This window comes from Paenibacillus sp. MBLB1832 (assembly GCF_032271945.1).
In the GTDB taxonomy this organism is placed as follows: domain Bacteria; phylum Bacillota; class Bacilli; order Paenibacillales; family NBRC-103111; genus Paenibacillus_E; species Paenibacillus_E roseopurpureus.
The window spans coordinates 841,717-899,387 of sequence record NZ_CP130319.1 but is presented as its reverse complement, the minus strand read 5'-3'; the positions used below and the strand labels follow the sequence as shown (position 1 = coordinate 899,387).

The 57,671-nt window shown below is 48.0% G+C and carries 39 protein-coding genes and 1 pseudogene (1 of these 40 running past the window's edge); 7 read left to right on the top strand and 33 right to left on the bottom strand.

Annotated elements, in window-relative coordinates; translation table 11 throughout:
- The 8 genes from MJB10_RS04045 to MJB10_RS04010 all read right to left on the bottom strand — a co-directional run.
- Positions 1 to 372, bottom strand: partial view of a glycosyltransferase family 2 protein gene (locus MJB10_RS04045; RefSeq protein ID WP_314801965.1) — the 5' portion only. 747 nt of this gene lie to the left of the window's left edge; the window shows 372 of its 1,119 coding nt (coding positions 1–372); the start codon lies at positions 370 to 372; its stop codon lies beyond the left edge, outside the window.
- A gap of 43 nt (positions 373 to 415) precedes the next feature.
- On the bottom strand, positions 416 to 1,942 hold the full coding sequence (locus tag MJB10_RS04040; RefSeq protein ID WP_314801963.1) for a phytoene desaturase family protein: 1,527 nt from the start codon (positions 1,940 to 1,942) through the stop codon (positions 416 to 418).
- Entirely contained in the window at positions 1,939 to 2,355 is a 417-nt protein-coding gene (locus MJB10_RS04035) for a glycosyl-4,4'-diaponeurosporenoate acyltransferase CrtO family protein (protein ID WP_314801961.1), read from the bottom strand. Before MJB10_RS04035 ends, MJB10_RS04040 begins: the two co-directional genes overlap by 4 nt.
- Positions 2,356 to 2,476: 121 nt before the next feature.
- Complete coding sequence (locus MJB10_RS04030) at positions 2,477 to 3,874, bottom strand: aldehyde dehydrogenase family protein (RefSeq protein ID WP_314801959.1); 1,398 nt, start codon at positions 3,872 to 3,874, stop codon at positions 2,477 to 2,479.
- Complete coding sequence (locus tag MJB10_RS04025) at positions 3,867 to 5,363, bottom strand: phytoene desaturase family protein (protein ID WP_314801958.1); 1,497 nt, start codon at positions 5,361 to 5,363, stop codon at positions 3,867 to 3,869. The genes MJB10_RS04030 and MJB10_RS04025 overlap by 8 nt, the downstream gene beginning before the upstream one ends.
- A gap of 15 nt (positions 5,364 to 5,378) precedes the next feature.
- Positions 5,379 to 6,248 carry a phytoene/squalene synthase family protein gene (locus MJB10_RS04020; protein ID WP_314801956.1) on the bottom strand — a complete coding sequence of 290 codons (870 nt, stop codon included), beginning with the start codon at positions 6,246 to 6,248 and terminating at the stop codon, positions 5,379 to 5,381.
- Positions 6,249 to 6,342: 94 nt separating this feature from the next.
- The gene (locus tag MJB10_RS04015; protein WP_314801954.1) at positions 6,343 to 8,034 is read right to left on the bottom strand and encodes a methyl-accepting chemotaxis protein; all 1,692 of its coding nucleotides are present in this window, start codon (positions 8,032 to 8,034) and stop codon (positions 6,343 to 6,345) included.
- A gap of 79 nt (positions 8,035 to 8,113) precedes the next feature.
- The gene (locus MJB10_RS04010; protein ID WP_314801952.1) at positions 8,114 to 9,124 is read right to left on the bottom strand and encodes an EAL domain-containing protein; all 1,011 of its coding nucleotides are present in this window, start codon (positions 9,122 to 9,124) and stop codon (positions 8,114 to 8,116) included.
- A 345-nt stretch (positions 9,125 to 9,469) separates the two neighbouring features.
- Here MJB10_RS04010 and MJB10_RS04005 point away from each other — a divergent pair, with 345 nt between their 5' ends.
- Positions 9,470 to 10,345, top strand: coding sequence for a MerR family transcriptional regulator (locus MJB10_RS04005; RefSeq protein ID WP_314801950.1), 876 nt, complete (start codon positions 9,470 to 9,472; stop codon positions 10,343 to 10,345).
- A gap of 188 nt (positions 10,346 to 10,533) precedes the next feature.
- Here MJB10_RS04005 and MJB10_RS04000 read toward each other — a convergent pair whose 3' ends face one another.
- The 3 genes from MJB10_RS04000 to MJB10_RS03990 form a co-directional block, all read right to left on the bottom strand.
- Entirely contained in the window at positions 10,534 to 10,746 is a 213-nt protein-coding gene (locus MJB10_RS04000) for a hypothetical protein (protein ID WP_314801948.1), read from the bottom strand.
- Positions 10,718 to 11,167: an RNA polymerase sigma factor gene (locus MJB10_RS03995; RefSeq protein WP_314801946.1), complete on the bottom strand. Its 450-nt coding sequence runs from the start codon at positions 11,165 to 11,167 to the stop codon at positions 10,718 to 10,720. Before MJB10_RS03995 ends, MJB10_RS04000 begins: the two co-directional genes overlap by 29 nt.
- Before the next feature lie 64 nt (positions 11,168 to 11,231).
- On the bottom strand, positions 11,232 to 14,282 hold the full coding sequence (locus tag MJB10_RS03990) for an efflux RND transporter permease subunit (protein WP_314801944.1): 3,051 nt from the start codon (positions 14,280 to 14,282) through the stop codon (positions 11,232 to 11,234).
- Positions 14,283 to 14,497: 215 nt separating this feature from the next.
- Between MJB10_RS03990 and MJB10_RS03985 the strand changes: the two genes are divergently transcribed.
- Both MJB10_RS03985 and MJB10_RS03980 read left to right on the top strand, forming a co-directional pair.
- Positions 14,498 to 15,697 (top strand): chromate transporter, encoded by a 1,200-nt coding sequence (locus MJB10_RS03985; RefSeq protein WP_314801941.1) that lies wholly within the window; start codon positions 14,498 to 14,500, stop codon positions 15,695 to 15,697.
- Positions 15,698 to 15,883: 186 nt separating this feature from the next.
- The gene (locus MJB10_RS03980; RefSeq protein ID WP_314801939.1) at positions 15,884 to 17,341 is read left to right on the top strand and encodes an esterase-like activity of phytase family protein; all 1,458 of its coding nucleotides are present in this window, start codon (positions 15,884 to 15,886) and stop codon (positions 17,339 to 17,341) included.
- Between the two features lie 65 nt (positions 17,342 to 17,406).
- Here the strand turns inward: MJB10_RS03980 and MJB10_RS03975 are convergent, their stop codons facing one another.
- From MJB10_RS03975 to MJB10_RS03950, 6 genes are all read right to left on the bottom strand, one after another.
- On the bottom strand, positions 17,407 to 19,728 hold the full coding sequence (locus MJB10_RS03975; protein WP_314801937.1) for an alpha-L-rhamnosidase-related protein: 2,322 nt from the start codon (positions 19,726 to 19,728) through the stop codon (positions 17,407 to 17,409).
- Positions 19,729 to 19,985: 257 nt separating this feature from the next.
- The gene (locus MJB10_RS03970) at positions 19,986 to 23,549 is read right to left on the bottom strand and encodes a polysaccharide lyase 8 family protein (protein ID WP_314801936.1); all 3,564 of its coding nucleotides are present in this window, start codon (positions 23,547 to 23,549) and stop codon (positions 19,986 to 19,988) included.
- A 213-nt stretch (positions 23,550 to 23,762) separates the two neighbouring features.
- Positions 23,763 to 24,185, bottom strand: coding sequence for an ATP-binding protein (locus MJB10_RS03965; protein ID WP_314805882.1), 423 nt, complete (start codon positions 24,183 to 24,185; stop codon positions 23,763 to 23,765).
- Between the two features lie 138 nt (positions 24,186 to 24,323).
- Entirely contained in the window at positions 24,324 to 25,796 is a 1,473-nt protein-coding gene (locus MJB10_RS03960; RefSeq protein WP_397386613.1) for a glycoside hydrolase family 32 protein, read from the bottom strand.
- Between the two features lie 58 nt (positions 25,797 to 25,854).
- Positions 25,855 to 26,061 carry a response regulator gene (locus MJB10_RS03955; RefSeq protein ID WP_314801931.1) on the bottom strand — a complete coding sequence of 69 codons (207 nt, stop codon included), beginning with the start codon at positions 26,059 to 26,061 and terminating at the stop codon, positions 25,855 to 25,857.
- A 62-nt stretch (positions 26,062 to 26,123) separates the two neighbouring features.
- Positions 26,124 to 28,103 (bottom strand): beta-galactosidase trimerization domain-containing protein, encoded by a 1,980-nt coding sequence (locus tag MJB10_RS03950; protein WP_314801929.1) that lies wholly within the window; start codon positions 28,101 to 28,103, stop codon positions 26,124 to 26,126.
- 162 nt (positions 28,104 to 28,265) lie between these two features.
- Between MJB10_RS03950 and MJB10_RS03945 the strand changes: the two genes are divergently transcribed.
- Positions 28,266 to 29,138, top strand: a complete 873-nt coding sequence (locus MJB10_RS03945) for a helix-turn-helix transcriptional regulator (RefSeq protein WP_314801928.1) — start codon at positions 28,266 to 28,268, stop codon at positions 29,136 to 29,138.
- A 50-nt stretch (positions 29,139 to 29,188) separates the two neighbouring features.
- Here the strand turns inward: MJB10_RS03945 and MJB10_RS03940 are convergent, their stop codons facing one another.
- The 10 genes from MJB10_RS03940 to MJB10_RS03895 all read right to left on the bottom strand — a co-directional run bounded on the left by MJB10_RS03940 (position 29,189) and on the right by MJB10_RS03895 (position 43,106).
- A complete protein-coding gene (locus tag MJB10_RS03940) occupies positions 29,189 to 30,253 on the bottom strand; it encodes a DUF5054 domain-containing protein (RefSeq protein WP_314801926.1) in 1,065 nt (354 codons plus the stop codon).
- A gap of 170 nt (positions 30,254 to 30,423) precedes the next feature.
- Positions 30,424 to 31,524: a Gfo/Idh/MocA family protein gene (locus MJB10_RS03935; RefSeq protein ID WP_314801925.1), complete on the bottom strand. Its 1,101-nt coding sequence runs from the start codon at positions 31,522 to 31,524 to the stop codon at positions 30,424 to 30,426.
- Positions 31,525 to 31,690: 166 nt separating this feature from the next.
- Positions 31,691 to 32,536 (bottom strand): sugar phosphate isomerase/epimerase family protein, encoded by an 846-nt coding sequence (locus MJB10_RS03930; RefSeq protein ID WP_314801924.1) that lies wholly within the window; start codon positions 32,534 to 32,536, stop codon positions 31,691 to 31,693.
- Between the two features lie 33 nt (positions 32,537 to 32,569).
- Positions 32,570 to 34,114, bottom strand: a complete 1,545-nt coding sequence (locus tag MJB10_RS03925) for an HAD family hydrolase (RefSeq protein WP_314801922.1) — start codon at positions 34,112 to 34,114, stop codon at positions 32,570 to 32,572.
- Positions 34,102 to 34,980, bottom strand: a complete 879-nt coding sequence (locus MJB10_RS03920; RefSeq protein ID WP_314801920.1) for an NAD(P)-dependent oxidoreductase — start codon at positions 34,978 to 34,980, stop codon at positions 34,102 to 34,104. Before MJB10_RS03920 ends, MJB10_RS03925 begins: the two co-directional genes overlap by 13 nt.
- Positions 34,981 to 35,057: 77 nt before the next feature.
- A complete protein-coding gene (locus MJB10_RS03915; protein ID WP_314801918.1) occupies positions 35,058 to 36,854 on the bottom strand; it encodes an amylo-alpha-1,6-glucosidase in 1,797 nt (598 codons plus the stop codon).
- 84 nt (positions 36,855 to 36,938) lie between these two features.
- Complete coding sequence (locus MJB10_RS03910) at positions 36,939 to 38,519, bottom strand: extracellular solute-binding protein (RefSeq protein WP_314801916.1); 1,581 nt, start codon at positions 38,517 to 38,519, stop codon at positions 36,939 to 36,941.
- Between the two features lie 71 nt (positions 38,520 to 38,590).
- On the bottom strand, positions 38,591 to 39,478 hold the full coding sequence (locus tag MJB10_RS03905) for a carbohydrate ABC transporter permease (protein ID WP_314801914.1): 888 nt from the start codon (positions 39,476 to 39,478) through the stop codon (positions 38,591 to 38,593).
- Positions 39,479 to 39,492: 14 nt separating this feature from the next.
- Entirely contained in the window at positions 39,493 to 40,461 is a 969-nt protein-coding gene (locus tag MJB10_RS03900; RefSeq protein ID WP_314801912.1) for an ABC transporter permease, read from the bottom strand.
- Between the two features lie 257 nt (positions 40,462 to 40,718).
- The gene (locus tag MJB10_RS03895; RefSeq protein WP_314801910.1) at positions 40,719 to 43,106 is read right to left on the bottom strand and encodes a helix-turn-helix domain-containing protein; all 2,388 of its coding nucleotides are present in this window, start codon (positions 43,104 to 43,106) and stop codon (positions 40,719 to 40,721) included.
- Positions 43,107 to 43,369: 263 nt separating this feature from the next.
- Between MJB10_RS03895 and MJB10_RS03890 the strand changes: the two genes are divergently transcribed.
- The 3 genes and pseudogenes from MJB10_RS03890 to MJB10_RS26660 form a co-directional block, all read left to right on the top strand.
- On the top strand, positions 43,370 to 45,787 hold the full coding sequence (locus MJB10_RS03890) for a glycoside hydrolase family 9 protein (RefSeq protein ID WP_314801908.1): 2,418 nt from the start codon (positions 43,370 to 43,372) through the stop codon (positions 45,785 to 45,787).
- Positions 45,788 to 46,293: 506 nt separating this feature from the next.
- A complete protein-coding gene (locus tag MJB10_RS03885; RefSeq protein WP_314801907.1) occupies positions 46,294 to 46,608 on the top strand; it encodes a hypothetical protein in 315 nt (104 codons plus the stop codon).
- 176 nt (positions 46,609 to 46,784) lie between these two features.
- Positions 46,785 to 46,937, top strand: a pseudogene (locus MJB10_RS26660) (hypothetical protein); the annotation flags it as partial.
- Positions 46,938 to 46,957: 20 nt separating this feature from the next.
- On the opposite strand, the gene MJB10_RS03880 reads toward MJB10_RS26660, so the two are convergent.
- The 6 genes from MJB10_RS03880 to MJB10_RS03855 all read right to left on the bottom strand — a co-directional run bounded on the left by MJB10_RS03880 (position 46,958) and on the right by MJB10_RS03855 (position 57,503).
- Positions 46,958 to 47,206: a hypothetical protein gene (locus MJB10_RS03880; protein WP_314801905.1), complete on the bottom strand. Its 249-nt coding sequence runs from the start codon at positions 47,204 to 47,206 to the stop codon at positions 46,958 to 46,960.
- Between the two features lie 127 nt (positions 47,207 to 47,333).
- Entirely contained in the window at positions 47,334 to 50,675 is a 3,342-nt protein-coding gene (locus tag MJB10_RS03875) for an OmpL47-type beta-barrel domain-containing protein (RefSeq protein ID WP_314801903.1), read from the bottom strand.
- 33 nt (positions 50,676 to 50,708) lie between these two features.
- Entirely contained in the window at positions 50,709 to 53,384 is a 2,676-nt protein-coding gene (locus tag MJB10_RS03870; protein WP_314801901.1) for a carbohydrate-binding protein, read from the bottom strand.
- A 233-nt stretch (positions 53,385 to 53,617) separates the two neighbouring features.
- Complete coding sequence (locus MJB10_RS03865; protein WP_314801900.1) at positions 53,618 to 55,540, bottom strand: type 2 periplasmic-binding domain-containing protein; 1,923 nt, start codon at positions 55,538 to 55,540, stop codon at positions 53,618 to 53,620.
- Between the two features lie 87 nt (positions 55,541 to 55,627).
- Positions 55,628 to 56,530 (bottom strand): carbohydrate ABC transporter permease, encoded by a 903-nt coding sequence (locus MJB10_RS03860; RefSeq protein WP_314801898.1) that lies wholly within the window; start codon positions 56,528 to 56,530, stop codon positions 55,628 to 55,630.
- A 19-nt stretch (positions 56,531 to 56,549) separates the two neighbouring features.
- The gene (locus MJB10_RS03855; protein WP_314801896.1) at positions 56,550 to 57,503 is read right to left on the bottom strand and encodes an ABC transporter permease; all 954 of its coding nucleotides are present in this window, start codon (positions 57,501 to 57,503) and stop codon (positions 56,550 to 56,552) included.
- Positions 57,504 to 57,671 lie beyond the last annotated feature (168 nt).

Sequence of the window (57,671 nt, the reverse complement as noted above, 5' to 3'; positions counted from 1 at the left end):
GAACAGAAGCCATTGCCCTTTCGCGTGCTGAGCTCCATGCCAACAGGCCGTAGATTTGCCTGATCCTGAATCTACGGCTTTGTTCTGTAGAACCTTGGCACCAAAACTTCTGGCAATATTCGCAGTCTGGTCTGTCGAATGATCGTCAACAATCAGAACCTCGAATGACTGGTAATGCTGCTCTTGCAATGAACGCAGCAACGGGGAAATCCGGCCTGCCTCGTTTCGGGCAGGAATGATGATGGACAGCAGCGGGAACAGTTGACCGTTTTTCTCTGTTGTCTTGATAATGGGAAACGTCCAGAACATCAAAAGTCCCACTAGAAGAGCCAGTGAACCAATGATAAGATTGATTTCTTCTGAAACGGTCATAGCCATTTCCTCCTCAAGGTAAATGAATTGCATTCATGCTGCTTCACTTCCCGCTATAATCGAATACAATTCCTTGATCATCCTGAATCAGTTCCTGTGCGGCAATTCTAGCCGATAATAGCACAATGGGAACACCCGCTCCCGGATGCGTGCTGCTGCCAGTAAAGTACAGATTGTCGCAATCCTTGGCCTTGCTCTGCGGTCGCATATGATTGCTCTGAGACAAGATCGGCATCAGACCGAAAGTAGAGCCATTAAAGGCATTAAACTTTGATTCGAAGTCGCGCGGCGTGATGCATGTTTCTGTGACGATCTCCTGTTCTATTTGTTCAAAACCACGAATCTTCATTAATGTGTTTAATATATAGGTTCGGTAATCCTGAATCGTTTCCTCATTCCATTCATAATTAGCTGAAGCTACATGGGAAACCGGCATCAGGATGTATAAACCGTCTTTTCCTTCGGGGGCAAGCGAAGGATCCATTTTGGATGCGATATAGACATAAAACGACCCATTGGTCAGTTTATTCCCCGCAAAAATGTCATCCAGGTTTTTTTTCAAATCCTCCGTAAAAATAAAATTATGAACGTGCTCGATTTCCTCGTATTTTCTATTCATACCCAAATATAGAAGAAAACAAGAACAGGAGTATTTCATTTTATCGATTTTTTTATCCGTGAATCTCCCTTTTGCCGCCCGGTCTTTCACCAAATTTTTGATGGCGTACGGGAAGTCTGCATTGCATACCACGAAATCCGCCGGGACTTTCTCCCCGTCTACAAGGATGCCTCTTGCTTTACCGTTCTGTATGTCTATTTCCTGCACATTTTTGTTATAGTGGATAGTCCCGCCCAGTTCTTTGAAGAGCTTCTCCATCGCATGAGCCATGGTAAACATACCGCCTTTAATAAACCAAACACCATACATAAATTGTATCATGGGAATCATGGTATAAAACGACGGGCTTTTAAAAGGGGAAATGCCAATGTACAAGGTCTGAAAGCTAATCATCTGCTTTAGCCGTTCATTCTTCATATATTTGCTCATAAAACGATCTGCCGTGTCGAACGTCTTCAGTTTCAATGCTTTCTTCAGCATGGAGAAGTTATAGAAATCTCTGAATTTACGGAAGGGTCTCTGGATAATGTTGTGCTTGGCGACCATAAATCGTTTATAAATTTCATGCAGATAGAGAAAGAAGCCCTCCATATCCTCTTCGCTGATTTTTTCGATCGTCTTCGTCAATTCCACAAGATCGGAGGAAATATCGAATGGTTCATTGGGGATATCCTTATAATACACCCGGTACATCGGGTCTAATCTCTCCATGGGAATATAGTCATCGGCATTACGTCCGCACAGTTCAAAAATTTCTCTGTACAACTCCGGCATCATGACGATCGTTGGTCCCAGATCAAATTTGTAACCGCCCGTTTCAATCCGGTTCATTTTCCCGCCCGGCAATGGTCCTTTCTCATAGATTTCGACCTTGTATCCAGCATGCTGCAGTCTTATGGCGCTGGCAAGCCCTGCGACGCCTGCGCCAATAACAATGACCTTTTTGCTCATGAGAATGACCCCGCTCCCGTTTTATTCGCCCCTGATGTAATGGCCTCGATTCGCCCGCGATTATATCTCTGCACAATGATGAACGGCAAATTGAACATACCAGCATACAGGATCATAACCCAACCCGCCCAGATAGGGTTCCATATGAAAAATAACGGTGCTGGCACTATAGACAACCAGTGAGTCAGCTCCGCGCGCTTGGTTTCCGCGGCGAATACTTTCAAGTCGCTTACGCGGGTGCCATGCAATTTCTTCTTGCCATACCCTTTTTTCAGAATCGCTGTCCCGTCTATCAGACGCCCTTTCCATCTTTTTACGAGCAATAGCTTCTGCCATAACTTTCCTGATTTCTCCCATGCGAAAAGCCGATACCAGACACTGTCTTTCAGAAAATAGGCCAACGGAAGCTTCAAGCAAAAGACGGAAACGACGATATGAAAAAAAGCCCAAGCGAATATGTCAATGCTAACAGTCCAAAAGATAGGAAAAGATATTGGGGGCACGGCAATCCTCCTAGACGATTTCATTGTTCCCTTACAACAGCCATTTTCTAAATTTGCGCACAATGCGCATGTCTTGATCTGAATAGGGTGGAAATTTATCGGACACATGCAAGTAGCGATACGCGTTGTAATCCGTCTTCTCATAACTGAAACTTAGAAATCCCGCTTTGCCGTGATAGCTGCCATGTCCGCTGCGCCCCACGCCGCCAAAAGCAACTCGGGGATTGGCGCCATGGTGGATGACTTGATTCACACTGACGGTCGTAGATCGCATGTAGTTTTTCATCCATTCAATGTGTTGCTTGTTCTTGCTAAACACATATGCGACCAATGCATCACGCTGGATCACCTTTTGATCTAATAGGGATTTCAGATCGGTATAAGGAATAACAGGCAATACAGGGCCAAAAATCTCCTCCTGCATAATGGAGCTCCCAGGTTGTATATCTGTTAACACGGTCGGGGCGATGAATAAATCATCCGCATTATAAGTGCCTCCATACAGAACTTTGCCCTGCGCGATAACATGCAGTAGTTTTTGAAAGTGCCGATCATGACAAATCCTGGCGTAGTCCTTGCTATCGTTGGGGAACTCACCGTAAAATGCCAGTAAAGCGGCAGAAATTTCGGATAGCGTTCTTTCATACACCGATTCATGCACGAATAGCGTGTCTGGCGCAATGCAGGTTTGCCCCGCATTGAGAAATTTACCCCAGACGATTTCCCGAATGGTTTCGGGGGAAAACCCCGTTTCATCCAAAATACAGGCGTTCTTCCCGCCGAGCTCCAATATGACGGGGGTAAGCTGCTCGGCAGCCTGCTGCGATACGGCCTTTCCTGTCTCTTGGCTCCCTGTAAAAAACACGAGATCCCATGGCAGCGTTGTCAATTGCTTGGCAAGTTGCCTATCTCCAGTTATAACGGATACTAATTCCGGGGGAAACGTTTGGCTGACAACCTTATGCAGCAGCTCGCTTGTTGCGGGTGCGTATTCCGATGGTTTGATCACGCATCGGTTTCCTGCTGCAAGCGCGCTAATGGCCGGCATCAATGCGAGCTGCAGCGGATAATTCCATGGGCTGATGATGAGAACGCTGCCGTACGGACTTCGCTTTGTGCGAAGCGCTTCTATATAGCCGAATTTGAACTGATAGGAACGCTCGAATCTTGCCCATCGTTTCAAAGACCTGCATACGTACTCGATCTCATTCAACAGAAGTGCAATTTCGAAGGAGAAAGCTTCAAATGCAGGTCTTCTCATATCGGAAACAAGCGCTTCGATAAATGCCGCTTCATGATCGATAAGCATCTGTTTCAGCCGCAGAAGCGTATTCGTGCGCTCTTTCACCGTAGGAAATGGACATTGAAGAATATCCTCTTGTTGCTTTTCCAATAACGCACGTGGCTCAATACGTTCCTGATCACCCATGGTTCGCATCCCTTTGCACGATTTTGTCCCGTACCTGTTGACCGCTTAATGTCACCATAGGCATGCCGCCTCCCGGGTTTACCGTTCCGCCGACAAAATAAAGGTTGTCATAGCGCGTGCTCTGCTTGGGATGCTTGAACCCTTTATTTCTTTTGCGATCGGATAATGTGCCATAAATGGCCCCCCGGTCGGAACCATAGATTCGTTTAATATCTTCCGGTGTCCATACATCTTTAGTCACAATGTTATCGCGCAAGCCATCCAGTCCCATTCTTTCTAATTTCATCAGCACCAATTCAGCAAAACGATCGTAGTCTTGCTGTGTAAGGGGTTGATCCTGGATATAGGGGATATGGGGCAATACTTTTAAATTTTCATATCCTTCGCGTGCCTGCGCAGGGTCTGTTTTATTCACATTCACCAGATAGATGACCGGGTCATCCGGCAGCTCATGGCGGTGAAATATGTTATTCATTTGCCGCTTCATATTTTCTGCAAAGAAAAAATTGTGATGAGCGAGCTGAGGGTACGTTTTCTTCACGCCGAGGTGCATGACAAGCCCTGAACTTGCCGGTTCATATTTCTTTTTCAATTGATGGATAAAAGGCTTCTCTTCCTGGAGCAGATGTTCATAGAACGGGATCACCTCCATATTGGAAATGTAGTAGTCTGCCGACAGTTCCGTCCCGTCTTCTAAAGTGCCCCCTGTAATCTGCCCATCCTTCTTTTGAAGCCCAACAATTCGTTTGCCCGTATGAATCGATACCCCTATTTCCTCTGCCAGCTTCACCAATCCGCGGGCAAGCAGGTGCATTCCGCCAGGGACATACCATAGGCCCTGCTCATGCTGCATGTAGATCATCATGTTCAGTACGGCTGGCGCATCATAAGGAGACGAACCGACGTATTTGATAAAATAGGAGAGCATGTCTCGCAGATCTCGATTGCTTATTCGTTTCGCAATCGACTTATGTACCGTGGAAAATAAATCAAAGTTCTTCAAAGCATTGAACACGCCATTATATCGCGCGATATCTTTGGTATTGTCAGCCCCATGTTTAAAGTATCCCTGCTCCGTCATTTCGTACAGCTTCTTGGAATATTGGAGCAGGTTCTTGTACTCGGACATATCCTGTTCATTCAGGGAGATATTTTTCGCTTTCATCTCTTCGATATCTTCATAGAGATCGATAGTATTGCCATTCGGAAAAAAGGATCGCCACTGATGGTTCAGCTTTACGATCGGGACGTAATCAGCCATCTTTTTACCGCTTGCAGTAAACAATTTTTCAAAGATTTGCGGCATCGTCAGAATGGAAGGCCCCAGATCAAAACCGAAGCCATCTTGCTCCAGGCGATTCAGTTTACCTCCAATATGATTGTTTTGTTCATATAAAGAAACGCTATAGCCGCTTTGTCTCAAGGATATGGCAGCGGATAGGCCGCCAAGCCCGCCGCCGATAATCAATACACTCTTCTTATTCGTCAATTTATCCAACACCTTTCAGACAATTTGGGAGCGATTTTCAATGGTAGCGCTAATATTTATCATTTTCTCCTTCGATACATAGTTGCGCTTGGAGAAACAATCATAATTGCTGCCTCTGACAGCATCCAGTATGCCTTTGTATACGGCTACAGAAAGAGAGAGAGGCAGCCTGCTGTCAGCGTCAAAGAGATTTATGCTCCGATCGAAACCGTCGTATAAGGATTCCGCATGCTTAGCTAGACTCTCCCACAGATTAACAAAACTTTCGTTAATGAGACCTTGACGTAAATCCGCCTTCGAATATCGGAAACGCTCCATTTCTTCTTCGGGCAAGTAAATCCGTTGCTTCTTATGAAGATCTTCGCCGACGTCACGCAGGATATTCGTGATTTGCATGGCAATGCCAAGCTCAATTGCCGATGAACGCAAATCGCCAGAAGCGTTGGAAGCGAGGACAGGCAATAGCATCAACCCTACCGAGCCAGCAACATAATAACTGTAGATCTCAAGCTCATGCATGGTTTTTGGAATGGAAAAATTCATATCCATCCATTGTCCATTTAACTGGTCGTAGAATGGTTGAATATCCATCTCATAATCAGTAAAGACTCGCCTGAGCGTACGCCATAGGGGATGATCCACCTCTGCCCCATCCCTGAATAAATCGAGCTCTTTTTTCAATCGTTGCAGCGACTCGAGCTTTTCCGCCTGTGGTTGATTTGAATCTGCACAATCGTCTGCAATTCTGCAAAAAGCATAAATGGCATAGACGGCATTGGCTTTTTTGGGCGGAAGTTGCGAAAAAGCATAATAAAAGCTTTTGGAATGTTTTTTGATGATTGTTTCACAATATCTAAAATCCGCTCGCAATTGCTCTGTGTCCATAACGTCCCTCTCCTCCTATTGACCCTATGGGTACTCAATATCTTTCATGTTCTCGACGGTCGATATGTAAATGGAACAATTATGTATATTTTTATTACTTTATCGTAAACTCCTCAACCTTGCGATTCAGATTATTGGCAATGAACATAACGCCTTTTGTGACCGAAGAAATCTCATTTGCAGAAGCTAATTGTTCCTCTGAAGAGGCTGCGACTTCCTCACCTACTGCTGCTGTACTTTCAACAAGTTGAGCGACTCGCTGAATGGACTCTTTTACTTCTTCTGCTTGTTCTACTAGGTTATTAAAGGTTAATTTCAAATTAGCGGCATTCTCTTTCGTTATACTTGTGTTCTCCACAATTTCTTGAAGTGCCTGACCACTTAAAGAAATAATCGAGACTTGTTCTTCCACAGCATCCAAATTATCTTCCATCATATTCACTGTAATGGATGTGTCAGCTTGAATACCATGAATCAATTCTGTAATTTGTCCAGCAGAGGCTTTGCATTGTTCAGCTAATTTCTTAACCTCTGCTGCCACGACGGTAAACCCTCTACCGCTCTCGCCTGCCCTTGCTGCTTCGATTGAGGCATTTAAAGCGAGTAGGTTAGTCTGGTTAGCTATATCCGAAATGACTTGAATAACTCCACCTATTTCATCTGAGCGTTTTCCCAGCCTTTGAATCGAGTCTGTAGCAACTTTTACGGTTTCCGAAACGCCTAGAAGGTGATCAATTGTTTGTTTTAAAGATTGTTCCCCTTTTATCGCCACTTCATAAGAATGAACCGCATAATCGAACATATCTTCTGCTTTCTTTTCCCCTTTTTGCACCTCAATTAGCGTATGATTCATTTTATTTTCAATAGATTGCGTATGGAATGTTTGCTCCGTGACTCCTGAAGCGACATGTTGGATAGCTTTCGACACCTCATTGGATGCCTGCTCTGTTTGAATGGTCGCTTCAGTAAGATAATGGCTATTTTCTTTCAAATTAGTGGATATATCCCCTAACTCAGAAAGCATGACCAATAGATTCATTCTCATGTTTTCAAAAGATTGTGCCAGTTCACCAATTTCATCCCTCGAACGTATTTGAATCTTTTGCGTCAAATCTTTATTCGCAATTTGTTTAGTAGCGATAACTAATCTACGAATGGAAAGAATAGTAGGTCGACTAATCAAATAACTACACAAAAGGGAAAGGATCAGAGTAATACCGCTAATTTTATAAATTTTATTTGAGATGCTCTGAGCGAAGACATCAAAAGGTTTCTTTGGAACACCTACATAGAAAATTCCGATAATCTCGCCAGATTCATTTTGTATGGGTACATAAATCGTTTCATTTATTGTGCCTAACACATCGGCTTCTCCACGGTAGGTCGCACCAGTTTTTAATACTACATCTTTAACAGCGTCTGATACTTTTGTCCCTACCGCACGTTTTCCATCCTTCTGGACATTCGTAGTAATTCGTGTATCTCCCATAAAAATGGTTACCGTGTCACCGGTTAACTTTCCTATTTCATCTACGATTTCAGAATTATCATTCATAATCGTATGCCCTTTTATAAGCTTATTTCCTTCCACATTCCAACTACCTGGATACTTCATATTTAATAATGCTGTGGACATCGCTAAATCGGATGTTAATTTATTTTGAGCCGCAAGAACGAACTTTTCCTTTACCTGTTTGTCAACATAATAATTAATCGTAATCGTAAAGAAGCTAAGCACAATAAGAAATGCGACCATAATTTTAGTAGTAACCGAATGTAATTTCATATGCCTGCCTCTTTCTCCGGAATAACTGGAATCAAATATGAATCAACTTCACATTTTATGCGGTATAACATACGATGATTTAGAGATTCCAAGCCCTTTCCTCCTGTCGAGGGATCGGTGGAAGACTGGGTTTTCCGAATAAGTAGCCTTGGAAAAGCTGATACCCTCGTTGTTTCAACCATTCGAAATCTTCTCTGGATTCGATGCCTTCCGCTAACGGTATCGATCCGATGCGCAAAGCCGCCTCGAGAAATAGTTCCGCCGTCAGCTGCTTTGCCGAATCTCGCGAGACTCCATGAACGTATACGCGATCTAATTTCATGTAATTGGGCTTGAGCTCCGTTAGCACTTCTAACGAGCTAAAGCCTTCGCCAACATCATCGAGGGCATATTGAAACCCCTTTTCTTTGTAAAACGCCAATATACGCTTTAAATGGGCTAAGTCCTCCGTCTTCTCGGTTTCGACGACTTCGAAAACGAACAGCGAAGGGTCGGCATTCAATTTTGCGGCTAACTCAATCGTGGACTTTAAGCAGAATTCAGGAGAATAAATGGACGTCGGTATAAAATTAATAAACGTTTTGGCGCGAAGGGGAACAGCTTCTTCTACCGCTTTCATCCTGCAAAGCCGGTCCAACGCGTAAAGCCGGCCTCGTGTCTTGGCAGCCGAGAAGACGGTGTTCGGATACAGCAAACTGCCTTCTTCGTCCATGAATCTCGCCAATGCTTCGTAGGCATAAATTTGTTCATTCATGTCTACAATAGGCTGAAAATGCATGTAAACTCTGCGCTCGATGATTAGAGGTTCTACCCACTTCGTATCTTGAAGCACAGAAAGCTCTGACAGGGGCCTCCAGTCCTCTCCAGGCAATCGAAATTGTATCGTCTCTCGATCTAGATGATTCTCGCAAAAATCCGCAAGTTCACGAGCACCGAACTCTTTGATCGTTAAAGTGTCTTCTTCCACATGGTGTAGGGCGTTTCGGAGCCGCATATGCATAGACACATCACGCAACAAAAACCGGTCATGGGCCCCTTCGAACTTGATTTCAATTAGCAACTCGTTCATTCCGCATCCTTGACAGCTCATTAGCTTTTCCTCCCGTTGTAACCGAATTGTCGATTATTTCTTTCCCCAACTTCCCGAACTCGTGCCACGATTCCTCGACATGTTTGCTTGCTTCCCTATTGGCATGTTCGACTTGGGCAGCCGTCTATTCCCGTTCGTCGATATTCGTCGCTATCGGAAACGAGGGATGTCGCATATGTATAGATTTTCAATATTAACTGGACAATAACTACACAATAACTATACAATAACTATACAGAATCGGCAAGAGGTACAAAAATGATATAAAAAACGAATCATTTTTCGGCTGAAACCTCCTAATCTTGTATCGATTATGTATAATTTCTTGGAGGAGGGATTGAAGATATGTATAGCATGAAAAAGGCTTCCGAAATACTGGGCATCCCCGTGGTTACGATCCGTGCCTGGGAGAACCGTTACCAGGTCATTTCCCCAAGCCGGAGCGGCGGAGGACATCGCTTATTAAGCGAAGAGGATCTATCCAGGCTCCGCTTCCTTAAAAAACAAATTGAACAGAACGGTTTAAAAATCAGCGAAGCGGTGAAACTGCTGCAGCAAAGCGAGTCCGTCCCTCCGCCGGAAAAGGCTGCGACCGGCCGGACAACCGATGGATTGGTCAACAAGCTATACATGGATTTAATCCATTTCAATGCCACTCAAGCGGATAATACGATAGATATGGCGTTTGCATTGTATGACTTCGAAGAAACGTTTCAACGGATTATCGTTCCTGTTCTTTATCGGGTGGGAGCGGAGTGGGAGGCGGGCAAAATCAGCGTAGTCCAGGAGCATTTTGCTTCAGAAACGATTATGCGAAGATTATCTGCCTTGTTCCGGGTCTTCCCCGTGAATCCCAGTATGCCTGTCGTCGTGGCTTTTTGCCCTGAAGGAGAGCGCCACCATCTCGGACTTCTGTTGTTCAGCCTCTACTTGCGTAAACGTGGAGCCGACGTCATGTATTTGGGACCCGACACTCCACTGAAGGATTTGGACAGTATCATTGAAAGACAAAATGTTTCTTTCATCGCGGTTTCCGTTACGGATCGCCGATATATGGACAAGCTTATGGCGTGGATTGAAGCAGCTGCAAGGAATCATCCCCGATTGCAATTCCTACTTGGGGGGGCGGCTTTCGACGGAGAGGAATGGCGTTCTGTTAACGCTAACGTACGCTATTTGTCCCCCGAAGAATGGAAGGATTGGCACAACGCCAAAGAATGACGGGGTGAGCAGGCGGTGTATCTATCAACGGGGCTAAACCAAAAGGCCCCCAACCAAGGGAACCTAAAAAAGGCTGCCTTTCGGCAGCTAAGAAATTATAAATACATTTTTTCCGGGGAAAAGGCAACCGTCCAGCCAGACGCCTTTTCATTTTGGTTATTGAGCTAAAGTTCCTCGTTTCCCTTTAACTAGCCATTTGTTTTCTTTTTTGTCTTTTCCAAAATCCATAAAGTTATGACCCCAATGGAAAAAAGCAATATCCCAAAAAACAAAATCACCCCAACAAGAGGAATGTTCATGAGTGAAACCAATAAGATTAAACCAGTTAATGAAATAAACCAGTTAGAGCGACCAAACGTACCTTGAATTTTTTCACCCACTACAATACTTAAAGCAGCCATACCGATTATGAAAGCTAATTAGGATAATGGCCTCTCTGTGTTCAGGACTCAATTTCCCCATCGCTTCTTCAATCGTCATTTGGAGATCTCTTCGTTCCATATCGTTATTCGAAATCCGTGTTTCGATCAATTCGCCAGATACGGAATTCGTTTTCTTTTGCTTGTGTATTCGGTCATAGCATAAATTGGATACAATTCGTTTTAACCACGATGCAAAGGCATAACTATTATCTAATTTAGAAAGTGAATAAAAGGCTTTAACAAATGCTTCTTGAGAAACATCCTCCGCCTCCATACGATCTTCGAGCATCCCATAGGAATAACGAAAAACGATATCTTTATAACGTTTGACGAGTAAGGTGAATGCTTCTTTGTCACCGCTTTTCGCCTTAGCGATTAAGTCATATAATTCTTGATCCACGCATACTCTTCCCCCCCACAGTACCATTCATCGATACAAAAGACATACGAACAAGTCATTAAGTTCACCTTTTTACCAACCACTCATAAAACGTAGGAATGACAAGGAAGCTGTTTAAAGTTGAAGTCATCATACCGCCGATCACGACGATACCCAGTGTTTGTGAAATAACGGTATCTGAACTATGAGTCAATGCCAATGGCAACAGTGTTAAAATGGTTGTGCCTGCCGTCATAAAGATCGGTCTTACCCGTGAGAGGCTACCTTGCATAATCGCATCTTTGATAGCCAGCCCTTCTTTACGGTTTCTCTCCATTTTATCAATCAGTACAATGCCGTTCGTGACGACAATACCAGTAAGCATCAAGACACCGATGAGTGCTGCTAAGTTCCATTCCCCTCCAAAGAGCATGAGGGCAAGCACAACACCACTTAGGGCAAGCGGAATGCTTAATAGTACCGCTAGAGGCGCTCTCCACCCCTTAAAGACTCCGCTAGTAATCAGTAAGACAAGTAAGATAGAAAAAGCAATGGCTATGGACATATCCACAATCATTTGTTTAACTTGCTCCGTGATACCACCAGTTGAGTACGTTACTCCACTTGGTAGTGTGATGCTTTTCAGTTTCTGGTCAACAGCACCTGAAACTTTACCGATATCTGTTGAAGTAATTTGTACGGTAACCGTTGAAAAGGATTGCCCATCACGTTCCTGAATAGATGACGGAGTTTGGTTAGGAGCGATGGTTGCCAATTGATCGATTCTGATTTTGTGCCCACCTGCTCCACTTACTGTTTCAGAGGCAAGTGCTCCAAGCACATCAGTTGGCGTTGCATTCGCATTGGGTACCCGAGTGATGTACATGTCCACTGGAATTAACTGATGACCTACCTGAATATCAAAGTCTTTACCGCCAGCCATGTACTGCCCAATTACTTTTGTAACGTCTTGAACGTTCACTCCGGCTTGCTGAATTTTCGCTCGATCGAGTGTAATTGCATATTTAGGTGTTCCGTTCGTTAGATCAGTTGCCCCTTGAACGCTAAGACCTTGTACTTCAACTAACTTGCTTCTAACGAGCTGAGCAGCGTCATCAAGTAGTTTCTGGTCTGCTCCTGAAAGCATGATTTTCATCTGCTTATCATCACCAGCAATACTTTGATTCGATACGGTATAAACTACGTTTTGATTTAATTGGGGTAAAGTTTTTTGCAATTCGGAAATGACAGCATCTACATTATTTTTATCCTTTAATGCAACAGTCATATTGGCTATGTTCGGCAGCTGAATAAATCCGCCTCCAGCATCAAATACATCATCTGCTTGTGGCGTCATGGTAGATCCGAAATTGGCTGAATAAGAAGCGACATTCGCATTTACTTTCAGCACGTCTTCAACTTTTTGGACTTCTGTATCCACTTCAGGAAGTGCGCTTCCCTTTGGAAGTTCAATTTGAATCGCTACATCTCCCGAATTTGCCGTAGGCAGCAGGCTCACTGGAAGTGTAGTTGCAAAAATCGCAGCAACGATGAAAATAAGTAGTGAAATCGAAGTAATCCATTTTTTATGGCCAAACGCATACCGTAGGACTGGCTTCATCATGGGCTCAAGTGTAACAGCTTTCGAAGTATCATTCCTCCAACCCATCCATGCAAAAGTTGGAACGACTAACATCGCAACAAAAAAAGATACAATAAGTGCAATGACGACAGACCATGCAAAGCCAGAGTAAGATGCGCTAATGACACCGCCAACCATGGCAATAGGTACATAAACAGCGATCGTTGTTGCGGTCGAGGCAAAAATAGCCGGCAGCATTTCTTTTACAGCAGATGAAAGCACATGTAAGGTGGTTTGGTCCTTATTCTCCTGATATTTTCGGTACATATTATCAAGAACGACAATGGAATCATCAACAATTCTCCCCATTGCAACAATCAAACCTGACACGGTCAAAATGTTAAGCGTAATCCCCATTGTTTTCAAAACAGCTGTCGTGGCAAGCAGTGATATTGGCAGCGATACAGCAATAAGCAGTGTTGAACGTACATTACGGAAGAAAAAGAAAACGCACAGCATGGAGAACAGGCAACCCAAAAGTCCTTCTCGTACAAGTCCCAATAGGGAAGCATTTAACTCATGTTCGCGGTCTAGCATCACGGTTAACGAAACATCATTATTTTTAATTGGCGCTATTTGCGCGACGCGCTCTTTGACTAGGTTTGCTACATCCGTAATATTCGATGACGGTGTTTTTAGAACATCTAAAAGGATGCTTGCTTTTCCGTTAATGCGTGATACAGTTTTAATGTCAGTCAGTGAGTGAGATAGATCAGCCACAGTAGATAACGGGACGTTGGTGCCTTGCTTATTTTTTATCGGAATATTGTTTAACTCTTGGTCTGTTAAGTTCCAACCATTCACTGTTAATGGAAACGAGTCTTTATTGTTAGATACTTTTCCAGTTGACCAATTCGGCAGCGCGGCGGCTAATGATTGATTCAAATCATCCATTGTTAAACCATTCTTTGTTAGATCCTGCATCCTTACATTTAAAACGTAACCATTGTTTGCTGCTCCAGTGACACGGACATCTGCGACACCCGGAACGGATTTCAGTTGTTTAGCTATATCAGCCTCAACCGAAGAACGAAGTGATGTTTCGTCAATGTTTGTACTGTTTGAAGTTAAGCTGTAGCTCAAAATTGGAAATGTACTCGTCGTTACACGAGTGATAACCGGAGCACCAACGTCAGTAGGAAGCACTGCGCTTGATACAGCTTGTTTAATGTCACTCTCAGCTTGTTTCATATCAAAATCCATCGGGTAGTACAGATTCATCAAAAGTCCGCCATCATAGGAATTTGTTTCTACATCCATCAAGCCATCAGATGACCTAATAGCAGCTTCTAATTTTGGCGTTACATTTAGTTTAACTTGATCTGCCTGGTAAGATGAGGCCCGTACTGAAACAAGCAGTGTTGTATTATTAATGCCTGGTAGATAATCACGTTGCATTTGAAAGGCAGAGATACCTCCCCATGCCAGAATAAGCAGCATACAGACCACAATTAGAATCGCCCTTTGCATTGAGCCTTCGATTATTTTTTTCATGATTCAAACCTCATTCCGTTTTTTCTCTAATCGAGTAAAGCATTGAAAACCGACTGATGACCAGTAATCGCCAAAACATTATAGTAGGATCCCAAAAGAAAATATAAAGAAATTTAGCAAATGAAAGGACTGGGCTTATGCTGCTAAAGTTCAGAATGGTTCTAAAATAATTTATTTATAAATTTTTCATATGATGTTAGGAGGGTATGAAAGTAATGGATCCGTCGAAGAAACTAAATAGATTGACATCTACTCTTGAAGTATTATGGGTATCTCTGAAGTTAGGATTAACATCTTTTGGGGGACCTGTGGCGCACTTGGGTTACTTTCATGACGAGTATGTACGTAGAAAAAAGTGGTTGGATGAGCGGAGCTTCGCAGACTTAGTTGCACTCTGTCAGTTCTTACCAGGACCAGCTAGCAGTCAAGTCGGAATAGGGATTGGTACCATTCGCGCAGGTCTTCTAGGCGGATTTATTGCCTGGTTAGGGTTCACGCTGCCATCAGTGATTGCATTAGTTCTTCTTGCTTTAGTTTTGAAAGGCTTCAATATTGGTAATGTTGGGTGGATTCACGGGTTAAAGATAGTTGCAGTAGCAATTGTAGCACAAGCAATTTTAGGCATGGGTCAAAAACTTACTCCTGATCGAAAACGTGTGACAATAGCCATAGTCAGTACAACTATCACATTGATTTGGCAAACTACAATAGCTCAAATCGTACTTATTTCTTTAGCGGCATTCATTGGATTACTCCTTTACCAAGAAAAGACTGAAGTGGGACGCACGTCGCTTCAAATTCCAGTTAGCCGCACCATAGGTTTGATCTGTTTAGTTTTGTTCTTTGCCATCCTTGTTGGACTACCTATTCTGAAGGGAATTACTACTCAGCACTGGCTGGCGTTATTTGATAGTTTTTATAGATCTGGATCCCTCGTCTTTGGGGGAGGTCAAGTGGTTTTACCTTTATTAGAGCGAGAAATGATACCGACAGGTTGGGTAAGTAGAGAGAACTTCTTAACCGGATATGGAGCAACGCAAGCGGTACCAGGGCCGCTGTTTACATTTGCTTCGTATTTAGGAGCAATTAATGGGGGGATTCTGGGGGCTGTAATTGCAACTTTCGCTATTTTTCTTCCAGCATATTTATTGGTTATCGGTACACTGCCCTTTTGGAATGTTCTCAGAAGCAATCCTAAAGTTCAAAGTACTTTAACAGGTATTAACGCGGCTGTCGTCGGAATTTTACTCGCTTCTTTCTATAACCCGATCTGGACATCGGCAATCTTAAACCCTGCAGACTTTGCTTTAGCTGCTATATTATTTATTTTGCTCGTATTTTGGAAATTGCCTCCATGGGTTATTGTGATCGCTGGTGCAATAGGAGGAACTCTAATTCGTTTTTTTCCATTCTAGTGGAATTCCCAAAAGAGTCAAGCGAATTCCGTTCAAATCACACGAAAAAGAACCGGTCAACTGAACCGGGTTCTTACCGAAAAATTTACGAAATATCAATATTCACCGCACACGCCTATTACACAACATTGGTATAAGTAAGAGGAGATGATTAATTACGTAAATAGCGAAGGAGAATTTAAAATTATGAAACGTAAATGGATCGTGCTTACGACTTTACTGCTTGCGCTTCCCACAGCTGTTTCGGGAGCAGCACTGGCTAAGGAAATGAGGGGGGTAACCTCCGAGACAGTAACATACTCTAGCAACGGACAAGCGATTACCCCATCTGCGCCTGCTGTAAATATGGACGGCAGTTTGTACATGCCCATTCGTGCGCTCGCTGAAGCATTGGGCAAATATGTCGATTGGGATGAGTTTCGTAACAGCGTATCTTTGACAGACAAGCCTGTGTTGACTGGTAAATACGAGCTCAAAGCACCCAATCTGGCAGAAGGCATTAAAATGGGCGTGGGCTCCTCGTTAACACATCTTCCAGGAGATCCTGATAACGTATTCTATACCACAGCTGATCGAGGGCCAAACGGTCAACCCACGATCAATGGCAAAACCGTGCGTACGTTCCCGCTTCCAGACTATGCACCAACGATTAATAAAATCGAGGTTAGTAAAGGCGAAATTAACATTTTAGATAAGTTCCCTTTGAAGTTGACAGGCACAGATCCTGTATCAGGCAAAGCAACGATTACTGGGTTGCCTAATATTAAGGGGCGTGATGAAGAGCCTTATGATGCAAAAGGCGAGAAGGTACTGGCTTACGACCCGTACGGACTTGATATTGAAGGCCTGGCTTACAATCCCAAGGATGATACCTTCTGGATTTCCGATGAATACGGCCCGTCGATTGTCCATGCTAAGCGAGATGGTACGATCATTGAGCGTATTGTGCCTAAAGGTTGGTCCAATCAGGTGTCAGCACCGCTAGTGCCTTCCCGCGAGAAGCTCCCAGAAGTGTACAACAAGCTGCGCCAGAACCGCGGAGCCGAAGCGGTTGGTATTACACCGGATGGCAAATATATGTTCATGGCCATGCAGAATGCGCTTCGTAATCCAGATAAAGCGATGGATAATTCCCGCCAGGTTCGGATTATGAAGATTGAACTAGCAACGCTCAATCCTGTCGCTGAGTTTGTATATGCCCTCGAAGATGCGAAGCAATTTAAAGAACTGGCTCAATCGGATATTGTCATCTCCGATCTGGTTGTTGTGAACGAGAATACGCTATTAATCGATGAGCGGGATAAATTCTCTGGCGATAAAGCGCAGATGAAGCGCATTTATGCCATTGACCTTTCCACAGCTACCAATATCATTGGCAAGTACGACACTACGGCAGCGGCAGGTAAAACGATTGAACAAATGACGATTGCAGATCTGAAAGCAAATGGCATCCTGCCTACGACGAAGAGAACCGTCCTGGATGCAGTAGCATTCAAGTTCCCTTATGAGAAAATTGAGGGTATTTCGCTCGTCAATGGCGATACGCTTGCCATCACGAACGATAACGATTTCGGCATAGACAGCAATAATCCAGAAAATGGTACACTTCTGTGGACGTTTAAGCTGCCATATACAATCAAATAAGGATGCTAATTAAGCGGCCTTAGTCCGATAGAATTCAGGACTAAGGCCGCTTCGTTCAAACCGGTTCAGTATATCGGAATGCTAAATTCATTCCGCCCCTCCCGCAAGGGATACCTTTTATTCCCCCACACCAAATTGCCGGGCAAACCTCTCGGCAGATTCACTTCAACGAGCCACTGGCTTCCCTGACGCTCCACCTTCGCTTCAATAAATCCATTCGGGTGCGGAAGCTTGCCGTGAAGACAGGTTAGCGATCCCAGCTGCGGTCGAATACCGACCGATGTAAAACCCATCGATGCTGGGCGAATGCCAAGCAAGTTGGTGTACATATGGTAGATCGGGTGAGCCCCCCACGCATGACAGTCCGAACGCGTCGTATCCAGGAAAATTTCTGGTGTCGTTCGAAGACCGCTCGCCTCCATGCCAAACCATGGCTCGAGTCTGGTGAGCAGTGCATCACTATGGCCAGCAGACGCTAACGCTTCGAACGTATAGTGATCAAAATAAATGCTTGTGCGCATGAGGTCGGTGGCCTTCAGCATGTCAGGTACAAGTCGGCCGTTTCGTCTTGGTGAAATCGACTCACATAAGATGGAAAGCACCTGAGGATGCTCCGAATAATGCTGATGTCCAGTGTCATCGGCAAACAGTCCTCTCTCCTCGTTCCAGAACAGTTGCTCTACCACGTTGCCTAGCTCCTTGGCCAGCCGCCTTGCTCGTGATGCCAACTCATCTTCACCTAAGTAGGCCTCCAACTTAGCGACCAGCTCTAACGTATGAATCATCTGCAAATTGTATGCTGCATTCAAGCGATCCGCTCCATGCGGCGGCTCACCAAAGTTCCATGCTTCTGAAGGAGCTGTCTGCCAATCCATGAAGTTCCATGAAATCGGCAGCCTTACCGCACCATTCACCGAACGGTTGCACAATAGCTTATCTATCTCATCCCGAACGCTGCTCATCATGGCACGAATCCATTGGGCGTCGCCTCGCCATAGGGCATAATCATAGACCATCGCCACCCACCACAAGGAGAAGGAGGAAATATGTTTGCCGCCTTGATCGGGGTAAGCGCAGTTCACAAGGCCAAGATGGTTGTTCCGAGAAGCACGGAACATATCCAGTGCTTTACGAGGCAATCGATCATCGAGCGTGCTCACGTAGGTAATCAACGACTGAATGCGGGTATCCCCTACATACATGAGCTGTTCCCAATAGGGGCAATCCATGTAGGTTTCGTGTGCGCACATTTGCAACGTCCTGAAAGACGCAGCAACTACTTGATTTAAACGTTCATCGTTACAACGAATGGAACCTTCCATTTCTAGCGGATATCTCGTTTCTAGCAGGTTAAAAGCATGAAAAACCACCGCTTCGCTTGCCGTCTCCACGATCAGTTCGGCATAACGTCCCGCATGCCACCACAACAAATCGAAGCGTCTGTTCGATCCACCGTCTGGACGAAACGTATCGCCATAGCCTTTAAACCATTTTCCCCCAATATCGTTCCGGTTCGACTTGCGTCCGCCTTGTGCTTCCTCATAGAAAGACTCTTCCCAATGAAGTCGAATAACAGCACCCTTCCCTCCCGATACGACCAGCTCCGGATAACAACAATAATAATCGCCTAAATCGATTATGACTCGTCTTCGGGTGTGAGCTGGCATGGAAATCGGTCGTCCTGTCAGTAACCCCTGCCAAATCTCATGATCCTCTTGCAAATCGCGACTGGCATCAATGGGTTGTTGGTCTGCTTCCAACCTGCCAGCTTGCTCAACAAAGCGAACAGCGCTGGGCTGGAAGCTAACCTCTTGCATCGCGGGTAGTTTAGCAGGGCGCATAAGTCGCTGTGTCGATGACAAATGATAATTGTCTGATCTGTGGATGCCATAGTCCATTGGTTCAGCCGGAAGCCAACCGCCGCCCTCCCCAGACAGGGCATCCCAATCAAAGGAAGCGCCGTCAACATCGAGCTTAGCACCAGTACCGATGCTGGAGGGCAGCGGGATAAATTGATAACCCGACATTGGCTTCGCTTCCCACCGAGCTATACCAGTCCCCATCAGAGGTGAGAGAGCCTCATCATCTGGACTAAGCAGGAAGCCTGGCTGTACGCTGACCTGTGCCCACGGCTTATACGGTCCGAGCGCCCAGCAGCGCGCAAGCCATTGATGTTCGCCAGCGGCCATTTCGACCTCATACGTCTCATAAAACCAATTGCTCCGGTCTCCGCGCTCGCTGCCTCGGCCGATCCTTCGATCATCCAGAAATAGCTCATACCTTTCGTCTCCAGATACGTGTATGCGTATGCGAAGCGCTTCACTTAACGTGAACTTGCAACGGTACGCGATGACATAGGGAGCTTTACCAGCTTCTGCGCAGGTCACCCAACGACATGACCACCGCGAAGTCTGTTTCCAAGGTTCTTTGGATGGGATACTTTCTATATGTTCACTATAAGGTAGGTCTGTGAGCAATACGCGCAATCATAACACCTTCTTTATTCATAATCGGATATCATTCCAGGTTTAACATACCGATTTTGATTGACCTCATCAATCTACATTTCTTTGCAGGATTAACATACAGACACCCCCTGGGGAGTTCCCAGGGGGTGTCTGTATGAGATTACTTCACATAAGCCTTATGGATTATAACTCACCTTGACATCATCTACGCTCATCGAGCTTGCATTGCCGCCGATCGACGTGCTCAGCTTATCGACCTTGGTCAAGCCAGAATAACGATAGTTCCACTGTGAGCCTCGCAGCTCGCCGTTTACATAAACATCGAACTTTTTCGTTGCTGTGTTGATAATCACTTTGAGACGGTAAGGTTCTCCGTTCGTGATCGAGGTCAGCACATTCGTTTGCGTACCACCGTTGTAGCCCCAGATTCTGCCGTTCTGCATGATGAGATGGGCAGCGCTGCTGTTCGAAGTGAGACTGCTGTCCGCGACGATCAAGGCATTTTTCCAGTTGTTATCATCGGCGGTCACGGTTGCTTCTACGATGACCGTACTGTTTGCTGGTGCGGTAAACACCTTATACGCTTCAGCTTTGCCTGAGGTGGTCGTTGTTGTAAGTTCAACAGATTTATCCGATCCGCTCACCGTCTGTACCACCCCCGTATTCCCCGTGACGCCGCCGTTATCGAACACCCAACCGCCTTGCCCATTTAAATTGCCGAGCGTCATGCCGTTAAAGTTCTCATCGATTAGAGAAGTTAACGTAAGGGGCTTATATGCTACTTTCACATCGTCCACACTCATCGAGCTGGCATTCCCAGCGATGGAGGTAGAAACCTTGTCGAGTGCAGTCAGGCCTGAGAATCGATAATTCCAACCCGTGGCGAGCAGCGTATCGTTGACGTAGACGTCGTATTTTTTCGTTGACGCATTAATCACAACCTTCAATCGGTACGGCTGACCGCTGGTGATTCCCGTTAACACATCGGTTTTGGTGCTGCCGTTATATCCCCAAATTTTGCCGCTTTGCATAACTAATTGGGCCGCTACATTATTGGAAGTTAAGCTGTTGTCCGAAATGATCAGCGCATTTTTCCAGTTGCTGTCATCAGCCGTTACGGTCGCTTCCGCTATGATGTACCCATCTTGAGGGGCATTAAACAGACGATAAGCTTCGGCACTTCCGCTAATTGAAGCTGTCGTTACTTTCAGCGATTTGTCCGTGTTAGCGCCATTGTCCTTCTGCACAACAACAGTGTTCGCAGCCACGCCCGCGTTGTTGAAGATCCAGCCGTTCTGACCTGTCAGCGCGCCAAGCGTCATACTGTTGAAATCTTCATTCACCGTATAGCCAGCAATTGGGACGCCAGTAGGCGTTGCAAAAAACGCCTTGATGCTATTGCCGCCAGCACCGTTCACATTGACGGTGAGGGTGGTCGTCCCGCCACTCGTGCTGGCTGTGATCCGCGAATCCTTATAAATAACTGGTCCTAGATTTTGTGTAAGCGTAAGTTGAATGGTGCCCGTATTGGACAGCGTTGGATCAGATACGGAAACTTCGGTTCCGTTCTCGGTCGTACGCACCATGACGGAAGCTTTTTTGTTACTGGTGACACCGCTCACCGTTTTTACCGCATCATTCCAGAAGTTAACACCTAGTATGCCCAGCGCGTTTTCCTTCACAGCCTGTGCATCTGTTGAATTCTCCACCACCGTGATTTCCGGATTTGCAGCATAGGTGTCCAATTCCCCGCTTGACTTACCCGGCAGCAGCACATAGGCGTACCCAGCATTGGTCGGATTCGTGCCATGATCGAACCATAGATTCATGTAATTGCGTGTATAGTTTGTTGTGTAATCCGTGCCTGTATAGTACTGGTTAACGCTCGACCATTGGTCTGTTCGCGCCTCACGCAATCCCTTGATTGTCGCTGCTGTCGGGAAATAGTAACCGATGTCCGAACCGGCCACGTTCCCGGCCAAATGAATCTTGTTCACGCCAGTCATGGTTTCACTCCACCCTAGCGCGGTTGACTTTGCAGTACCGTTGACAGTAAGCGCATTGTTGCCGCTGCTGTTCAGCTTACGATTTTCGACGATGGATTCCACAACCTTGTTGTCTGTCGACGTAATGCCTGCACCCAAATTCACAATTTCATCATCGAACATAAACCAAGATTTCTTCGCTGTAAGATTATAGCCATTGGCCGTGTACTGCATGCCTGTGATCCCGTATTGTCCAGAAATCTCCGTGCCTCCGACCCATGAATTCGGATTTTTCGCATTCGCTGCTGCTGTCGTGTTCTGATTGACCGTCGTGCCAGGCAAACGATAGCTGTTTATGGTAGGCCAGTAATTATCCTTATACTGGGTTAAATCGGAATTATAGAGATAGGTCATCCCGTCCCCCGTATGCCAGCCCTTCAAATTTTCATTGTTAACAATTTCAAAATTCGCAATTTTATTGGACGACATGCTAATGCCAAAAACAAAGCCTGGTCGATGGTGGATGGCTCTAGCCATGTTAGGGTATTGTTTGTTCATGATAAGCGCATCTCTCGTGGTAACGGATGGATCGCTCAAAATTTGTTTCGTTTGCACGATGGAGCTGATCATAACCAAATCTGCATACTTGGTAGGAGACGTAGCCTCCGTCATCCATTTTTTAATCATCGATTTATAAGCTGCCCGATCGTCGGCGGAAGGAGCGGACAAAGCCATCCTTGCTACGGAGGCGCCAAGTGCCCCCATTGACGTTAATCCCAGATCATCGCTGGCTTTTCTTGCAATGTTGCGTCCTCGGACCATATCGGCCATGGAGTCATTATAAAAAAGAGGTTCAAAAGCATTGTAAATCCATTGATAAATGTTATCGACATCTGGATCCGTAATATCCCATGAAGATCCTGCTACGATGTACATCACCTTCGTTAAATTATCGAGTAAGCTTATGCCATATCCACCGTTGTAGGGAATGAGTGCCGTATGTTGCAGAAATGAACCCTCGCTATACATGCCTTCGCCAGACGTCACATAGTCGAATACCGAACTAAGCTGGTCCCGGCCCTCAATGATTTTGGCACTGTTTTTCACAATAATCCCGCTCGTAATTTTAATGTTGCAAGCCCATACACGATTCGCTCCTGTCAGGCCAGCCCCCCAAGTCAGTGCTTGGTAGTCGATCACGGCGTGCCAATTGCTAATCTGTGTCGAAGTTAAACTGGAATAAATCCAAGTCGTGATGTTGTTAATGCTGAGTGGTGAGGAGATTTGCCAGTCGAACCAATTATCATAACCTCTTTTAGGAATGCTGGTATTATATCGGTTCGTGTACATCCAATCCATAGCACTAATAATATCTGCCAGCAACGCCCCGTTATTCTGAAGTGTTGAGCCTCTGGTCACATAAGCCAATGTCATCGCTTCTAAACGTTGATAGCTTCCTGACACATGCTCCGATTCCGTTGTCGTGGCCAAGTCGCTCCACAGGTAAGTTCTCCCTGCACTCTTATTCATCGTATCCCAGTTCGTCTGAGCAAGGGTCGTAATATTGGTAATCTTGACGCTGATATCTGGATCAGCCGGATCGTACGTAGGGCCCCCAGTTGTAAAATCATAAATTTTCGCTCGCAAGGTGTCATACTCATCTGCCGCATAAGCAGGGGACACGGGCAGTGCCGCTAGGTTTACAATCAGTGCCAACACCAATAAAAGCGCTTTCAAAAAACGAAGTTTTCCCATTATCATAAATAACTCCTTTCATAAGGCATTGATTAGTTGCCCTTCCATCAGCCGTTTCTATGGTGTAATCGAGCTGTATGCTTCCTATCACTTCCTCTCTTCCTAAACTGAACTCATCTTACTCGGTGATTAGGCGCTGGCACAATATACATGATTTCAATCAGTTAACAGGCACGCGCTGGGCGGATCGTCGGGTTGCAATATACACTTTTTTTAGCGATAGACATGTAAATAAAAGAAAAACAAAACCCCGTCTGCTGTGTTCGCCGCGCCATAGGGCACACCATGCAATTCCAATATATTTTTCGAAATAGCAAGACCCAATCCCGCTGCGCTCATTTTTAATAACGCAGTTAATTTTTCATCGTTTAGGAAAAAATCTGCCGAATAATCAGGCTTACCATCCCTTGAAAATAAACCCTCTACTTTAATCGTTGCGGGTGTCGGTTCACCTTTTAATACGGCTTCAATTTCTTGCGGAGTTGGTACTTTGTCTGTTGTTTGTACAGGGACGACCTCAGTTACTTGTTTTGGTGTTGCGGTGGCAGTGTTAGCCGCATAAGCACTAGCACCCCCCACTAACAATACGGCTGAAATACCAAGTACAGTGAATAATTTTGTTTTGTTCTTCACCATGTTCATTACCTCATTTCATAGATTTGTTTGTTGTTACAGGTATTAATATAAAGAGAGCATGTCAAGATGAGGTCAAGATTAGATCAATTTGACATTGAGATTTTAATAGTTTTGAAGATGCAAAAAAAGTCAGCAAACTCAAAGGTTTGCTGGCTTTTTCTCCGCTAACTCCCACACATCCAACCCTTCCATGAATGCTGCGCCTTCTCTTGCAAAAAGCTTTACACCAAGACTATCCCGCTTCGGATAGATGCGATTCGTTACCGTTTTGGTTCCGTCATTCGCGAACAATTCAACGGAAGAGCGATCCACAAAAATATGCAGCCTGATGCTGCCATCTTCCAGTGGATCTAATTGCACTTCGCTCACGCCCGATTCACCTGCGCCCGAATGCGTACGATCAACGCGAAGTGTCCGCTGAGCTACCGCGTAGATCACCTCGGTATACTCGGCGCCATCCTCTGAGCAACGAAGTTGAAGTCCGAACTCACCCTCGGATTGCGCCGCATCGAAAACCGCAATAATCTCAAGCTGATTACCCTGAACGCCAGCTATCGAAGTGATCTCTCCCGCTTCAATGCTGCGTCCCTCCACTCGATGATGCTCCTTCCGCAGAGCAACCAATTCCGCAACAGGCTGCATGCGCAACGTGCCATCCTCCGCAAGTGTCAGCTCGCGCGGCAGCGTGAAAGCACCCATCCAGCCATGCGCTTGTTCCGGCATTTGAGCGCCCCAAATGTTCATCCAGCCGATTAGGATGCGGCGTCCATTCCCATCCACAAACGTTTGTGGCGCATAAAAATCAAACCCATAGTCCAAACGCTCTGCATAACGGTAATCAAACTTACCTGTTTCATAGCTTAGCTTGCCTGTGAGATACATCGTCTTAGTTGCACCCATATTCATCGGGGAAATGATCAGCACGTGGTCATCTCCATCACCGAGTGGAAATAGATCAGGGCACTCCCACATATCGCCCATTGTGCCATCACTTTCTGCAGCGACCCCAAGATAACGCCACGCCAGCAAATCAGATGATGTATACATCAACGTTTTGCCTAAGCCATCCTTGCCGTAACCAAGAACCATATACCACTGACCCTCATGCTGCCAAACTTTTGGATCCCTGAAGCCGAAACCGCCATCCTCTGGTGCGACCGCAATAACAGGATTAAGGCTCGATTTGTTGAAAATAACGCCATCCATGCTTGTCGCAATGCACTGAACCTCCGTTGGCTCCCGTCCATCGACATGCCCTGTATAGACTAACGTCAGAACACCGTTATCATCGACAGCGCTTCCCGACCAACAACCATAACCGCCGCTTTCCCCGCAATCGTATGCTTCTGAAGGCGCCAATGCGATAGGGAGATGCTCCCAGTTGATCAAATTCTTACTCTTTGCATGCCCCCAGTGCATCGGTCCCCAATTCGGCTCATAAGGATAATGTTGATAAAACACATGATATTCCTCGTTCCAATAAATAAGCCCATTCGGATCATTCATCCAGCCCGCGGGAGGCATGACATGATAGCCTAGTCTAAAGTGGTCCTCAATGACTAGCTCGGCAGCCTGCTCCAAAGCTTGATTCGCGTGTTCCACACGTTCCATGTGGCGCTTTTTCCGTTCCATCCCCTCTTGTTCACCCCTCATCAACGCATGAATGTCCTCAATCGTGCCCAGCGACGGAATCGCACCCTTCCGAGTTGTCCAGCCCCTCCTGCTGTGTTGCCTGCAGGCCATCCTTCATCCAGTCGACAACATGATATTGCCGCTTCAGCTGATGCTCGGTGAGTTCACCAAGCGTCACTTCGTCCTCAGCCAGCAAAATACGCATAATTCCCTTACCTCCTGTGACGAGTCCATAAATAAACATGAAATGAAACTTAGTGTCTACTTTATGAATCCTTTATTTTTAAAACTAACACTCCTACTACCTTAAATATCAATAACAACCATCTGGTGACATTCAAAACTTCGAATTGTATATGTTAACCCTTGCTCATTCTGCACATAATCCAAATCGATGCCTTGAGGAGCTAAGTAGACACGTTTCGCTTCTGACTGAAGTCGAAGTGTAACCTCTATATTATGAAGCGGAATGATATCCTCAATAATTTCAATATCGGTTCCACGTTTTACTGGAGATGCATATAGCAAATGATTGATATATCGTTTCTCACTTGCTTGGTATTGCAATGTTGTTACACCTTGAGCAGGCAAATTAGTTACTAAGGTCTTTGTAGACAACAATCGATTTAATGCGTATAGGACAGTTTCTTTCAGGATCAGGCTTCCTTTGGTCGCATAATCCTCGAATATATGCCAAGCAATATAAATCCCTTGGTTGCTTTCTACCATTCCTGGACTCGTGCTACCCACTCGATTAGGCGCATGCTGATGCGAGCTAAAAGTAAAAATGTCACGATTGAAATAAGGATCCTCACGAGTACCCAATTCCAACCCACCTTCGACTACATCAATCTTTTGACCTTTCCCATAAAATACATAGGCGCCACTGCGCAGATTTGGCAAGTCAAAGTTCGGTCTGAAATAATCCGGCTGATAAGGATTTGGAGATCTCCATGCCACGCCTAGTTCTAACGCAAATTGATTCTCTGAAGAATTTAAGCCTGATTTCCCAGTAGCAAGCAACTTACCGCCTTGATTTAGAAACGGCCTTAATTTTGCGGCAAGTTCGGAATTAATCAACACATTATCTGGTAAAATTATTACTTTATATAGCATAAAGTCGGCTTCTAAATCGACGACATCAAATAGTATGTTCCCCTCAAGCAGCATGCGTACAGCCCCAACGTCCGACTTACCAACCTTGCTATGTTCGTCCCCCTCTTGTTCTTCACCTTTATAAACAGCTTCCAGTGAAAGCAATGCCACATCTGCAACGTTAGTGACATTCGTACACCAAGCTTCCTTTTGCTCTACCTCTGCATAAGCAGTACCAATTAATTCATAGGTTGCCTCATCCATCCTACCGCTTGGATGTAACTGGTCGCCAATTGAGCACTTAGCTCCATTAGCTAAACTAAGCGCTACTTCATATCGCAAAGCATTATCATGTTTATAGCCACCGAACTCCCCCCAAGACGTATGGAACTTGCCAGTCATCCCGAGAAATTCCATCCCTAAGGTTTGGGCATACCGTGCTGATAATGGAAAATGATCGTAACCCCAACCACCTGTCGGCAATGATTCTAGCTCAAGATGTGTATTCATTAGGGCAACGTCTCGTCTTCCGCGCAAAATATGACCACCATTATGGAAAATTGGATAATTAGGCTTAATAGCATGTACAAGTTCTTTTACTTTAGTCGTGTAATTAGCATAGACCTTCTGACCGAGAGCTTTTACTGCCTTTTTATCCCGAGGGTCATGTCCGTTACTACGTAATTCTGAGATACAGAATTGACAATAACATTCACGTTCGCCAACTATATCAAGAAAAATACCATCCCCATCGTAATTTGTAACCGTTTCCTCTATTTGCTTTAGCAGTACCTCTAAGTAAGGAGAATTAAAGCAAAACTCATGATACCCAGGAGCCATAAAACCCACAACCCAACTTGTCTGGTCCTGCGAATTTCGTAAAAGCCAATCAGGATGCTGTCGAGCCAGTTTCTCGTCTAAGCCTGCAGAAATATAGATTGGAACCTTAACATTGATTTCATGGGCGGCCTCAATCATTGCACTTAGTAAATCAAAGCCTAATCCTGGATGAGTTGTATTCGCTTTGCTTGGATGATAAGCCCAACCATGATGGCATTTTGAAAAAATCGTGATCGAATCGACATGCCCTTTAATTAAATTAGCCTGGAATTGTGCTTTAGAAAATCCCGTACCGATAGAATCAATCAGCTCACTTGTATGAAAATCTAAATGCACTTGTCTAAACCGCATGTTATTATCCCCTTGTCTTCATCATTGTGATCTCCTCATAAACTTAGCTCAGTTCAGGAAACTTGTATAGTAACTATTACGATTTCCATAGCACATTTTCGACCAAATGGTATAATAAATAAAGAATTGTTTCTATTCCAGTTTGCAAGGGTGTGTTTACATATGCTAGCTCTGCAATTACAACTCCCTCCATTGCCGCAATTCATTACAGTTGGTCATTCGATATGGCAACCAGGAGACATTCATTTCGAAAGAAATTTCCCTGTATTTGATGTTCTGTTTATCAACAAAGGTAAACTTCATTTGACAGAAGATGCAATTCCATATGATCTTGATGCAGGAAGTATTCTTGTACTTGAACCTGGTAAAACCCATATGGGACATCGGCCTTGTGAAGTAAATACCGAGATTTATTGGTTGCATTTTATTCAGCCGACACCCGTTATTACAATAAATAGTAAGCAAATCAGCTGGACGACAATCATTAACAAGGGCACAGACTTTGATTTTGCACCTGTGGAGCAAGTGATGTTTCTCCCCAAATTAATTAAAACCGACCTTAAGCAATTTGTTCCTACTTTGCAATCCATGGTTGCTTTGCATCAAAAATCAAACCTCATGAGTGCCTTATCCATAAATGCATTATTTGCCCAATTGTTAACGCTTCTACAGAGCAGTCTAATTGAAATGTCTACACCCACACGTTCAGCAATTCATAGTAAAAAAATGGAGCTAATCCTCAAGGAAAATCTACTGCATCCCTACAAAATGCAGCAAATCGAGGAAAAGCTCCAATTAAATTTTGATTATTTGGCACGCTGTTTAAAGAAACACACTGGTATGAGTCCCATGCAATATATTCAATATCAACGAATTGAAAGGGCTAAGACATTACTCACGCAATCCAATCACAACATTTCTTATATTGCTGAGGAGGTCGGAATTCTAGATTATAATTATTTTATTCGTTTATTTCGGAAGCAAGTCGGAGTGACACCCGGAGTATATCGCTTGAATAAGCACAAAAAACTATAATGTTAAGCGTTAGGGAACAGAGAATCTCATTTTGGGACAATCCTGAAACCTTAACTCTCCGCAAATTTGATCACGAATCGAAAGCAAGCATCCTCTTCGTACCACATAGGAAAGTTGGTCCCCACTACATTATTCCCATCCTTCACGACATCCAGAGGAGAGATCCGTTCTCCAAGCTTATCCAACCGCCATCTGTTCGGATTATCAACTTGTGGGATAAAGGAAAACCACAGCGCTTCTGGCAACCGAGATGCGGGTTTATCAAACCACGTAAGTTGTATTTCCAAAACCTGTTCAGCTTTGGCAAACCTGTACACGAGTTGTACACGGGCAGGCGCCCCGCCTTGCTGATTAGCTACCTCAGGCAGCCTCAATTGCAAGCACATTTCATCAACTGCCTCATCGCCTAGAAGCCATGCTTCTTCAACATATGGCGCGTAGACAGCATGCTTATGTTCAGGTGCAAACAATGCTATCCCTGGCTTACCAAAATCCGAATCTGCCCAGGCATGTGTCTGTTTGCGGTTCTGTACGTATTGTTCGAACCAGCGGTCGTACTCTGCTTGACCGAAGGTTTCATACCGAAAGGCGCCTAAACCAGCAAGATTGTCCCCGATGCCTGCCCATTCTTTCCCGGACGGAGCCGTAAGATTGTTTAAGGAACCGTCAGCTCCCACTTGTACACGGAACATACCGGCAACTAGGGACTCACCTGGTACTATTCGCAACGCATGTACCGGTCGTTGACGCCAAACAGGTTTTAGCGCTGACAAAGCTTGTTGTGCTTCTCCCTGCAAATCCGGCGGGATCACGGCAACTGCCTTGCTGATATAATCACGTTGCTCTTGCCAGGATGACTCTACAAATGTATAGCTTCGCCTGCTAGATAAGACAGCAAACCCCTCTGCCGACTTCGTATCGTGTTCGTTGAGAGCGAATGTTCCAATGTAACGGAACATCTCAGGGATAGCGTCATGAGTTATCCCATCTACTTTTCGTGCGGTTGTTTGGATTATTAGTGCAGACATTTCCGCCACAGGAAGCTGAGTCAAACGGGGATTACCGTCTCCGTAGCGAGCTGATAAAACAATCAGCTCTTTCCATACATACGGCAAGAACTAAATAAGCCACTGCAGTTCTACGGTCCTCGTATTTGCATCAGTATATCTATCACTCCTCCTACTTCTGTATGAATAAAAAAATCCGGCAGGCACCATCTAGGAGCTTGACATCATACCGCTGGACTTTAATAGCGGAGGACAACCCCCTAGTTAACTATATTCAATTAAAATTTTGGCAATTGTATTAACTCTCCGCCCTTAAGGGCGGATTCATGGGCGACAATGCCAACGCAGGTCCAATTCGCCGACTGCACCGCATTTGGAAACGGCTCGCGGTCCTCAACGATAGCTCGTACAAATTCGTGGACCAAATGCGGATGCGAACCTCCGTGTCCGCTGCCCTGTGTGAACGATAGGTGGTTACTGCTCTCGCCGTCATACACACCCTGCGTCGTATATTTGCGAATGCTTTCCGGCAGTAGGTGCGCAAAGTCGGGAATCTTGACTCGCTCCACCTTTTCTCCTGTATGCACAATAGAATCCTCATGTTCGATGCGGGTCCACTCGTAGCTCATCAGGCTTCCGTACACATCGAAGCTCTCCATGTATTCTCTAGCCGTATTAAAGAGAGAGCGGGTCACCTCTGCTGAAAGATCTGAGTCCAAGAGCTTGATATGCGCAGTCTCGATCGCGAAAGGCGAACCGTATTTCGGAATCAAATTCTCATCGATTCGGCCAGATCCAAAGCAGGACACATACTCCGCCAGCTTACCCGCCAGCGCCAGACAGGGACCAACACTGTGCGTCGCGTAGTGCATCGGCGGAAGCCCCTCCCAGTAGCCTGGCCAACCGGCCATTTCCTGCTGATGTGCCCCGCGTAGAAACTGAATACGTCCCAAGCGTCCGCTATCCCGTAGCTCTCGGACATACAGATACTCCCGCGTGTATACGGCGGTCTCCATCATCATGTACTTCTTATCCGACTTGCGCCATGCTTCCAAAATACGCCTGCATTCATCCACGGTCGTTGCCATAGGCACCGTGCAGGCCACATGCTTGCCAGCCTCCATCGCTTTAATGCTCTGCTCAGCATGCAAATGGATCGGAGAATTGATATGCACTGCATCAATATTGGGGTCCTTGAGCATTTCGTCGAAGTCCGTATACCGTTTCTCAATTCCGAAGTGATCCCCGATTTGGTTCAACTTATCCTCAGAACGTTGACAAATGGCATACATGTTCGTGTCCGGGTGTGCATGATAAATCGGTATAAACTCCGCACCAAAGCCAAGACCGACAATTGCCACATTTAGCTTTTTACCCATCATTTAACGCTCCTCTTTCAGTTGTAGATAATGTCGATGAGATTATGGTACGATCATATGCAGTTTTTTCACCTGAATTAAATAATGCAAATATAGCCTTTTGTCGTTAGTTTCTCTCATAGCCGCATGCAGCACTTCTTTTCATACATCCGGAGCATCTTTGTGATTAACTGAGTACACAACCATTCTCCATAAAGTCGATGGATTGCCGCACGAGCTGAGAAAGCTCCTCCAACGACTTGCCGTCGACCGGAAATTCGAAGCCGTAGTCTCCGCTATAGCCGACTTGCTCCAGCATGCGGATGACTTGCGCGAAATCGATCTCCCCGCTCCCAAGCGGGTAGCAGTTGCTTCCCCCTAAGCGATCCCGCAGATGAACGAATCGAATGCGATCCCCGACGATTCGAATGGCTTCGTCAAGTGCGATGCCGGACGCATGATGGTGCGCGCAATCGAAGACGAGATAGGCGTTCGGATGATCGATCGCCTCGATCAGGTCCATCGCGTTCTGCGTCGTGCGAAGCAGCCCGCCGCGATGGGGCGCTTCAATAACGGCGGCTAGGCCGAGGCTTTCCGCTTCCCTCGCCAGCGTGCGATAATATGGCGCCACTTGGCGAATGAGCCCGGGAACAAGCGATGCCTCCGCTTTCACACCTCCGCCGAAGCAGACCGCATCGGCTCCAGCGGCTGCCGCCATGCGCAATGCACGGCGTGCGTCAAGTAAGACAAGCTCTGGCTGTATCTTTGGATCGTTGAAATCACCCTTTACGTTAAACCCTTGGAGCCGGAGAGGAGTAGAAAGGAGCAGCCTCACGATCTCCAGCTCTTCCTCGAGCGTTGCGTTCTTCCAGTCCATATGCGGACAAAAACCTGGCAGAGCGCCCACTTCCACAACCGACAGGCCTAGCTCAACAGCAGCAGTAAGCGCATCTTGCAGGCTATAATCCTTAAAGGTAATGGTCGATAGGCCAAGTCGCTCCCGAAATCGATTATTCAGCTTTTCCTCTCCCATGCCACATCGCCTCTCTCCATCGTTTCCTGCTTCCTACAATCGGTCTCGCAAGCTCCGAATGACAAGCCCATGCATCTCCCAAGCCGGTGCGCCCGTCAGCATAAAGTCGGGATGGTTCTCCCTAAAGCGTCCGCATGCCTCCTCCAGCCGGTCGATCGCTTCAGTAATAGCGCTGACGGTAATAGCGCCAGGCTCATTCTCTAACAATCGAATGCCGAAGTACGCCTGTTGGTACAGTCGGAACAGCTCCTCCCAAGCATGAAGAGCGGAGATGCCGTCCTGCCAGGCCTGCTCGTCGCTCGCTTGACAAGCCGCAGGACGTACCTTCATGATCGCATCAATTCTCTGCAGAAGAACCGCATTCTTCTCCGTTTCCGCACATAAGAAATCATACCACTGCCTATTCGGTCGATCGCAGAATGTCTCCGCCAGAGCATCGACAGCAGAACCTGTCCATATCGGCAGCCGGTCCGCATTTCCGCCTTTCAGATGATCTTGCGCATAATTGAAGGATGGCAGGTTCGAATGATTGGCCAACCATAGCTTCTGTGGGAACAGCATACGACGGATGACCTCCGTGGCCAGCATGACGACTTCGCCGGCGCCGGGGAACTGCGTCGCCTCCCACTCGGCCACGATTTCCCGCCAGCTGATACCAGGCCGTGCGGCACATTGCGAGAACACCAGCAGCTCGAGGCGGCCCCAAGGCTTATAAATGGCGCTGCTGCCGACATTGCCGTCATAGCGGTCCAACCGGAGACAGAAGGTTTCAACCCCCGCCGTCCTCGCATCGCGAATACGCCGCCAGAGCAAGTCCGGCTCGGCGAATGGAAGCGCGGTCTGCATCTCGTACTCGTGACCCAGATCGAATTCAACCCACTGCCGTTTCCGACCGGTCCGTCCGATGACTGGATTATCAGGATAATAAGGCTGCCAGTCGTGCGGAACGCACTTACTCATGACCTCCACTTCGTCATCTGCTGCCGCGATCGCCTTCAGCATCGAGTCGATCTCCGGCTGCCGATACACGAAATCTCGAATCGCCAACCGCACCCCGTGCTTGCGGCAGATCCCGTTCAGAGCGTCCACCAATTTGCCCGTCTTGTATTCACGAGCATCTTCTCCCGTGTACAGCGAGCTGACCTTATGCTCCTTATACACTTCGAATTGGGTTTCGGCGAACGTCAGCACGAGCCCGCGAAGACCAGGAAGCAGCTCGACAAGCACTTCCTCATATTTCTGCTCGAGATAGGCCCATAATGCCGGATGCTCGAGTTGCAGACGTCCGTCTCGTCCAATGCACACCTCCGGGGGCTTGGATACTTCATGCGTCCAGCACCAGACGTCAAGACCGCTCGCACGAAACATCCTGACGGCATCCCTCACTCGCTCCAGACGCTCCTCGTCGTGACGAACTTCATCGGCATGATGCACGAGACGATGACTAAGATGGACAGCGGATACCCCGTATGCTTCTGCAAGCTTGGCCACATCCTGCAAATATTTGCCGTCTAACGTCAACGGCAGCCAATGAATATCAAACTCCTGATTCGCCTTCTTATCGATCATGGTTTCCATTTGATTAACTCCCTCCAGAATGATGGCGTAGGCTGTCCCTTCTGCAACGAAAGCTTGTCACCATCCTTGCAAAAGGCATGCAGCGCCTCGGTCAACGGAAGCGCAAAGCCTCCCTCCTCCGCTTCCCTTAAGTAATATCGAAGCTCTTGAAAGTTAACGCCGATTTCTTCGCCCGAGCCTCCGGCAATGCGTTCCACCGTCTTCGGGAAGCCCGACTTGTAGCCGAACGACTCTCCCAGAAAATCTGGAGAAAGACCGGATCGGACGCCGAACGCCGCTACTTCCATGAAAGCGGCGGCCTGCAAGCCAGAGAGCAGCTGGTTAATCCCCTTCGCCACCTGCCCGTTCCCGCTCTCTCCGAAGTAATGTAGCTTTTCCGGATCGCCGATCACGCGTAGAATCGGCAGGCACCGGGCATATGCCTTTTCATCCCCGCCGATCCAGATGCGCAGCGTCCCTTCCTCCGCTCCCGTAATCCAGCCTGTGACCGGTGCATCCAGCAGCAACGCTCCGCGTTCGCTGAATTGTGCGCTCAGCCGGCGAATATCGGCAGGCACAGTTGTGCCTAGCTCAATAAAGATCTGTCCCTGCCGCGCAGAAGGGAGAAGCACCTCCTCTGCTACGTGAACGAATACCTCCGAAGTCGGGAGACTCGTTAGCACAATATCGCTTGTGTCGACAACCTCTTTCACTGATTCAGCCCTGCAGGCTCCCTCGCGTACACATGCCTCCAAATGGTCCTTATCGAGATCAAACGAATAGAGCGGGTAGCCCGCTTTCAGCAAATTGCGTGCCATTCTTCCGCCCATGGCGCCAAGCCCGATAAAACCGAGCAGAGGCAAATCTTGCGTGTGTTTCAACGTCATCGATCGAAACCTCCTTCTTCTCAAGTCGTGCCTTTCGCAATCCAAATTCATATTGTGCTGATTCCCATGTACTTGGTTCATACCATCAACTGCTCTCGCTCTGCATGAAGCTTTAGTAGAATAGCTGCAGTCCAACCCTGCTGATACGAGCGCAAGCCTTCACCGGTCTGCGAGTTGAAGTTCTCCCGGATGTCACCGTCCGTTATAATCATGCGATACAGTCGATCCGACGCCTCGGCAGCCTCCTGGAGATACCCGTATTTACGCAGAATTTCCAGCATAAAGTAGGCGATTGGAAGCCAGATGGGGCCCCGCCAATGATTGTCGGGCGTGTAGCAAGGGTCGTCATAAGCGACACTGGGAAACGGATATTTACCGTAAAAATGGTTTGGATTAAGCAGATACCGTTCAATCATCGCCCGCACCTTCCCTTCCTCCAGCCCGACATCGACTAGCAGCGGTAAGAAACTAGCGGGTGTAAGCACCGATAGCGGCTCACCCGTCTCAAGCCGAATGTCGCGAAACAAATTCGCATCTTCATCGTACAGCACACGCCTAATTACTGAAGCATAGCCGTCTGCCTGCTCCTCCGCGGCCAAGGCCGTCGCTTCGTCTCCAAGCAATCGGGCGAGCTCAACCGAGCATCGCATCTGCATTAGCAGGTACGCATTCATGTCGCAAGCGATAATAGGCCCATGGTCGAAGCGAGGCGTATTATCCCAGCCTGTCTCGCCACCTCCAAGCGCTGCGATTAGGCCTTTGCGGGTCATCCGCTGAGTTAGCCACCATCGTGTATTGCGCAGCAGAGCCGGAAGCAGCTTGGCAGCAAGCACCAGATCACCGCGCTCTTGTACAAGACGGAGTCCTGCCCACCCTACCAGCGGCGGCTGGGAATGATGGGGTTTTATCCAAGTCGAGCAGAGGAAATGCGGCTGCTTGCCGTCCACCCGCATATTGTCGATAAGCAGATGCAGCGCATCCTTTGCAAGTCGCGGCTCCATCTGCTCCAGTGCCAAATTCTGAAAGCACGAATCCCACAAATAATGTGTGGGGTAATCGCCACGGGCCGGAAATGAAGCCACTCGACCGGCGAACAGGCCCGGGGGCTTGGCGGCGTTGAACAGCAGCGCATACACTGCCTTCGCAAGCACACCTCGTTCCCACTCCTCTTCTGTATGAATTTGGAATCCACCGAGTGCCTCTTCCAGCCATTTTCTCGTCAGTACCTCCGCTTGCGAGGCTTGGTCAGGAGCTTGGAGCAGCGTTTCCCTCAACCGCGCCCGATCAATCTCCAAATGCTGTTCGGCGAACGCGAGTACGATTCGACCAGCGTCATCAGGCAACACTTCCACAGAAACGATACCATTCTCATCAATAGTTGGCGCTAGCCCCCCAATGACGGCGTAAAGACCAAGAGAGAAGGGATACCACTCGTCTGGATCCCGCTTAAGGCGTTCGATTGTCGGCAAATACGCGTCGAATGTAACGATACGATTCTCCTCGAAGACCCGCAGCTCGCGAAAAATCGAATCACAAAGCTCGAACCGTAGCCTCTTTAATCCGGCTGCTTCCACCATCCAGGCATTATGCTCGTAAAATGCGATCCTTACCGTCGCCTCGCCTTGGCATTGGCTGACGCCTAGCAAGGATCGCTGAGCCACCTTCTCTTCACCATCCGCCTCAAGCTGCAGGAACGGCAAGCCCAGCTCCGTCGTCATCCGGTTATAATGAAGAAACAGCTGATTGATACCGAGCCCGCGATCACGAAAGCCTAGCCCGATATCAGAATAGAAAGGGCTGAAGGACACATTCTTGTGGCTCATGTCCATTTGTTCGCCAAAAATCTGAATGAGTTGATCTACGTATCTGTTCATAACTACATCGATCCTCCTCCATTTGAACACTTCGGGGCTGAAGCGGCGCAAACTGCGCGCTCGCTTCAACCCCGGATTCATCCGCTAGTTTTTCAGATAACGCTGGTACGCATCGTTGTATACCTTGAGCAGATCATCAAGCCCTGCTTTCTTCAGATCGTTCACATATTTATCCCAGTTTGTGAACGGCTCTTCGCCCATGACGAAGCGGAGGAAGTATTTGTCCCGCACGTCGTTTACGCCTGTCGACTTGCTCTTGATGATGTCGTTCTCTTCGTCAATGAAGTTCAAGGTCGGGTTACTCTTCACCCAGTATGGCGCCTGAAGCTTGATCGCATCTGCTGTGAGCGTACCCTTGCGTTGCTGCTCCGGCATTGCCGGATTTGGGTTAAACGGTAATACGCGGCCGATCCCGTATTTAAACAATCCGTCGGCCTCATACATTTTATCCGTGTACTGAGGCTTACCGTCCTTCATCACATAGGAATCGTTCTCAAGTCCGAATGACAGCAGCATGCTGCCTTCATCGCTGAACATGTAGTTAAAAAATTTGACTGCCGCTTCGGCATTCTTCGTATCCTTGCCCAGCACAACGAGATTGCCGAACAGATTCGGCTGCATAATGTGGCGCTTGCCGTCTGGGCCTTGGAGCGGGGCGACAGCTACCATCTTAGCCCCCGGTTTATCCTTCTTCAGCACGTCCGTGAAGAAGTCCGTTCTCGCGGAGTCGTAGATGATCGAACCGACATTGCCTGTCGACACTTTCCCTTCCCATTGCTTCTTGGACAAGAGTCCGAATTCAGGATCAAGCAGCTTCTCCGCATACAGTTTGTTCACATATGCATAGGCATCCTTTGCACCCGGTTCCGCAGGACCGTATACGTACTTGTTGTCCTTGACCATGAATTCATAGTTGGAATTGTACGCTTCCATGATGTTGTGAATCGCATAGATGCCGCCTGCCCCGCTTGCGAAGATACTTAGCGGAATCGTATCCTTGCCCGCCAGCTGGTTGTCGCGGAATGCCTTCAGCATGTTGTAATATTCATCCAGCGTGTTCGGCGCTTTCAGATTGAGCTTGTCGAGCCAATCCTGACGGACCATGTATGAGTGAGCAATTCCTTCAGGGTTGATTAACGGAATACCGTATATTTTGCCGTCGGCAGCCCTTACGTCCTTCTCAATGCCCCGATCCTTCATCACTTTTAGAATGTTGGGTCCGAATTTCTTCAACAGATCGTCAAGGGGCAGAAAGGCGCCTTCCATGCCATACCGTTTCGCATCGTTGATGCTTGTGGATTGCATGATGTCGGGCAGCTTGCCGGAAGCGAGCGTGATCTTGAACTTGTCTTCGAAGCCATCTGCCGTCTTAATGAAGTTGAAATGGATGTTCGTTCGTTTCTCCAGCTCGACGAACGGCGGTTCATTGCCGGTGATCGGCTTGGTGGCATGGTCTTTAATGAAGAAATCGAGCGTCAGCTTATCTTTCACAATCGGCATCTGCGTAGCGGCTGAATTTGCCGAAGCAGTAGGTGATGCCATGCCCTCCTTGCTCTTGGCGGTATCGGTCTTATCTGTATCCGATGTGCCGCAGCCTGCGAACACGCCAGCCATCATCATGACTGCCAGTCCCATTACCCCTGTCTTCTTCCATTTGTTGGGCATGTGTCACGCCTCCTTGGATTATGTTTATTCTGATCTTGCTTCTATTGAAACGCCCGCATGTGCGAGCCGCCTCAACCTTTAAGAGAGCCAATCATCGCGCCTTTGTTGAAGTAACGCTGCACGAACGGGTAGATGATCATCATCGGAATGGCGACTGTCATAATCGTCGCATATTTGATCGATTCGGTCATCAGCATATCCTGTAGCGATGCCCCCCCGTCGCCCATCATATCGGCCGTTTGGCTCGAAATGACGATGCTGCGCAAAAACATCTGGATTGGATACAAGTTGTGATCGGTTAAATAAACAAGCGCATCGAACCAGCTGTTCCAATGAGCAACCGCATAGAAGAGCGAGATAGTAGCGATTGCAGGCATCGACAGCGGAATGACGATTCGAAGCAGCGTCTGCATTGAGCTGCAGCCATCGATCGTAGCGGCTTCCTCCAGCTCCCTTGGAATACTCTCGAAGAACGTCTTCAACAGAATCAAGTTCCATGTCGCGATTGCTCCTGGCAATAGGAGCGCCCAACGGGTATCGAGCAGCCCGAGCTCCTTGACGACCAGATACGTCGGAATCATGCCCCCGTTGAACAGTAGCGTGAACGTCACCAGCCACATGACCGCCTTGCGGCCAAATAACGATTTACGAGAAAGCGGGTAAGCCATCAGCGAGGTTAGCGCCATATTAATAAACGTGCCGACCACGGTATAGAAGATCGAGTTCAGAAACCCGACGCGTACCGGGCGATAGTGAAGCAGAATTTCGTATGCCTTCAGGCTGAACCCGACCGGCAGCAGCAGCACCTTGTTCTGAATGACTGCCTTCGGGTCACTAATGGAGGAGGAGAAGACATAGAGAAAGGGGTATAATGTAGCCGCCGCGACAGCGAGCACGAAAGCGACCGCCGCGATGTGAACAAGCCGATCTCCCAAGCTCAATCGAATTTGTGTTCGCATGATGAACACCTCCTTTACCAAAGACTTGTTTCCGTCAATCGCCGACTGGTTCGATTCGCAGCGAAGATGAGCAGAATGCCGACAACCGAGTTCATCAAGTCAATCGCGGCTGCAAAGCTGTAATCGGTGCCAACGAGCCCGCGCCGGTACACATACGTGCTGATGACGTCGGCTGTCTCATAGACAGATGGATTGTAGAGCAGAATAATCGTTGATGCGCCTAAGCTAAGCATATGGCCGAGCTTGAGGATGAGCAGAATCATGATGGTGGGCAGGATGCCGGGCAGCGTCACGCTCCAAGCCTGTCTGAGCTTCCCTGCGCCATCGATCGATGCAGCCTCGTACAGCTCCGGATTAATGCCGGATAAGGCAGCCAAGTAGAGAATGGAGCTCCAGCCGATTTCCTTCCAGAGGTTCACCGATACGAAGATTCCCCGAAAATATTCCGGCTTCGCTAAGAAGGCGATCGGCTCCGCGCCGAACCATTCATGGAGCAGCTTGTTAATAATACCAGAGCTGGGAGCAAGGAAATTGACGGCAAGCCCTGCCACCACCACCATCGAGATGAAATGCGGCAAGAAGCTCACAGTCTGCGTCACCCGGCGAAACAGCCCGCTGCGCAGTTCGTTGAAGGCTAGCGCCAGCACGATCGGCGCCGGGAACGCAAACGCAAGATCGTATAAATTCAGCACAAGCGTGTTGCGTATCAGCTTCCAAGCATCAGGCCCCTGGAAGAAGTCTTGGAAATGCTTCAAGCCTACCCAACGACTTCCAGTAATCCCCTTGAAAACGCTGTACTTTTCGAACGCAATGACAATCCCGTACATTGGCAAATATTTGAACAGGATGTAATACACAAGGCCCGGGAGAAGCATGAATAACAAATATTTATCCTGCCAGGCATGCTTCAGCGCTCGCAGCAGCACCCCATCCCGCGGGGGAGCGGCTCTGGAATCGACCTCTGGGGGAGGATCATGGATCATATCGGTTCCCGTCCTTTTCTCTGGATGTCTTCGACTTTCTGTCAGCAAGCGCTTTCAGCTTGCGACGTACCCCTATTGTATAAGCCGATCTGCCTAAGGGAAATCGAGCATTTTCCTGTCATCTCGTTTTTTCTAGGTAAAGCCCTTCAACCCGCGCCACGCTTGGCGTCACAGTTTGACACCGCCCCCGTTTTGCGTAGAAAAAACGAGATGCCCCACTCCCAATCAATCGGAAGATGAGGCATCTGCTTTCGACATTACGACTTGATTAGTAGCTCGCGAAACTTGCCCGGCGTCAAGCCTTCCTGTTTCTTGAAGGCTGCGATAAACGTGTTCGTGTTCACAAATCCGACGAGCTCCCCGATCCGGTTCACTTTCAAATCCGGCTCCCGCTCCAGCAGCTCCTTCGCCTTAGCAATGCGCACCATGCTTAAATACTCGACGAAATTAATGCCCGTCTGATCCTTAAAATATCGACTGACGTACTTCGGATGCAGCCCGAATCGATCGGCGACAATATCGAGCGACAGATCGCTGTTATAATGCTCCTGAAGAAAGACAAGCATCTGGTCCTTCAGCTTCTCGTTCTTGCTCTCCTTCTGCCGGTAGAACCACTCGCACACATGCCCGTACGCGTCTTGCAGCTGATCGTGCAGCTCGGAGAGGTCGCTCGGCGCGTCTCCCGCCGGCACCATCCACTGCGCGCCTTCAAACACCTGCTCACGGCTCGATCCGGAACGCTCCAGCGCTTTATGGACAGTACGCCACAACTCTTTGTGAAGGCTCTGCAGCTTCTCTGCCGTCAAGTTACCCTGCGTGTTCTTCTCGATAACAAGCTCCAGCGCCGCTAACGCCTTACTCTTGTCGCCTGACAGCAGATGCCCGATCATCGCTTTCTCCATCTCAGCCGGATAATGCACGTAAGCGGAGGAGCCGTACTTGCCGAGGCTGTCTGCATAATAGATCAGCTGGACGTCCTTCTCAATCAATCGGAAGCGCTGCGCCTTAAGCGCCTCTTCATACGCTCGATTGACGGCTTGCGATTCTTCATACATACCGCCTACGCACACGGCAATGGTGCATCGCCCTGCTAAAGCCAGCTCAGCCAGCATCCCTTCCAATTGGGAGAGACGGTCCCTAAGCAGAGACTCCTCTGCGAAGTTTAGCAGAATCGACACATTATTCGGCCCGACGCTTGTGAGTAAGGCGCTGAGCCCTCGCTCTTGACTGGCGAGCGACTCGAACAGGTTCACGATCTCCTGCTTCACGGCAAGCATTCCCGCCGCTCGTCTCGTCCCATCCTCGTCCAGCTTCTCATGGATAAGAACAGCAGCAGCCGTATAATAAGGATAGGAGAATGCCTTTTGTATGTCGGGATCTGCGTCATCGGATGCCGCCTCTTGACCGAGCAGCAGCGATCGGATAAAGTGATCCTTCGCCGTCTTCCTGCCCCGATCGACGCTCCGTCGAAGCTTCGCATTATGCTCGACGACGAAATTCAGATGGCTGCGTATAAAAGCAAATTCGTCCGAACTCTTCCCTTGCATGGAAGCAAATACTGGCGCTCCCTCTCCCTCCGCCGTCTCCGACGCAAACAGACCCATAATATCAACGATGGGCCGATAGAAATTTCTAGCCACCCGAGTGGCAACCAGAATCCCAACCACCAGTAGCAAGAAGCTGAGCAGGAAGGTGGCATTCCGAACGAATCGGACCTTCGAGGTAATATGGTCAAGCGATGTGAAAACGATATACTTCCAATCCGTCACCTCTGCAGCAAAAGTGGACACCGACATGCGTTTGCCGCTTAATTCCTCTTCAAACGGCTTGTTCTCTCCAACTCCTCCCTCCCCCGCTTTCTTCAGCAGATGTGAGGTTAAAATGCCGCTATTGACGAGTTGGGGATCCGTGCTTGAGATCAGCTCGTTCTTCGCATTCAGAATCACCATCTCACTCTGTCCGCTGCCGCTACGAACGGAGCCCAGCATCGAGAAGAGCTCCTTCTCGTCGACCAGCACCACAAGCGTTCCCTTCAGCCCTTCATCAAAAAGCGGAAAGGAGGTCAGCAACGTAATCATGTCCTTCTCGGTCGTTCCGTTTATCAGAATGGCGCGCGTGCTTAAGATGGTAAAGTCGCTGCGTTGGGACAGCTTGCGGTACCACTCTCCCTTGTCCATGCCCGGATAGCGGTAGACCTCATCATAGAAGAAATCCTTGTAATACATCCCTTCCGGCGTCAGTATCCGATCCCAATCTTGATAATAGACGTAGATATATTTTATGAATTTATTCGTGCTCTCCGCGCGTGCCAGTGCCTTCGAAACTTCGCTCATTCGCTGCACGTCGTAGCTGCTCGTGTTGACGGTCAGCACCGTCTGATACATCATCTGCTTGAGCTCCGCCATTTTCTGCTCGACGTTCTCATACGTTTTCTGCAACATCAGACCATTCGATTTCTCAACTTCAGTCTGCAATGCGCCCGCAAATACGAAATAAGACAAAAAACCGAGACCCAAAATCGGAATAAGGATAACCAGAATGAAGGAGCCAAGTATACGTGCAAATACGCTTCGAAACCGACCCTCCACCGCTCCGCCGAGTCTCGTCATCCTGCTGCGCCAGCTTGCCCCCTCGTTCATGTTCATAACGTTCCCCCCTGGCCCATTTGATAACGGTTACAGTGTAGCACATTGTCAATCCCATTGGCGAGAGTGTTCAGCCACACCACCATTCGCTTCATAGAATCTTGAATGGCACGTCCCGCTTGGGTTCACGGCAATTCCCGTGAGGACGACGTAGAAAATGACAGATGCTTCGAAAATGCATGATTGCCCATTTGAAAACGTTTCCCATATTGTTGTTTTGAGAGCGCTCTCACCATTTCAAACAATAAAGGAGAGATCGAATGATGAAAACTCCACGACTGGCCAAAGCCTTACTCGCCTTCAGTCTAGTTACCGGTATCGTCATTAGCGGAACATCTGCAGCCGTAAAACCGGCCTATGCCGCCATTACCGGCACCATCTATGTGAATCAGCTGGGCTATTCGGCTGGTGACAGCAAGCTCGCTGTGCTGGGCACGACCGCAGGCTCAACGGTCAGCTTGAGCTTCCAAATCGTCAAAGACAGTGACGGAACAGTGGTTTATTCCAGCACGGCAGGCGATATGACCAAGTGGAGCGGTTCAAACAGCTGGCACGGCTCGGGATCAACGGGCGACACATACGTGCTCGACTTAGGCGGCTGGTCGGCAGTGGACGGAACCTACAAGATCGTGAGCAATGGGCTCACCTCTTATCCGTTCAGAATCGGCAGCACCGTCTATGACATTACGACCTTCGATACAGCCAAAACGTTTCTATACTGGGACGTGCAGACATCGGACGCGACAGTCAGCTGGACGGCGCTCAGCGGTTCAACAGGCAGCCACGGCCCCAGCTTTCTGGACGACGCCTCCACTCCCACCGGACATGTTGATGTGCACGGCGGTTGGTTCGATGCCGGCGATTACGGGAAATTTCTTTCCAATACGACGTATGTCGTGTACCAGCTCCTGTCCGGTTATGAAGACTATTCCTCGAAATGGACGTTGAACGCAGACGGAGACGGCATCCCCGATCTGGTGGAGAAGTCGAAGCCGGGCCTCGACTTCATGTCGCGCATGATGATCAAGAGCGGCAGCACGCCAACGGGCGCCACTTACAAGGAATTGCTAGGCACATCATACCCGCATGACGGCCATCCCGACCTGCAGACAGACAATATCAACGGGACGAGCGACGATCGCGTGTTGAATACTGACAGCTCCAGCGATTTGTCGATGCGTGTGGCGCAAGGCTTTGCGATCGCCTCCCGCGTCTGGAACAGCTATGACTCGACTGCGGCGGCCAAATATCTTGACTATGCGAAAAAGGCGTATACGTGGGCCAAGGCCAACTCCACGGATACCACAAGCGTCTCCAAATATGAACGCGGACTGGTCGCCGCGGCATCGGAGCTGTATCGGGCGACGAGTGACTCCAACTACCTGACGGACGCATCCCCTGTCGTCAATTCGCATCTGACAACAGGAGACTGGGTGGATGGCGCCGATTCGGCCGCTCTGATCGAATATTACCCGTATGGAACCGCTACGCAGAAGACGAACATCCTGAATTTCCTGAAGGGGCTGACAGACACTCGGATTACGCAAGCGGCGACGAACCCTTACCGCGTCGACCCAGGTCCGCTGAATGACGGCTTCGGCGGCGACGGCCCGCTGCTGAACGAAGTGCGCGATGCGCTGTGGATCTATGAGAAGACCGGCACTCGCTCCTATTATGATTTTGCCGTCAATCAGGTGGCTTGGATGTTCGGACGCAACAATACGAACTACAGCTTTATCGCGACGAAGAAAACCTCCAAGTACCCTACACAGGCCCATTTGCGGTCGACTGCCGATCGCGCCTTGGAGAATCAAGCGCTCCCAGGAGCTTATATCACGACCGGTTCGCCGAATGCTCCTACGTTCTCCAATACAACAACCTATCAATTCTCGGAAACCGCAATTACCGTTCAAGCTGCTTACTTCCGCGGCATGACGATGCTGCTTGCCAACTCGGGCAGCGGCGGCGGTTCGAGCGATACGCAAGCGCCTGCAGCGCCGACCGGACTCGCTTCAACTGGTAATACCGATACGACCGTGTCCCTCACTTGGACGGCATCGACGGATAATGTAGGCGTTACCGGCTATGATATTTACAGAGGCACCACACTTGCAGGCTCGTCTACCGGCACAACTTTTTCAGTGACAGGCCTTTCCCCGAGTACCGCCTACACGTTTACCGTCAAGGCGAAGGATGCGGCAGGAAACGTTTCGGCTGCTTCTAATGCCTTGAATGTGACGACGAGTGCATCGGGAACTCCTGGTACGGTCTACACCTTCGAAACCGAAGCGTTGACGCCGACGATGTCCAGCGGTGATACGCATGCGATTAACACCGACTCCAACTTCAGCGGCGGGCAAGGCGATATGTTCAACTCCAATGCAGTGAACGATTATATCCAGTACACGGTCAACGTTCCCGCAGCCGGCACTTATGACGTCAAGGTCAGAGTGAAGAAGAACACGTCGCGCGGCATCTATCAATTGTCCATCGGTGGAACGAACCAAGGTTCCACCTTCGACAACTATGCATCCGTGGCCACTTATGTAGAGTTCGACCTCGGCAATAAAACGTTCACGTCCAGCGGCAATCAGACGTTCAAATTCACCGTAACCGGTAAGAATACCAGCAGCACCGGCTACACCCTACAGACCGACTACATCAGCTTGACTCTTCAATAAGGGCAGCACGATAGAAACACCCCTCGTCTCTATGAAAATGGTGACGAGGGGTGTTTCTTTCCATTTAATAATTCATTCTCTCATTATACAAAAAACTACGACTGACCAATTAATTAACAAGGTTTTCCAACCCTTTTGATCAAGCTTGGAACACGGCCTACGTCTGCTCCAACCCCGATTGTGAGTACCGTGACACATACTATCGATCTGTAAAAGCCGATTCTCTGGCAATAAAGTATACCTATTATTTTGATGTAGAGAAAGGGTCAGTAGTATTATTATTATCTACTTCAAAACTTAATTGTCACCCGATATTTTGAATGTTGGCCATACCGATTCCCTTCCATGGATGTCCAATGATACTTTCTGTTTTTACCCAACGCTCCAATATGGCAGGATGATGATACTGATACCACACCACACATGTTGGGTGACAAATAAGTTTTGAAGTGCAAGAAACCAGCAAACACGACACGAGGGTTTGCTGGCTTTCCTTATAAAATCGAATGACAAATTTTTATGAAGTGGTGTTTTCGGGTCAAAAACCTGAATTACAAATAAGTTTTGAAGTACTTCTGACAAACCATCGTTTTACCGAACATTGGATAAACGTAAATTTTTCTGGTAATCACGGATCGGAAGCTGCGCGATTATATGAAATTTTCGCCCAAGTCACCCACGTCAGAAAGATTGAACATATGAATTCGAATGTCTTCTCGCAAACTGCAAACGGGGACGAAGCAGGACGCAGATTAATACTTTTCGAGGGTGTAGCGTTTGCCATCAAAACTATACATGGAGAGAACTGGCTTGTTCTCTAGGAGACGGAAGGCGAGATTCAAACCGAAAAGCGGATCTCCGTATCGGTGGTGGACCCCAAAGGAAATGCCGGCGCGCAAGGACTAATTGGTGTTTATGATCTTAGAAACGGTACCATTACACAAATAAAAGTCCAAATCGAGGCAGACATACCGGTTCCAAAGACTAAACTGGTTATATAGAGGGAGACGGATACGTATCTATTCCCGCCTCTGGTTATGACAAGAGCCACGTTAAAGAAGGCTCCTGCGGATGGATGCCTGTGTCTGGTATCGGAGAACATGAAGGGGCAGCAGTAATGGCTTGGCATACTGAGCTGCAATCTGCCCAGGGCTCTCTTCATGACAGACCTTATCTGGAATATGGGATATATCTCAGGGATTTTCCCAAAGATATTTCAGCATATCGGGCCCTTCCAACAACCATGATCGGTTCCTTGCTTATATTTTTAAAAGTATTATTCACCGTAGTAGCTGGACCTGCATTGTCCACCATAACAGAACCTTGAAATACATCTGCGACTTTTTTAATGTTTTTACATCCCGTAAAAACTAAAGCAGCCCCCAAAAGCAACATTAATACATAACTCATTTTCATCATTAGCTAATCACCTCACTCCAATTAACGTATAAGTCGTTGATTTTGTAGCTCCCCCATCGATGGAATAAGGAAAAACCCATGCCCTGTAAAATAACCAGATCATGGGTTAAATAAAACAATGCGTTTTTTACTGCTTCAACACATCAGCATACTGCTGCAGGATCGCAGCCTTCTCCGAAGTCAGTGCCTTGCCGCTTTGTGCGGATAGCAGATGCTGATAGGCGCTAAGCTGGTTGTTGCGGGCTGTTGGGTTCCCGCTTTCTTGAGAGACTGCAGCAGCTTGCAGCTTATCGGCCAAGGAGACAGCCACATCTTCCTTCGTTACAAACGCTTGCGTCAGCCTGAGCAGGCTCGAGAAGTCCACAGCGATTGTGTAATGCAGCACACTGCTCTCGGCATTGCCTGCTTGATCAACCGCAGTACCGGTGTAGGTATTCGCTCCGAGCGCCAGCTGATAAGCAGGTTGATTCAGGGATGGGCAGCTTGAGGAGGCGATGCCCGAAGTGACATCGGTGGCGGAGCAACTGATCTGCACGATCTGATCTACATGGAAAACCGCTCCTTCATAGACGGAGAATGTCACTGTCGGTTTCGTTTGATCCAGTTTAATCGCAAGCGATTTTGCAGCCTCCGTATTACCGGCCATGTCAATACTGCGATAATGCAAGGTATAGTCACCATCTACTGTAAAAGGAACAGGCTGTGTATATGGCTGCCAGTTCATCCCATCGAGGCTGTATGTAGTGGCTGGCGGCCGCTTGGCATCGTCTGTTGCTGACAGCACGACATTGACCGGTTTGACGAACCAGCCGTTTAATCCAGCTGCAGAGTCAGGCGTCAATTGAGCTGTTGTAACAGGGGGATTCAGATCACGAACCGTCACGTAAACGGCGGATTTCCGTGTGGAACCGTTAAGCGTAACGATGGCAGTCACCTTCACGATCCCGGCGTCGAGTGCCTGCAGCTTACCAGACCCATCCACATTGACCACAGAAGGATCAGAGCCAATCACACCCTCTACCGAATACGTAATGCTTTGCTGTGGTATCGCTATGACATAACCATCCTCATTCCGTCCCGTAACCTTCAAGTCTAGCGACTCCCCAACCTTTAGGTCGATGAGCCCAGGAACATCGCTTTGTACAGCGGACTGGTTCAACCAGATGCGATCCACAGGCTGGCCTGTAAGCTCTGCCCAGCGAAAATCGATCGGGAGTCCGATGTCTTCGGTATTAATCTGTTCGATCCCCATACCGATAGCCGGGGAATCGAAGCGGAAGCGGAAGTCATCAGGCGATATCAGCGGATCCTTGCTTACTGCGTTCGTCCCCGCTTCCTTCCATTGGTCGAATAGGTTGTTGTCGATGATGTTGTTGCTGCCTAACGAATCCGTGGCGTTGAAGTGCCCGATGAAGGTACCTTGATTAGTAATCTTACCAACATTTTGGAAAATATTATTCTTAACAACCAAACCGTCTGACACTTTCCCCAGCGTGGCGAAGGCCAGTTTGCCTTTATCAAAATCCCTCAGGTTATCACCGATAATCACCACGTTATTGGTAAACTGCGAATTCTTCAGTCCGCCTCTAAAGTGCAGGAAATCAATTCCCTCGTTATGGTCAAACACATTGTGATGAACTCGTATGCCTTCCTTCGTATCAGATGAAAAATCGGCAATCGGGTAATATCCATTGTGGAAGTAATTGTGATCGATCTCGGCGAATGGACTTATAATTTCCGTGGAATACGTATATCCGTTTGGCCCCGCTGGATCCGCAAGGAACTGATTGTGGTGTATCCGAACGCTTTGGGTGCCATTAGAATTTTTACCTGCCATCGACAGATTGTCGCTGAATATGCTGTGGCTGATCTCCACATCGTTAATATCCGTTCCCCACAGCTCGATCGCGATCCCCGGCTGGCCATTCCCCCATAACCCCTTCTGGCGTACATCCACATCCAGGTTATACATCTTCACCCGGTATAGATCAATATACCAATCCTGATTCGGGAACTGGTTGTATGGCTGCTGACGCCAACCGTATTCCATTGTGGCAATGCCGTCCGCACCGCGATCCTCACGGACAAACAAATCATGCATATCTACGTCCGTCAGCTTGCCAAACATGACATTCCCCGTCCGGTTCCAGGTGTTCTCCCCTATAAAGCCCTTCTTCAGGAACACGGAATTATACAGCTTGGCATTGGAGATTTCCGTCATCCAAAGACCGGAGAAGTCGAAATCATCCATTTCCACGTCGTGGATGAGCAGGTTTTCCCCTTTTTTAATAAATAGTCCTCCATGCGCACGGACCGTCTCTTCAATCTTGCCGTCCAGCTTGAAGTCATGGAAGGATACATTGGCAGTATCTCTAACATGAATTGCAAATTTAGCATCATCATAATTCCACGCTGCACCATTCATATCATGAGTTACCTTCGGCTTGATAATCGTCTTGGTCATTCCTGCCCCTGCAATGCTTACCCCGGAAGGGAGACTGCAAGTCGTATTCTCTTCATACGTACCCTCGGCAAGTTGGATGGTTACACCACGGTTCGTCGGCACATGGTCACATGCATAGGATAAGGTCTTCCATGGCTGCTGAGCCGACCCGTCACCGGCATCGGTGCCTTGGAGCGAAACATAATACGTGGACAGCAGCTGACGTCGCTCCACGGTAAAGGTGTACACCTTCTGATTACCGTTCTCAGCTGTAACCGTGACGACTGCACTGCTCGCCTGAGCTGTCGGCAGCGGATACGGTGCTCCATCCACTTGCTGCGCGCCATTAATGCTGATGTTCGCAAAGCCGGTGTCGGTTACCTGCGGTGTGAGCTCAACAATCGGGACATCATCATATACAACGACCGTGTAGGCAGTGCTGTTCGGCGTGAAGGCCGGCTGAAGGGATGCCTGCTGGCCAACGGTCACTTGCTTCAGGCTAGCCTCGCTCGAGGGTGTACGGCTTAGCTCAAACCAATCGAGATTGCCGATTCCAGGTAATGTGCCGCCGTTATTATTTAGAAACCGGAAATACAAAGTATGCTTGCCCGAAGCTTTAAACATGAGAGGAAGCTTACGAAGACTATATGTCGTCGCATTCGGATCAGGTGTTGTACCAGCCATCATGGCAATCTTGGTGCCACCGCTAATATTAATGCCGTCATCCGTGGCATCCATCATCACATCAATCTTGGCATTGGCCTTCACGATGCTGGCATAGACCGCTAGATCCGTGTAGTTCGTCAAATCCACGTTGTCATACCGAATCCAGTCATAGCCGTCAATGAAGCCGACATAGGTAGGCTGCTTAACAACGCCCGCGGCTTTTGTGTACGTTTCCGCCTCCACACGAGTCGGTGACAGTGCCGCGGAAGCCGGCGTCCCAAGGACGCCGATCACCGTAGAAACGATCAGACTGCATATCAGTGATTTTATTCCTAATCTACTACCTGCTCTTGCAAACATAGGCCATTTTACCCCTTTCTAAATGAACAAGACTTATTTCGGTATAGGAACACCTTGGATGTCATGGAACCCTAATCCGTATACAGGTGTCCCGCTGCTTAACCTGAACCGTTTCAGATCCAACAATGGATTCGAAGTCGAGGGTGTTGTGCCGTACGTGCTCCAATTGAAAAACAGATTGCTGCTGACCTTGAAGTTCGCGCCAAGCGTCGGCGGTGCAGATGCATTCTGAGGTTTCACAAACAACCCATTATTATAAGTGCCTGCCTCGTAGAGTATATTGCTGCTAATCGTTATATTGTCGGCCGTACCTCCACCAAGAATCATGAACGGATAATTTCCCTTCTCGTAATCACGCACGTTGTCATCCAGCACGACGATGTTATTAATAAATTTGGTGTCGCTCACCCCCCCTCGGTAATGCAACACATCAATCCCCTCCAGCCGATCGAAGATGTTGTCGTGGATGAAATGGCCTGACCGCTTATCGGGAGAGAAATCTGCTATTGGATAGTAGCCGTATTTGATATAGTTGTGGTCAATCTCGATATTAGGGTTGATGGCTTCAATCGCATAGGAGTAGATGCTCCCATTCCTCGGACTTTGCGTTAAATCATTATGGTGAATTCTGACGCTGTGTGCCTGGCCCGACTTATTGCTTCCCGCGATAGAGAGATTATCGTTAATGGTACTGTGTGATATTTCTGTATCCGTCGGGTCAGCGCTCCAAAGCTCAATTGCAATTCCTGGCTGCCCGTTGCCCCATAAGCCCTGCTGCCGAACATCGATATTTAGGTTGTAAAATAACACGCGCACCAGCTTCAAATAATAATCCGTGCCTGGGGGGAACTGCTGGTACGGGTTCATTTTCCAGCCATAACGCATGGTAGCCATCCCGTCACCGCCCCGGTCTTCATACACCTTCAAGTCGTGAATTGTCGTATCCGTTGCATCTCCGAGCATGATGTTCCCAGACCGGTTCCAGGTATTGTCCGTCGGTAATTTATATTTGTTCAGCTCAGCGTTGTAAATATGGACATTCGTCACGTTCGCAATCCAGATCGCTGTAAAATCGAAGTCAGTGATTTCTACATCATGGATCAGCATACGGCTTGAATCGTGGAGGAAGATCCCCGCATGGGATCGGGAGGAATCAGAAATTCTGCCGTTAATACTTAGGTCGCTGATCGTCGCATTCGAGCCATTGCGCACCTGAATAAGGAATTTATTCTCGTCATAATTCCAGCCACTACCCTGCATATCGTGAGTGATCTTGGAAAAAATTTTGGTTTTCGTCGTTCCCTGTCCCTGAATACTGGTGCCGCTCTTCAACAGGCAAGGGCTGGTTTCATCGTAATTGCCCTCTAGCACCTGAATAATAGAGCCTTCCGGCGCATTCGCACACGCATTGGCAAGGGTTCTCCACGGGGCTGTGCTCGAACCCGTACCGGTCGTATCGCTTGCAATTGAACTATCAGCCACGTAGTACATTAAGTCGTTCCTCCGCTGCACGGCGATGGTATATACCTTTTCCCTGCCCTCCTCCGAGACAACGGTGAACCGCATCTGTCCAACTTGACTGGTATCTAACGCTATAGAAGATCCTGATTTGTAACTCGTGTTATTAAAAGTGAAATAGGCCGTCGCATCGGAGGTTTGCGGCGTCACTTGCACTTGGCTCGTGGAGCCGCCGGTCACCGTGAGCGTATAAGCCGTCACACTGGAGCTGAAGGCCGGCTGCAACATGCCCGCACTAACCGTCAGCTGCTTTAGGTCTGCATTACTCGGGGGTGTCCTTGACAGTTCAAACCAATCCAAATTCCCAAGTCCCGAAGCCGAGCCTCCGGTCGTCACTAGAAAGCGGAAATAAAGCTTATGGACGCCCAGTATCTGCTGATTTAAGCTGATGGTTCGAAGACTGTAGGTGTTGCTGTCTTTATCGACAACGGCACCCTCCAAAGAGCCGATCTTGGTCCCGCCGCTGATCACACCGCCGCTGTCGGTTGCGTCCATCAAGACATCGATCTTCGTCGTGCCCTTCGTAATGCTTGCGTTGAAGGTGATATCCGTATACCCGGTGAGATTCACAATGTCGTAACGTACCCAGTCATAGGCGTCAATGTAGCCGACGTAGGTGGGTTGCCTGGTGACCCCGCTCCCCGCTGAATAAGATTCTGCCTGAATGAGGGTCGGCGCTAGCTTGGAGAACTCCAACCAGTCAATAGATCCTAGGCCTGAGGCAGAACCCCCTGTCGTAACCAAGAATCGCAAATATACCTTATGGAAACCGGATACCTGTTGATTCAGCTTGATTGTTCGGCTAGTGAAAGTCGTTCCATTCACATCCGGAGTGGTTCCGTTCATCGTACCAATGACCATCCCGCCTGTTAAAGTCGTCGACGTTCCTGTATCTGCAGCATCAAGGATGACATCAATCTTCGTATTGGCATTCATGAAATTGGCGTTTAGCTTCAGCTCGGTATAGCCTGTCATGTCGAGATTGTCATATCGCACCCAATCGTAAGCATCAAACCAGCCGACATACGTGCTCGTCTTGCTAATGTTATAGCCCGCGCTATACGATTCTCCCTCGACTCGCAGAACGTTCACACTAGCTTTCGCAGGTAACACAAGCATACTCAACAACATGCATGCCAATAACCCCACCACGACACACTTGCTCCACAAGGATTCCATTCTTGGCTCCATGATTCAGCTCCTCTCTTCTTGTCAACCGCGAGATAACAGTAGCAACATGAACCGTTTGCATGAACCCGTTATTCTCAGAAATCGTTCACCCCCTTCCAGGTTGTCAACGCTTACATTACGATCAGTAGAGAGGTGCCCTGGGAAAGGGGCTGCCTGCCTAGGAAGTCAAGCCTCATTGAATGAATATATAGGAAAGGGGCAATCGGTTTCTTTTAGTCGATTGCCCCTCTGCCTTACTTAATGTTCTTCATGTATTCCTTATTCAGCACCTCACGATAATACGTATCCATGTCCTTAAGCCCGGCATCCGTCATTCCACTCTCTTCGGCTACCTTGAGAAAATCGGCATAGAGCTTATCGAAGTCCGTATCGTTTGCCGCTGTCAGAATTTTGGTCAGCGCCAGTTCGAAGTTCGTCCGCTTCGTAGTAAATTTCTTAATGGCATCAATTGTTGAGAAGTTATAGAAGCTCGGATCGATGGAAGTGGTGCGGTCCGCAGCAGCATCCTTAAGCTGAAAGATTGGGTCGAACTTAAAGCCTGCATTCGTAGGATTCAGCACAGGCGGATATGTCACTCGCGGGTCAAAGTTATTTACGATAATACTCGGACGGAACGTCATGACATTCGGCTGCTCCAGATTATAATAACTTCGCTTGCTCTCTGCAGCCGTATTTTTGGAATACACCATCTCGTTCTCAAGATCGACATCCTTGAATTTCCGGACGCCATTCTCTTCAGTAAACAAGCCTGCGCTCTTCGGTCCCCACATCACAACCTTCTTACCTGCCTCTGTCCAGAGATAGTTGAAGTATTGAAGTATTTGCGGAACGTCTTCCGGCTTAACCTTATCCTTAAAGATGATGAAGGAATTACCCCCGCCTTGCGCGGAGCCAGTTGTCAGCAGGAATCGGCTCGTATCCGGCACGATGTCCATCCACACCTTGCGGTATTCATAGGTTTTGCCCGCCTTCTTCAATGCAGCGCTATCTGGTGCATTGGTTTGCATCAGTACAGCATACTGACCAGAATCTCTCTTTTGATTGAAAGCGCTCGCATTATCGATGAGTGATTCTTTGGAGGCAAGGCCATCGCGCACCAGCTTGTTATAGAATTTAAGTTCATCAATGAAGGAGGTTTGCTTGAACATGTATTCCATCTTGTTTGTCTTCTTATCAAAATAAGTAAAGTAATTCGTGTCCGGCCCGTTTCCGTTAATGCGTCCAAACAGATGGCCGCCGAAGATCGTCATCAGATTCCAGTTGTCGCCGCCAGTGGCTGCATAGAACGGCGAGACCGGCTTGCCGTCTTCTTTCACATTCAGATCCTTGATCTTCTTAAGAAAGGTATAGAAATCATCCTTATTTTTGATTGGAACATCGAACAGCTCTTCCTTGCTGAATTTACCGCCGTTCTTTATGTACAGTTCTTCGATTTCCTTATTCGATTTGACATTGGGGTAGAGCTGCTTCAGAATATCGTCGCGAACATAGAGGAAGCCGTACTTACTCGGCAGCGCACCCAGGTTCATGATATTTGGCGTATCGGGATAAAGGATCGAGCTCCACACACTAGAGGTGCTGATAGGAACACCATAGATTTTGCCGTCTTGCTGCGAGACAATATTGGGACCGTTCCACAGACCCGGCAACTTCTCCTTCGGCAGCCCTTTATAAATGTCGGGAGCATACTTCGGAAGCAAATCCGTCAACTCATAGATGGCGCCAGAGGCTGCCAGCTTCGCCATAGTATCCCCCCCGATGCCGGAGGCAATATCGGGATAATCCTTCGCTGCGACCACCTTGGCCAGCTTCGCATCCAGACTCTCTCCTCCATTGTCGAACGAGGTATTCTTGTCGAATTCGACACCAGTGACCCGCTTAATCTCGGAGTTAACTACATCCTGTGTTGGCGAAATGCGCTTGATATTCCCTGTGCCATGTGCGTCCCAGTACCGGAGAGACAACTGCTTGCCCTTCCACTCTGGAAGCTCCGAAGAATCCTTTACCTTGCTCCAGTCTGTCTGCTTCGCGGTGGTTTCGGTGCCTGGCTTCTCCTTCTCGACTGACGGCTTATCGGTTGTACACCCGGCAACCACAGATCCCGCCATCAGCAGTGACATCAATGCTGCCAGCTTGCTGCTCGTTCTGTTCAACATACATTTCCTCCCTTTTCTTCTATAACATTGTATTCGATAACCCCTCTGGTAAAAAGGGTTGTTATCTTCACAAACGTTCGATGACGGCTATTCCTTCACGGCGCCGATCATAATCCCATTGACGAAATATCGTTGCAGGAACGGATACACCATGATGATTGGCACCGTTGTCAACACAATTTGAGCGGAGATTAAAGATTCCGGTGTAGCGCTGAACTGCATCTGGGACGTATCCTGTCCGGTAAGCGCAGCCTCAGCCATCAGCCTCATCAGACTCTCGCTTTCCTTAATGACCTGCATGAGCTTATATTGGAGGGTGAAGAGATCAGGATTTGTTACAAAATAGAGTGTCGTCGTCCAATCGTTCCATGAACCCACCGCCTCGAAGAGCGTGATCGCAGCCAGAATCGGCATGCATAGCGGAAGAATAATTCGCAGCATGACGGTAAACTCCCCCGCTCCATCCATCTTAGCTGACTCCTCGAGGCTCTCCGGCACCGAGCTCCGAATATAAGTCCGAATAAGAATCATATTGAAGAAACTGAACAGGCTTGGTAAAATATAAACCCAATAATTGTTCAGCAAGCCAATTTTCGAATAAAGGACATAGGTCGGAATTAGCCCGGCATGGATGAACATCGGGATGACGAGAATCATGAGTGCCGTATTTTTAAAAGGAAATCGAGGTTTGGACATCACATAGGCTGCTGTGAACGTCACAATTAGCGATAAGAACGTGTTTACGACCACTCGCGATATGGTAATGTATAACGCCTGCAGCATGGTTGCGTCGCGGAGCAGCACACTGAAATTCTCCCAGGTAAAGCTGCGTGGGAATATGGTCAGCCCACCCCGCATCGTATCGTATCCTTCATTCAAGGCTTTGGCTGTAATATGTAGATAGGGATATACGGTAACTACGATAATCAGCAGCATAATGGTGAAATTGATGGCTTTGAATACCTTGTATCCAGAACTTTCGTAACTCATGATTGCACCTCTCTTTGGCCTAAAATATCCCCGTTTGCGTAAGCTTCTTAGAGATCCGATTCGCCGTATACAGCAGGATAAAGGAGACAATGCCTTGCGCCAGCCCCAGTGCGGTAGCTAAGGAATATTGCCCTTGATTGATCCCTTGCTTATAAACGATGGTGGAGATGACCTCAAAGTCGATGAAGCTGTTTTGCAGCCCGTACACCAGCTCAAAGTTGCTGCCCAGCAGACCGCCGATCCCGAAGATCAACAGCATCACGATCGTAGGCCGTATCCCCGGCAGGGTGATATGCCACAATCTCCTCCAACGTCCAGCCCCATCGATATGCGCCGCTTCATACAGTGTCGGATCGATGGCCGTTAGTGCCGCCAGGTACATGATCGTGTTCCACCCAGCATTTTTCCATAAGGTCATGACGAGGATGTTGGGTACAAAAAACCATTGCTGCCCCAAGAACAGGATACGATCCGCATCCTTGCCCGTCACACTCACGATGGCATCGTTCACTGGACCGTACATGGCATACATGGCGTAGGCCATCCCAATGACTGTAATCCACGAGAAGAAGTGAGGCAGATAGCTGACGGTTTGGACGAATCGCTTGAACAAACCATTCTTCATCTCATTGAGCAGCAGCGCCAGAATGATCGCCGCAGGGAAGGTAACAGCCAGGGTGAGTATGCTCAGTACCAGGGTGTTTGCTATCGATTGAAGAAACATCGGCAGCGTGAACACCTCGATAAAGTTCTGCAAGCCGACGAACGGACTCCGCAACTGCATGAAGATGTCGTAGTCCAGAAAGGCGACATAAATGCCAGGCATCGGCACATAAGAGAACAGAATGGTTAACAAAATCGCCGGGGAGATTAGCAGATACAAGGCTCGATGCTTGCTGACCTCTCTCCACAGCGTTCCTTTGACCGGTCTCCACACCGCGGTAGTCGTTTTGATTTCAGTTACATCGGCCATAAGGTATTCCCGCCCCTTTCAGTTCTTTTTTATACTTTTATTATAGGGTGCGAGGACGCAGGCTTACAGACACGGAAGAGGAACTTCGTAACGGCATCTGAAGATGGTTGAAGACGGTTGAGGGCAGCCAAGCTGGACCCCTACCATAACTCCGAACCTAGCTGAAGG

Excerpts from the sequence above, each read along its gene's own strand:
- MJB10_RS04040 (WP_314801963.1), bottom strand. The coding sequence starts at position 1,942 with ATGAGCAAAAAGGTCATTGTTATTGGCGCAGGCGTCGCAGGGCTTGCC.
- MJB10_RS04030 (WP_314801959.1), bottom strand. The coding sequence starts at position 3,874 with ATGGGTGATCAGGAACGTATTGAGCCACGTGCGTTATTGGAAAAGCAA.
- MJB10_RS04020 (WP_314801956.1), bottom strand. The coding sequence starts at position 6,248 with ATGGACACAGAGCAATTGCGAGCGGATTTTAGATATTGTGAAACAATC.
- MJB10_RS04015 (WP_314801954.1), bottom strand. The coding sequence starts at position 8,034 with ATGAAATTACATTCGGTTACTACTAAAATTATGGTCGCATTTCTTATT.
- MJB10_RS04010 (WP_314801952.1), bottom strand. The coding sequence starts at position 9,124 with ATGAGCTGTCAAGGATGCGGAATGAACGAGTTGCTAATTGAAATCAAG.
- MJB10_RS04005 (WP_314801950.1), top strand. The coding sequence starts at position 9,470 with ATGTATAGCATGAAAAAGGCTTCCGAAATACTGGGCATCCCCGTGGTT.
- MJB10_RS04000 (WP_314801948.1), bottom strand. The coding sequence starts at position 10,746 with ATGGCTGCTTTAAGTATTGTAGTGGGTGAAAAAATTCAAGGTACGTTT.
- MJB10_RS03990 (WP_314801944.1), bottom strand. The coding sequence starts at position 14,282 with ATGAAAAAAATAATCGAAGGCTCAATGCAAAGGGCGATTCTAATTGTG.
- MJB10_RS03985 (WP_314801941.1), top strand. The coding sequence starts at position 14,498 with ATGGATCCGTCGAAGAAACTAAATAGATTGACATCTACTCTTGAAGTA.
- MJB10_RS03980 (WP_314801939.1), top strand. The coding sequence starts at position 15,884 with ATGAAACGTAAATGGATCGTGCTTACGACTTTACTGCTTGCGCTTCCC.
- MJB10_RS03970 (WP_314801936.1), bottom strand. The coding sequence starts at position 23,549 with ATGGGAAAACTTCGTTTTTTGAAAGCGCTTTTATTGGTGTTGGCACTG.
- MJB10_RS03965 (WP_314805882.1), bottom strand. The coding sequence starts at position 24,185 with ATGGTGAAGAACAAAACAAAATTATTCACTGTACTTGGTATTTCAGCC.
- MJB10_RS03960 (WP_397386613.1), bottom strand. The coding sequence starts at position 25,796 with ATGGAACGTGTGGAACACGCGAATCAAGCTTTGGAGCAGGCTGCCGAG.
- MJB10_RS03955 (WP_314801931.1), bottom strand. The coding sequence starts at position 26,061 with ATGTTTATTTATGGACTCGTCACAGGAGGTAAGGGAATTATGCGTATT.
- MJB10_RS03950 (WP_314801929.1), bottom strand. The coding sequence starts at position 28,103 with ATGCGGTTTAGACAAGTGCATTTAGATTTTCATACAAGTGAGCTGATT.
- MJB10_RS03945 (WP_314801928.1), top strand. The coding sequence starts at position 28,266 with ATGCTAGCTCTGCAATTACAACTCCCTCCATTGCCGCAATTCATTACA.
- MJB10_RS03935 (WP_314801925.1), bottom strand. The coding sequence starts at position 31,524 with ATGGGTAAAAAGCTAAATGTGGCAATTGTCGGTCTTGGCTTTGGTGCG.
- MJB10_RS03930 (WP_314801924.1), bottom strand. The coding sequence starts at position 32,536 with ATGGGAGAGGAAAAGCTGAATAATCGATTTCGGGAGCGACTTGGCCTA.
- MJB10_RS03925 (WP_314801922.1), bottom strand. The coding sequence starts at position 34,114 with ATGGAAACCATGATCGATAAGAAGGCGAATCAGGAGTTTGATATTCAT.
- MJB10_RS03920 (WP_314801920.1), bottom strand. The coding sequence starts at position 34,980 with ATGACGTTGAAACACACGCAAGATTTGCCTCTGCTCGGTTTTATCGGG.
- MJB10_RS03915 (WP_314801918.1), bottom strand. The coding sequence starts at position 36,854 with ATGAACAGATACGTAGATCAACTCATTCAGATTTTTGGCGAACAAATG.
- MJB10_RS03910 (WP_314801916.1), bottom strand. The coding sequence starts at position 38,519 with ATGCCCAACAAATGGAAGAAGACAGGGGTAATGGGACTGGCAGTCATG.
- MJB10_RS03905 (WP_314801914.1), bottom strand. The coding sequence starts at position 39,478 with ATGCGAACACAAATTCGATTGAGCTTGGGAGATCGGCTTGTTCACATC.
- MJB10_RS03900 (WP_314801912.1), bottom strand. The coding sequence starts at position 40,461 with ATGATCCATGATCCTCCCCCAGAGGTCGATTCCAGAGCCGCTCCCCCG.
- MJB10_RS03895 (WP_314801910.1), bottom strand. The coding sequence starts at position 43,106 with ATGAACATGAACGAGGGGGCAAGCTGGCGCAGCAGGATGACGAGACTC.
- MJB10_RS03890 (WP_314801908.1), top strand. The coding sequence starts at position 43,370 with ATGAAAACTCCACGACTGGCCAAAGCCTTACTCGCCTTCAGTCTAGTT.
- MJB10_RS03885 (WP_314801907.1), top strand. The coding sequence starts at position 46,294 with ATGACAAATTTTTATGAAGTGGTGTTTTCGGGTCAAAAACCTGAATTA.
- MJB10_RS03880 (WP_314801905.1), bottom strand. The coding sequence starts at position 47,206 with ATGATGAAAATGAGTTATGTATTAATGTTGCTTTTGGGGGCTGCTTTA.
- MJB10_RS03875 (WP_314801903.1), bottom strand. The coding sequence starts at position 50,675 with ATGTTTGCAAGAGCAGGTAGTAGATTAGGAATAAAATCACTGATATGC.
- MJB10_RS03870 (WP_314801901.1), bottom strand. The coding sequence starts at position 53,384 with ATGGAGCCAAGAATGGAATCCTTGTGGAGCAAGTGTGTCGTGGTGGGG.
- MJB10_RS03865 (WP_314801900.1), bottom strand. The coding sequence starts at position 55,540 with ATGTTGAACAGAACGAGCAGCAAGCTGGCAGCATTGATGTCACTGCTG.
- MJB10_RS03860 (WP_314801898.1), bottom strand. The coding sequence starts at position 56,530 with ATGAGTTACGAAAGTTCTGGATACAAGGTATTCAAAGCCATCAATTTC.
- MJB10_RS03855 (WP_314801896.1), bottom strand. The coding sequence starts at position 57,503 with ATGGCCGATGTAACTGAAATCAAAACGACTACCGCGGTGTGGAGACCG.